Source organism: Pyrococcus kukulkanii (genome assembly GCF_041647995.1).
In the GTDB taxonomy this organism is placed as follows: domain Archaea; phylum Methanobacteriota_B; class Thermococci; order Thermococcales; family Thermococcaceae; genus Pyrococcus.
Genome location: NZ_JARRIB010000002.1, coordinates 334621 through 391804, shown reverse-complemented (window position 1 = coordinate 391804; position 57184 = coordinate 334621). Strand labels below are relative to the sequence as shown.

Below are 57184 nucleotides of genomic sequence, written 5' to 3'. Positions count from 1 at the left end.
GGGGAGGTTAGTCCAGTATCTGACCTCGGCCAAGCTTATCGCAGTTTTGATTCCCCAGTCCCAAAATCTCAACGCTAACCTTTTTCCAACTTCGTCTTTTGCCCTATAATACTCAACGCCACTCCAGCTCGTCCCACCTAAACCACTTATGTCTATTGCATCAATTCCAATCCCCTCAAGCTTGACGGCAACCTCCCTAGAGACCCCAGCTCCCGTTTCCTTAGCTATGATAGGATAATCTATGCTCGACTTTATCTCAGCGAGGGCCTCTAGCACGCCTGCAAAGGTCGTGTCTCCTTCAGGTTGAACGCTCTCCTGAAGGGGATTCATGTGAATTGCTATTGCATCTGCCTCTATCTTTTCTATCGCGTGGAGGACTTCCTTAACTCCATATCTCTTTCTAGCGTTTTTGCCAAATTGTGGTGCCCCCAAGTTGCTTACAAGGAACACATCAGGCGCAACATCCCTAACGTAGTAGCTCTCCCAAGTCTCAGGCTTTTCTATCATCGCTCTCTGGCTTCCAACCCCAAAGGGGATGTTTAGCTCCTGAGCAACCTGAGCTAGAGTCCTGTTTATCTTCCAGGCAATTTCACCTCTTCTCGTCCCCCCAGTCATCCCAGTGATCATTATGGGATAATCGAATTTTCTGCCTAGGAACTTTACTGAGAGATCTATTTCTTCCTTATCGATTTCGGGAAGGCACATGTGAATTAAATGAACGTCCTCAAAGCCATTTGAAACGTGAGCCTGGACATTTCTCTTGAGACAATGTTCTATGTGCTCAAACTTTCTGAGAACAGTCTTCTCTCCGTCCATATAGATCCCCGAATAACGCTCCAGCTGAGGGCTTATAAGGTTATAGATTCTAATTATTACACTTAATAGATAGTGAGTGCTTTTACCATTGATAAGTTCAAAATTTATTAATCAGGCGTTGATATGATTAATTAGAAAACTTAAGATGGTGGACCGGGCGGGATTTGAACCCGCGGCCTCCGCCTTGCGAGGGCGGCGCTCTCCCAGGCTGAGCTACCGGCCCACTCCCGATTACCCATAAACCTTTATGGGCTTTAAAAGCTTTTGGAGGATACATTATATTTTTAAAGAGTAATACCATCACCGAGTGGGGTTTAAGCATGGTGGCTATAAAATCGTTTGGAGAAGCAGTGTCCTTCCTAATCTCTAACCCTAAGGTAGTTATGATCCCGCTGATTTTCCTCTTAATCTTGGCTCCAATAAACGCATACGTTCAGAAGAACAACGCTCTCAGATCTTTAGAAAACCTTGAAAAAGGAGATATAATATTTGAGGAGCATGGGACGTATGAACAGCTATCTCCGGATCAGGTAAGGGCTCTTCTGATAATTGCTCTTCTTTACGCACTCCTCCTCTCGGCCGCTCAGTATTCGGTGACGATATATGCCCATCGCAAACATCTGGGGGAGGCCTTAAGCATTGGAGATGCCTTGATATCTGGATTAGAGAATGTAATTTCGGCGTTCATAGTGACCTTAGTGTCGGCTGTTATCTTAGGTCTCGTTGCCATTATTGTCGCGATACCTTTCACCTTAATAATCGGAGTCGGGATCATTGGAGGGTCAAAGACCGTGACAATCATAGGGATGCTGGCCCTCCTGACGATAGAGATCCTTGCACTTACATTTTTTGGGGGAGCGGTATCAGTAATTTTCCCGGCGTACGTTGTAAATGGCTCCATAAGGAAGGGTGTAGGAGAATTTTTGGTGCCTCTGCGGAAGCCAAAATCTACGTTCGGTTTCGGTCTACTTTTAATGCTAACGGTCCTTACTCTCTACATAGTCGCCAGCATCCTCGTATTCATTCCACTAATGTTCTCTCAATCGTTCCTGGGGCTACTTATTGGGGCATTCCTTCAGGCACCAGTAATGGCCTTGCTCCACGCGTTCACATCGGTGGCGTCACTTTCATTCTACGAGAACCTAGGGGAAGAGCTTTTAAACCAGATCCCAAGCACCATGACAGATGTACGAACTTACTGAAGACCTAAAGCTGAGGAAGATAACGAAGTATGAGCTCGATGGAATAGAGGAGAGGGAGGATCTTTTGGTTATTCCTCCCTCTTCCAAAGCTGGACCCTGTGGGAACGGTTGCATATTCTGCTACCTCCTCCAAAATCCTCCCGATATGATATACAAAGTTCCAAGGCACGACACCTTGAATGATCCGGAACTTGAAAATAGGATAAGGTACGCAAGGGAGCACTACGATCTTTGGATAAGGGTTACGGACACTTCAGGAAATGTAAAGTTCGACAAGGACAGAGTTGAGAGCCTGTACTCGGCAGGCCTTGATGAGATTCAGATCTCAGTTCACACAACGAAGAAGGATGTAAGGGCTAGATTGATGAGGAACAGACATGCGGGGAAGCTAATAGACCTTCTCCCCTTTGTAGCGGAGCACTTCAGGGTGATAGCGGACATAATCCTTACCCCAGGGTACAACGTAGAAGATATAGGGGAGATAATTGAGGATCTTGATTCAATGGGAATTCACGAGGTAAGGCTGTTCCCTGTGGGAGTTACGAGGTACAACAGATTTGGCGTTAGATCCTTAACCAAGGAAGAGCTCACGTTTGTAAAGAGGGTGGCCCTGGAAAAGGATGAAGAGCTCGACATCAGGATAGTTATTCCTCCAATATTCTTAGCATTGCTAGGCGAGTTTACAACGGGACTTAAGCCCTTCGATATAGAGCCGGAGATTCCAACTTACATATTAACGGGGGAGCTCGCTTATTCCGAGATGAAAAGGCTGTTCCCTAGAATTAATGTTGTCATGGTCAAAAATGAATTCTTTGGGGGCAACATAGGAACGGCAGGTCTTCTTACAGGTAGGGACGTTCTCAGGGAAGTTGAGAAACTGCCAGAGGTTGACATAGGGCTAATAATATTACCCGAGCTCATGTTCTACGGTGACATGACCCTAGATGGGTGGAGGAGGCAGGACCTGTTCACCAAGATACTGGTGGAGAAGGGTTATATAGTTGAGACGGCACTTGAACCTCAGGAGATACCGAAGGTCATCGAGAAGGTGGCCCTATGATGAGAGAGCTGTTAAATGATTTAATGATTAGAGGATGGCTGGCTGAGGGGATTTGAATGAGGGAAACCCCATACTACTCCTACGTTGTCGGGGAACTTCCAGAAGGGTGTAAGTACTGCGTTAGGGGGGAAAAACTTGTCCTTTTCGTCACCGGCATCTGTCCCAGAAAATGCTTCTATTGCCCTCTGAGCCCCTGGAGGAGGAGAGATGTAGTTTACGCCAACGAAAGGCCGGTTAAGTCCATAGAAGATATAATAGAGGAGGCAAAGATTCAAGAGGCGAGAGGAGCCGGAGTTACAGGGGGAGATCCCTTAGCGAGGCTTTCGAGGACTGTTGAGTACGTTAGAATCCTGAAGGAGGAGTTCGGGGAAAAGTTCCACATCCACCTCTACACTACAGGAATACTAGCCGATGAAAAAGCCCTACAGAAACTTTACGATGCGGGATTGGATGAGATAAGGTTTCATCCCGACTTATTTGAGCCGAACTCAAAGTTCTTGCAGAGGGAAATCGAGAATATGAAGAAGGCCTTCGATTTCTCATGGGACGTCGGAGGGGAAGTTCCTGCCGTCCCAGAGTTTGGGGACAGGATAAAGTGGTTCGCAAGCCTCTTGGACAACTTGGGAGGAAAGTTCCTAAACATAAACGAGCTCGAGTTCAGTGAGACCAATCTAAGGAACCTGCTCACGAGAGGATACAAGCCAATAAGCGATGAGAGCTCGGCTATAAAAGGCTCCCTTGAATTGGGCCTTGAGATCCTGGAGTGGGGCGAGAAGAACACGTCATTGAACTACCACCTCTGCACTGCAAAGCTGAAAGATGCAGTCCAGCTCAGGAACAGGCTAAGGAGGATGGCCAAAAATGTTGCAAAGCCTTACATGGAGATAACTGAGGATGGAACGCTGAGATTTGGAATAGCGGAGTACGAGGATCTTGGGGAGCTGTACGAATTGCTCGTTGAAGAAGCGGGAGTCCCTGAGGAGTGGCTCTACATCAACTGGGAGAAGAGAAGGATAGAGATGCCCGTTGAAGTTGCGGAGGAGCTCGCGGATGCCATCGAGGGGGATGTAAGGTTCTACATAGTGGAGGAGTATCCAACTTGGGACAGAGTTGAAGTTGAGAGGATTCCCCTCAATTAATTATTTAAATTCTTTAGGTTAGTCTAATTTTGGTGGGTAAAGGTGGTTTCAAAGAGGGAGGAGGAATACTTGGAGGTCATGTACCTTCTTCAGAAGAATAAGGGCGTGATTAGGGTTAAAGACATAGCTAAGGTTTTGCACGTTAAGCCCCCAAGCGTCGTTGATGCCCTGAAGAAGCTTGCCGAGAAAGGCTTGGTTGAGTACGAAAAATATGATAGGATACTCTTAACGGAAGAGGGCAGGAAGATAGCGGAAAGGACTTATTCTAAGCACGTCCTCCTTACAGAGTTCTTTACCAATGTCCTGGGAATTCCCCCTGAGATTGCGGAGGAAGATGCGTGCCAGTTCGAGCACTATGTCCATGACATAACAATCCAGAGGATAAAAGAGTTTATAAGCTATGTCCAGGAGCACTGCCCTTACGTCCTGAAGCAGTTCCTAAAAAAGGTAAGGGAAGAATCAGGCAGTGGCAAGGTAGGCGAAGTAGCCGATGAACACGAGGGTCAAGATGTACATTAGTGGGTGTACCTCCTTCCACCTTCCAGTGAATACCTTGAGTAGGGTGTAGCTTATGAAGCCAACTCCAATTCCATCGGCTATTGAGTAAGTGAAAGGTATCGTTATCAACACTAAGAACGCTGGAATTGCTTCAGTTGGATCGCTGAAGTCAACCTCCTTGAAGGCGCTCATCATGTAGTAACCAACTATCACTAAGGCGGGAGCCGTTGCGAAGGTTGGAATGGCCTTCGCTAGTGGCGCGATGAAGAGGCCTATTGCCAGGAATAGGAGGCCAACTATGACGGCCGTAAATCCCGTTCTGCCACCCTCCTCTATGCCTGCCGCACTCTCGATGTACGTTGTGACGGTCGAGGTACCGAGTATTGCACCGAACGTAGTTCCTATTGCATCCGTGAGGAGAACCTTCTCTGCATCTGGTATCTTACCCTCCTTGGTCAGGAAGCCCGCCTTGGCACTCAAACCGGTGACCGTTCCAAGGGTGTCGAAGAAGTCCACCATGAAGAATGCAAAGACTACTCCAAGGGCTCCAGCATTGAGTAAGCCGTGGAGGTCAAGCTTCAGGAAGGTGTAGCTTATTGTGGGCATCGAGAACAACTTCTCTGGCCAAGGAGCAACTCCTGTTATCCATCCTATGATGCTAGTTGCAAGTATCGATATCAGTAGTGCACCCTTGATCCTTAGACCGATTAGAATTGCCGCAACGAACAGACCGAAGAGGAACAGTAGTGTTTCGGGCTTTGCCAATGCATGGGCATTAAGGCCTGTAAGTTTAAGGATTCCCTCCTCTGTTGTTGCCGCTGTCAGAAGACCAACATCATTAAGCCCTATGAAAGTTAAGAACAGCCCAATACCAGCACCAACAGCGTACTTCTGGCTCAGGGGAATTGCATGGATTATTGCACTTCTGACCTTGGTCACGCTTAGTATTATGAATATTATACCCTCAATGAACACCGCGGCCAGCGCAACTTTCCATCCGTACTTGGGAGCTACCGTAAAGGCAAAGTACGCGTTGAGCCCCATTCCTGGGGCAAGAGCGAATGGTTTCTTGGCATAGATTCCCATTAGTATAGTCGTGAGGCCTGCGGCCAACGCTGTCGCAGTAACGAGTGAATCAAATGCCTCCTTGCCCATCGCTGCACTAAGAATTGAGGGGTTTACGAAGAGGATGTAAGCCATGGTCATGAATGTTGTCAATCCGGCAAGGATCTCAGTTCTAAGATCAGTGTTATACTTTTCAAATTCAAAATACCTCTCAACCCAGCCCATCCGGGCACCTCCGATTGCCTTTGTTTTGTCAAAGAAAAGAATATTTTTAAGATTTATTTTACAAGTTTATGGCAAAATTTCAAAGTTTCAAGAATTGAAAAGATTGGATTCACCCAGTAGCCCCCTTAAGCGCATCTTTACAGGGGCAATTCCTTTCCTTTGGGATAAGGGGAATTGCATGAACTATTAACGAGACTATCTCCCTCGTTTTCTTCTGCATCAACTCAATCACTTCAGAGTGAGTTAGCTTTTGATGGCTTATCCCCGCGGCATAGTTGGTAACTATCGCAACGCTGGCGTAGCACATCTCGAGCTCCCTTGCAAGTATCGCCTCAGGGCACTGAGTCATCCCTACTACGTCGCCACCCAGGATTCTGTAAGCTCTGATTTCGGCAGCAGTCTCAAATCTAGGACCTTCAGTACACACGTAAGTTCCCCGAGGGTGGTAGGGGAGGGCTAGGTTCTTTGCGGCAGTTATTAGTGCCCTCCTTATCTCGGGGCAGTAGGGTTCCGTAAAGTCAACGTGGGCAACGAACTTCCTATCGTGGGGACTTTCTTCTCCATCATAAAATGTCCTGGGCCTCGAAACAGTAAAGTCCATGAGCTGGTCAAGAACTATGAAATCTCCAGGTTTCATATTTGGGTTTAGGGAGCCAACCGCTGAGGTGGCAATAATCCTCTCAACCCCGAGCTCGTAGAGGGCCCAAATGTTGGCCCTATAGTTTATCTTGTGGGGAGGGATTGAGTGTCCTCTTCCATGCCTGGCGAGGAAAACCACTTCCTCTCCACTTATCCTTCCGATGGTTACGGTTACTTCACCGTAGGGAGTCTTCACTACTTCCTCCCTTTTATTCTCTGCAGGGAAGTCGTAGACTCCAGAACCTCCTATGACGGCTATCCTGGGCATGATATCACCAGTAAGAAATTTAAGTTAGGTTCTTTAAAAGGAAGTAGGTGGGCCGGTAGTTTAGCCAGGATAGAACGCCGCCCTCCGGAGGCGGAAGTCCCGGGTTCAAATCCCGGCCGGCCCGCTATTTTCTGATAAACGCATTTCAATCCTTAACTTTCAAAATCCGACCTCCCTTTGGCCCTATAAAAAGAAAGGGAAAATATAAAATTCCCCACCAGTGGAGCGCGATCACTTAAAGACTAAGAGAAGGCAAGTTTTAAGGGATCCCTATCCAATACTATGTACTCGGCCTTAAACCCTGGCTCAAGCTTTCCAATGTCCCTAGCCAGCGACACGCTGGCTGAACCGTAGGTATAGAAGTGCAGGGCTTCATCCATAGATAAGGCTTCACCCTTCGTCAGCTCGTACAGCTTAACCTTGCTTTTACCCCTGTTCACAGCGGCATCTACAGTCAACCATGGATCAGCAGGCTCTATTGGCGCATCCGTACTGAACCCGAGCTCAGCGTACTTGCTTAAGGTTTTGAACCTGTAGACCCACTTAGCCCTCTCCTCTCCAACCCTCTCAACGACCCACCAATCGCTGATTATGAAGTGGGGCTGAACCGAGAGCCTAATACCCAAATCTTTGATCCTCTCAAGCTGATCATCCCTGACTACCGATGCATGCTCTATCCTCCCTGCGAATTCAGTTTCTTCAAACGCATCCAAGGCAACGTCAAGTGCCTTATCACCTATGGCATGGATAGCAACGTCCAAACCCAGGGATTTAGCCCTCTCAATGACGCTCACTAGATAATTCTTATCGGCAACGAGCTGGCCCGAGGTGGAAGGATCATCCGAATACGGCTCACTAAGAAGGGCGGTTCTCGCACCTAAGCTTCCGTCTGTGAACAGCTTAACTCCCGCTATTACCAACCTCCTACCCTCAAATTTTCCCAGGCCAAGGGACTCAAGCTTGTCTAGCAATTCAGGATTTAGGTATGCAAAAACATTGAGTCTAAGTTTTCTCTCCCTCTCAAGTTCGAAGAGGGCTTTGAGGGCTTTCTCGTTGACGCTCATGAAGTCCACGGAGTGAACTCCCAAGTTAAGTAGGTGATCCTGGGCTCTTAAAATGTAGTGGGCATAGTCATCAACAGATAAGACTTTTTCATTTATCACTTTCCTAGCTTCCTCAAGCGCCTTCTCCTTTATCAGTCCCGTAGACTCATCGAAGTCCTCTGAGGGCTTCAGATTCAAGAGTTCAAGCATCTTAGAGTTTGCCACGGCAACATGAAAGCACTTCCTGTATATAAACACGGGCCTATCTATACCATCGAGGTCATCCCTCGTGGGCCACCTGCCGAGCTCGTCTTGATCCCACCCAAAGCCGAAGATTATCTTTGCCTTAGAGGATCTTAGCTTGTTCACGAGCTCCTCTATTGATTTAACCCCCCTTAAATCTACCATTTCAAGGCTCATTCCAAGTTCGTCTAAGTGCAGATGGGAGTCAAAGAACGCTGGCATGACGAACTTACCTTTAAGATCAACCACTTCTCCATCGGCCATCTCAGCTATTTTCCTTGCCACTTCACCCTCTCCGGCAAATACTACCCTATCATTTGCTATCACCAGACCCGAGACCCTCTTAACAGGGTTAAATGAGACATAGATCACACCGTTAACTAGGGCTCTCATACTACCACCAAATATATTACATGATGAAAATTTTTAACTTTCATGAATACAATCAGATGGGTGGCTTAACGTGAAGAAGCTACTCATGGGAAATGAGGCCATAGCTCATGGTGCATTAGAAGCTGGAATCGCGTTCGCCACCGGTTATCCTGGGACGCCATCAACTGAAGTCATTGAAACGATAGCGAGGCTAAAGCCAGAGGTTTTTGCTGAATGGGCACCAAATGAAAAGGTAGCTTTGGAGGAAGCCGCTGGAGTTTCTTATGCCGGGCTCAGGAGCCTAGTAACTATGAAATGTGTTGGCTTAAATGTTGCGGCCGATCCCCTCATGAGCCTCGCATACTCTGGGGTAGAAGGGGGTCTTGTAATTCTTGTGGCAGATGATCCTGGGCCACACACAAGTCAGACTGAGCAGGATGACAGGTACTATGGAAAGATATCCCTCCTACCAGTTCTAGAACCGTGTGATCCTCAGGAGGCCCATGATCTCATAATTTACGCCTACGAGCTGAGCGAGCGTTATAAAGTGCCGGTAATATTCAGAACGACCACAAGGGTCAACCACACTACGGCCGATGTCGAGGTTGGGGAATTTAAGGAGCTGAAGAGGGAACCAAAGTTCAAGAAAGACATCGAGCGTTATGTTAGGGCGAGCATGGAAGGCAACAGGAAGAGGCATCAGTGGTTGAACGAAAACCTAAGAAAGATCGAAGAGGAATTCAACTCAATGCCATTCAACTGGGTTGAAGGGAACGGGAAGGTAGGAATAATCGTCGAAGGTGCTCCATATAACTACGTTAAAGAGGTAGTACAATCCCTCAATGAAAGCTTTAAGATACTAAAGCTCTCAACTCCCCACCCACTGCCAAGGAAACTTGTCATAGAGTTCCTGAAGAGCGTGGAAAAGGTGATAGTAATAGAGGAAGGGGGCCCCTTCTTAGAGGAGGAAGTTAAGGTAGTTGCATATGAAGAAGGCTTGAGGGTTCCAATATACGGGAAGAGGACAGGCCACCTACCCCTAGAGGGAGAGCTGAATCCACGGCTAGTGAAAAATGCCCTGTTGAAGATCCTGGGGAAGGAGCAGGATGAAGTTGAGATACCCCAGGAGGTTAGAGAGGCGGAAGCGTTAGCTCCCAAGAGGCCCCCCGTTATGTGTCCAGGCTGTCCCCACAGGGGTAGCTACAGGGCATTGCTGGATGCTCTAAGAGAGCTTGGCTTCGGAAAGTTCGATGTTCCGGTTCACGGTGACATAGGCTGTTACGCACTCTCACTGCTACCTCCCCTCGAGGCAATATGGACGGAGTTCGTCATGGGTGCTAGTATAAGCCTTGCCAATGGACAAAGCGTGGCAATGGGCAAGAAAATAGTCGCAACGATAGGAGACTCAACTTTCTTCCACAACGGAATTCAACCCCTAATAGATGCAGTCTACAAGAACCTTGACGTTCTAGTGCTAATCCTCGATAATAGAACCACTGCAATGACGGGTCACCAGCCACACCCAGGAACTGGTGGAAGTGAAACCGGAAGGAAGTTCCAGGAGATTGACATCGAGGCCTTGGTTAGGGCCATTGGAGTTAAGTACGTTAAAACGGTTGATCCCTACGACCTTAAAGCGACGAAAGAAGCGATAAAAGAGGCAATGAAGGTTAAGGGACCCGCAGTAATAATAGCAAAGAGGGAGTGCGTAATTCCAGTGATAAGAAGGGGTGAGATAGGGGAGATACCAGTGGTGATAGAGGACAAATGCACGGGCTGTAAAGCGTGCATTCTCCTGACTGGCTGTCCAGCATTAGTTTATGATCTAAGAACGAGAAAGGTAAGGATCGACAATTTAATATGCACGGGTTGCGGAATCTGCAATCAGATCTGTCCATTTGATGCCATAAAGTTCCCAAGTGAGATCGAAAAATCTTAGATCCCTCATTTGTTCTCTTTTTATTACAATTAGCCCCGTATACACTCCTAAAAAAGAAAAATACCTGGCCTGCGCGGGTTGGAAATGTTTAGTAATCTTTCGTTACTAAATGACTATAGGACATATATAACATGTGAAAATGTTACGAAGATTTTTCGATAATATCGGTAATATCTCCAGATGGGGATATAAAGGATATGGGAGGAAGGAAATTGTCAAAATATAGTTTATGGAATAATTTTACCGTCTACAAGCAAAACATCCATCATAGTAGCGTAGCTTGCGGAATTAAGGGAGATGAAAGCAACTCGGAGGGCATTGTATAAACTCGTCTTAGCGTTCTCACAGGTTCTTTAATTTTAGGGGGAGATGGACAAAAAGAAAGGATCCCTTGCCGAAAAGCTTATAATATTGGGGCTTTTCTAGGGGATATTAGAGGAATTGCACTAAAAATCGCGCCTGTTCCAATAAGACTAAAAGAGAATTGAAACCGATGAGCACTTCACTACTGTCAAAATACCCGAGTTCCCTGGTTCCAATAAGACTAAAAGAGAATTGAAACAATGGAACGTTAAAAGGGGATGCGTATTATAACAATAGTTCCAATAAGACTAAAAGAGAATTGAAACATTAGTGAGTTGAAGGCAATTTTGTTGTAATAGGCTGTTCCAATAAGACTAAAAGAGAATTGAAACATATACATACTTACTATACATCAAGGCATACAGAGAGGTTCCAATAAGACTAAAAGAGAATTGAAACATCTAGCTCGTGTGCTATGTACTTTCTTGTCATCTCAAGTTCCAATAAGACTAAAAGTTCCAATAAGACTAAAAGAGAATTGAAACCCGACAACATCGTCCTCCTCGGTATCGTCGTCGAGCCCGTTCCAATAAGACTAAAAGAGAATTGAAACTCCCCCAACACCTTTACCAGCTCGCTTGGTTTTAGCTCGTTCCAATAAGACTAAAAGAGAATTGAAACCAAGATAGACGCGATCAACATCTTCATCTTCAACTACGTTCCAATAAGACTAAAAGAGAATTGAAACATTGCACAGTCAGTTGCAGTAATAGTTTTGTCAGTGTGTTCCAATAAGACTAAAAGAGAATTGAAACCTTGAAATACCAGTGGATTTAGAGCTTCCAGATGGTCAAAGGTTCCAATAAGACTAAAAGAGAATTGAAACTGGGTGTTTTTGGCAGAACTCGGGGCTCCAAAAGAGGTTCCAATAAGACTAAAAGAGAATTGAAACGATCCTGGACAGTAAAGTATAGGATATCTCTCGTGATGCTTGTTCCAATAAGACTAAAAGAGAATTGAAACTTAACCTTAATGTAACCCCCAACCACCGCAACACTCGGTTCCAATAAGACTAAAAGAGAATTGAAACGAAGCAATAGAGAAATATAATTTAGATGCCGAGTGTTCCAATAAGACTAAAAGAGAATTGAAACAAATGCCTCCAACTCCCAAACCCGTAACATATGACAAGTTCCAATAAGACTAAAAGAGAATTGAAACGGAAGTAGAAAATGCAAAGGAGATAGGCAATGAGAGCGTTCCAATAAGACTAAAAGAGAATTGAAACCAAATTTTCGAGGACTATGACGTTTTCACGGGGACTAGTTCCAATAAGACTAAAAGAGAATTGAAACTCAAGCAAATAGCACAAATTTACAGGGGAGCAGTGGAGTTCCAATAAGACTAAAAGAGAATTGAAACAAGAAGTCTGGCTCCAAAATCACGGAAGGATACAAGGTTCCAATAAGACTAAAAGAGAATTGAAACGAAGGGAGAATCAAACTCCTCCTGGCCAGATGGATAGGTTCCAATAAGACTAAAAGAGAATTGAAACTAGACGCCTGTCCTCGGGCTTCATCTCCAGCAAGTCCTCGTTCCAATAAGACTAAAAGAGAATTGAAACTGAATATTGCTATGTTCTTCGAGTGGAAGATTGGCTGTTCCAATAAGACTAAAAGAGAATTGAAACACTATACCACTCAACCACACCATTCTCTACCCTGAGCGTTCCAATAAGACTAAAAGAGAATTGAAACCTATTGTGACGGGAGGAGCACACTTTACTATATTACCCCGTTCCAATAAGACTAAAAGAGAATTGAAACTAGGTAGGTAAATCCAGAATGCCCTCTTGTGCCCTTGTTCCAATAAGACTAAAAGAGAATTGAAACTTAGGAGCTGCTGGATCTTCTCGATATAAATGGCCTTTCCAAGTTCCAATAAGACTAAAAGAGAATTGAAACTTACAACAACACCTCCAAGAGCTTCTTGACGGAGGGGAGTTCCAATAAGACTAAAAGAGAATTGAAACACAGTCTCATGCCTGTGGTTTTCCTCCTCATAGTATGGTTCCAATAAGACTAAAAGAGAATTGAAACAGTACGGCAAAATCTGATCTGCTGAGGTTCACTGCAGTTCCAATAAGACTAAAAGAGAATTGAAACTGAACAAATCCCACATGTCAGAGCTCTTTATGATAATGTTCCAATAAGACTAAAAGAGAATTGAAACCTGATTATCATACAAGTATGCCTAGCCTCAATAATGAGTTCCAATAAGACTAAAAGAGAATTGAAACTCTAAAATTGAATTAACAATAATCTCATTTATCTTTTGTTCCAATAAGACTAAAAGAGAATTGAAACGAGGTTTTATACACCAAGTTGGCAGACGGGAAGTATTAGTTCCAATAAGACTAAAAGAGAATTGAAACCGCACACGCTAGCACCCTCTTGAACATGTAGTAGTCGGTTCCAATAAGACTAAAAGAGAATTGAAACGGCGGTGGTGGGAACCGGCCGGCCGGGTGCGTGTGGGTTCCAATAAGACTAAAAGAGAATTGAAACAGATAAAAGTGCTCTACAATAAGGAAACAAGCTGGTGGTTCCAATAAGACTAAAAGAGAATTGAAACTTTGGAGTTTAGGCATTGCTGCTATTTCAGGTCTGGCGTTCCAATAAGACTAAAAGAGAATTGAAACGTTCGAGACAGTAAGAGAATCAGGTGGTTTCTCAAAGGTTCCAATAAGACTAAAAGAGAATTGAAACAACAGGTAAGTGGTTCTCTTGATGACCCTCACATCCAGTTCCAATAAGACTAAAAGAGAATTGAAACCGTTTCAGCCCAACTACTGCCCTCTTGTTAAATAGCCTATCCGTTCCAATAAGACTAAAAGAGAATTGAAAGCTCGATACTTGCATTCAAGCTCAAAATCCTCGACCCCAGGTTCCAATAAGACTAAAAGAGAATTGAAAGATTATGTAGTTGCCTGTGATTGACGAACCGTAATCGCGTTCCAATAAGACTAAAAGAGAATTGAAAGGAAGGTAGTGGAGGAGATCGCCAACTTCATAGCGGCATTGTTCCAATAAGACTAAAAGAGAATTGAAAGCTCGAAGAGGCACAATACCGCTTGGAGAGGCTCAAGATCAGGTTCCAATAAGACTAAAAGAGAATTGAAAGGATGATAACGAGGATAAAATCAGTGAAGAAAGTGCGTTCCAATAAGACTAAAAGAGAATTGAAAGTAGATCTTCTTTAGAAATTCTGCAAGCTCCTTGACCGTTCCAATAAGACTAAAAGAGAATTGAAAGCTTAAAAACAAAAACTAGAATATTGCCCCCAGTAAGAGCTAAAATAAAAATCCAAAAAAGAACAGACAGGAGATCACATGAACTCCTCAAGCCCAAGCTCCTTAAGCTTCTCCTCTGGAATTCTTCCGTCTTCTGTCCATCCTCTGAACTTGTAGTACCTTGGTAGCATCTCCTTGAGCCTAACCACGTGTCCCTTATGTGGACCCTCTGGCATTGGCTCTTCAAGGAGCCTCTTAGGTAATGTGTCCTCCTTGAGTGGATCAAGACCAGCTTTAAGGTTAAACAATCTCTCGGCGTTCCATATTCTCTCTCCTATCTTGAGGTAGTCTTCGGTTGAGAAGTCCCAGCCTAGCGCTGCATTTAGGAGATCCCTGTAGTCATCAGCCCCAAGTCCAAACGTTGTGAAGACACAGAGGCCAGCAGCATCAATTAACGCCGTAAGATCCTGGAACAGGATGACCATCTTAACCTTCTCGTCGCTTATGTCGTGCGGATCCATCTTGTATGGGTAACCCAGGATCTCAGGGCTTATCATGTACTGCTTGATGTGACAGCCTCCCCTGTTGTTGGTCGCGTAACCAAGTCCGTGACCCTCGGCACCTCTCGGGTCATAGGCTGGAAGTTCCTGCTTTTTAACGCCCATGAAGTACTCGAGGCCATTGAACTTTTCAGCCAACCTGTAGCCTCCCTCTGCAAGGACATCGCCAAAGCCCTCCCTAGTTGCTATCTTGTGGATCCAGTAGTGTAGCACTTCAGTGTTGCCGAACCTGAAGGGCGGAACGTTGTCTCCTCCGATGTCTTCTTGCTTGAGCAGGCCCCTCTCGTAGAGCTCCATCGCTGTTGCTAAAGTTCCACCGAGGCTTATCGTGTCCATTCCGTACTCATCGGCGAAGTGATTAGCTTCGATTATCGCAGCTAAATCATTAATCCCAAGGTTGGCACCTAAGGCCCAAGTGCTCTCGTACTCCGGTCCCTCGGTAACTCCTAGGGTTGGCAACTTGTTGACCCTTCCACAGCCTATTGGACAGGCAAAGCACGGCTTATTCTTGATTAGATATTTAGCGGCCATTGCCTCACCGCTCTGCTCGTAGGCATATTTGAACACTCCAGTCTGGAAGTTTCTCGTTGGGTAGAGTCCGTTCTCGTTAATTATGTTCACGAGAACGGCGGTTCCATACTTCGGCAACCCTCCACCGGCAACTGGATCCTTCTTGAGCTTTTCAATCTTCTCCCTGACTACCTCCATGAACTTCCCTTTGTCAGCGACCTCCACCCTCTTGTGTCCCCTAACTACTATTGCCTTGAGATTCTTGCTTCCCATAACCGCTCCAACTCCACCTCTTCCCGCGGCCCTGTGTCCATTGTTCATCACTGCTGCAAACCTAACTTTGTTTTCTCCGGCCGGTCCAATGGAGGCTATCTGAACGTTCTTGTCCCCAACTTCTTCCTTTAACTTTTCCTCGGTCTCGCTTACGAGCTTGCCCCAGAGGTGGGAGGCGTCTCTAATTTCAACGCTCTCTTCGTTAATGTAAATATACACGGGGTGGTCTGCTTTCCCCTCAACAATTATGGCATCCCACCCTGCGAACTTAAGCTCAGCACCAAAATAGCCGCCCGAGTTTGCCATCGCTATATATCCCGTCAGGGGGCTCTTGGTTATCACCATGTACCTTCCGCCCGTTGGAGCAGAAGTTCCCGTTAGCGGGCCCGTTGCAAATATAAGCTTGTTCTCTGGACTGAAGGGGTCAACCTTTGGATCCATCTCCTTGAGAAGGTAGTAGATCCCAAAGCCCCTTGTACCAAGCCATTTCTTAGCAAAGTTCTCGTCGAACTTCTCTTCCTTAATCGTCCCATCAGAAAGGTTTACTCTTAGAATCTTGCCCCAATACCCATACATAGAGAGCACCGAGAACTATCTTTACATTTATCCATATAAAATTTTGCGAAAACAAAATAAGTCCCGGAAAATTGTCATGTTAAACAGTTTTGCTAACCCCAAGCCACTTATCCAAGGTCTGGGGATTCCTCCTCCGCTCCCTAAGCGTTAGTACGTAGAGTCTTCTCCCATTCTTTGCCCTTCTTATCGTAAGTTCTCCAATGCTTTCTAAGAACAAGAGAACCTCCTTAGCTTCCCTCTCCTTTAATCCAAGGGCTTCTTCAACAACTCTCCAGTACGGCTCAGAATCGGCAATCTCAATGAGCTTTTTGAGTATCTTCTTTGCAACTTTAACTTTCTCATCCCCCAATGAGACTTTGAATTTCTTGTACTCAAGCATAATACAATAATTAAAATACAACCTTAATTACTTTTCTAATTCCTGGGATTTCTGCTGATAAGCATATAAAATAATAACGTTTAACATTTTGGAAATTCTTCAAAGTGTTGACACTAAACTTCCCCCTGATTAACTATAAATGACGAGTTTTTGAGAAAAATCTTGACCTTTATGAAGTGAAAATTTTATAAAAGTGAAATCTGAGATCTTGACGGTGATAACATGAAAGCTGTAATTCTTGCGGGAGGTTTTGGAACTAGATTGAGGCCTATTTCATCAACAAGACCAAAGCCAATGGTTCCCGTCCTCGGGAAGCCTAACCTTCAGTACATTCTTGAGGCCCTGGAGAAGGTTAGCGAGATTGACGAGGTTATACTTTCAGTACACTATATGAGGGGCGAGATTAGGGAGTTCATTCAGGAAAAGATGCAAGACTATCCTAAGGACATTAAGTTCGTTAATGACCCAATGCCTCTAGAAACCGGTGGAGCCTTGAAGAACGTTGAGGATTACGTGAGCGATGACTTCTTGGTTATCTATGGTGACGTGTTCACGAACTTCAACTACTCCGAACTCATAGAGGCCCACAAGAAGAACGATGGGCTGATAACAGTTGCACTAACCAAAGTGTATGATCCAGAGAGGTTCGGTGTTGTTATCACGGATGAAGAGGGCAAAATTATAGAGTTCGAGGAGAAGCCCAGGAAACCAAAGACGAACCTAGTTGATGCAGGAATTTACGTGGTCAACAAGGATGTTCTGAAGGAGATACCAAAGAATAAAGAGATCTACTTTGAGAGGGAGATTTTGCCAAAGTTCGTAAGCCAAGGCTTAGTTTATGGATACAAGATGCCAAAGGAATATTATTGGGTTGACCTTGGAACTCCGGACGATCTGTTCTATGCTCATCAGATAGCCCTTGACGAGCTTGCCAAGGAGAATGGCTACCTCATCTTGGGGGAGAACGTGGAGATTCCTGAGGATGTTGAGGTTCAAGGTCCAGTGTACATCGATAACAACGCAAAGATAGGACATGGGGTCAAGATAAAAGCCTACACGTACATAGGCCCGAACACGATAGTTGAGGAGAAGGCCTACATTAAGAGGTCAATACTACTTGGCAACGACATAGTGAAAGAGAGGGCCGAGCTAAAAGATGCAATCCTGGGAGAGGGAGTCGTCGTTGGGAAGAACGTCATAGTCAAGGAAAACGCAGTTGTGGGAGACTACGCAAAGATCTATGACAACCTTGTGATCTATGGAGCAAAAATACTCCCATGGAAGAAAGTTGAAGAGTACGAGGCGTACATAAGGATCAAGCTTGATCCGACAAAAGTGAGACCCGAACTAACCCCAGACAGGTGTCCTCTCGGCTTGCCAGAGTGTATCTACAAGAAGTTCAAGGCAATCGCCGGAGAGAAGCCTCCGTGTGATGAGTGTATAGAGAACCAGTGGCTCTTCTGATTTCCCTCTTTTCTAAAAATTTAAAAGCCCTTAATTTTTCTTCACTCGGGGGTTGAAATGTTAAGGACGCACTATTCTAGCGAGATAACCAAGGAGCTCAACGGGAAGAGGGTTAAAGTTGCCGGCTGGGTTCAGGAGGTTAAGGATCTGGGAGGGATAAAGTTCGTCTGGATAAGGGACAGGGAAGGGATAGTGCAGGTAACGGCTCCAAAGAAGAAGGTTCCCCAGGAGATATTCAAGCTCATTCCCAAGCTCAACAGTGAAGATGTAGTGGTCGTTGAGGGCATAGTTAACTTCACTCCCAAAGCAAAGCTTGGCTTTGAGGTAATCCCAGAGAAGTTCGAGGTGATAAGCAGAGCCCAGACCCCACTCCCCCTCGATCCCACGGGAAAGGTCAAGGCTGAGCTTGACACTAGACTAGACAACAGGTTCATGGACGTGAGAAATCCGAAAGTTATGGCGATATTCAAGATAAGATCGAACGTGTTTAGGGCCGTGAGGGAGTTCTTCTACAACGAGGGCTTCATAGAGATCCACACGCCAAAGATAATTGCCACGGCAACCGAGGGAGGAACTGAGCTGTTCCCAATGAGGTACTTCGAGAACGATGCATTCCTCGCTCAATCACCGCAACTTTACAAGCAGATGATGATGGCAACCGGGCTTGATAAGGTCTTTGAGATAGCCCCAATCTTTAGGGCTGAAGAGCACAACACTACGAGGCATTTAAATGAGGCCTGGAGCATAGATGCAGAGATGGCTTTCATAGAGAACGAGGAAGAAGTTATGGATCTCCTCGAGAGGTTAGTCGTTTACACGATCAAGTACGTGAGAGAGAACAACGGGAAGGAGCTTAAAATTTTAGAGTTCGAGCTTGAGGAGCCAAGGCAACCCTTCCCCAGGATAACGTACGATAAGGCCCTCGAGATTTTGGCTGATTTGGGCAAGGAGATCCCTTGGGGTGAGGATATAGATACCGAGGGGGAGAAGTTGTTAGGCAAGTACATGAAGGAGAACGAGGGAGTAGAGTTGTACTTCATCTACAGGTACCCAAGCGAGGCCAAGCCTTTCTACATAATGAAGTACGATGATAAGCCAGAGATCTGTAGGGCCTTCGATCTAGAGTACAGGGGCATTGAGATAAGTTCCGGAGGGCAGAGGGAGCACAGGCACGACATATTGGTGGAGCAAATAAAGGAGAAAGGATTAAACCCAGAGAGCTTCGAGTTCTACCTAAAAGCTTTCAGGTACGGAATGCCACCCCATGGAGGTTTTGGACTTGGAGCCGAGAGGCTGATAATGAGGATGCTTGACATTGGAAATATTAGGGAGGTCATACTGTTCCCCAGGGACAGGAGGAGGCTAGTCCCCTGAACTTCAAAATTTTTTGTAGAGGGAATGGGAGCTATCTAATTTCTTGTAGCCTCCGTAGGCATACATAGGCCCTTGCTGGGGTTGATGGATGCGTCGAGAATACAGTTTTTAGTACATCCAAGACATTTATATTTAACATATATCCGTCGGCGAACCCAGGCACAATGTAAAGCATCGCTCTTAAGCTTGGTCTCCCAAATCCAAGAACGGATTTCTTTCTTGCCATGTTTTCATAATATTGCTCTATTTTAAGTAACACGCTTGTGATGTAGTTATCTTTTAGGGAATCGATAGCAACGAGATCCGCAAGGTGCTCTCTGACTCTTCCAAATGCCAAGACTGGTATCATTACAAGAGATCCAAGAACTAGTAGGAATAGTGCGGCTAAGAACATCCATACTACTCCTACTACTTTTGCAAGAGCACCCTTTTCATCGCGGGAAGGTGTTGGGGATTGTGCGTAAAGAATGGCTCCAATTAGTAAGCTATATCCAAGTACTTGGAGGAGATATGGGAGCAAACTTAATCCCATTGTAAATCCATTATCAAAATGCACTATATGTCCCACTTCATGGGCAATAACAGCTCTTAACTCGTTTTCATCGAGTATACTCAATAACCTTTTGTCAATTACTACCACGTTCTTTAGTATATTTGAGACGGCAAACGCATTTGGGGCACCAATGTCAGCAACGTAAACATCTATCCTCCTGTTAAACCTCCGAGACCTAGCAAGATCGTTTGCAAATTTAGCTAGGTCTTCCCTCCCTATACTTTCTACGGAAACTTTCTCCAATCCGAAGACAAAAATAATTGGATATATTAAGTACTGGATTGCAAAGATTACCAAGAGTATCAACAGTAACCAAAGGCTAGCTCCCGAGAATATTGCTATGACAAGAATTGCAGCAAGAGATAGTGCTGCTAAGACAAACGTTAAGCCTCTTGTCGCTTTCAAGACATTATCCGTTCTTGGGAGGATAGTTTTATAGTAGACTATCCATGAGATAATGGCCATTATTGCAATTACTATTACCGGTATCAGAACATTATATCCTCTCTCATATATACCACCAGAAGGATAACAATAAAAACAAGATAAAAATTACTGTTGGCAATTTTAACAATATTGTTTAAATAAAGTTAATCTTTCCCCCTGTGCTCGCACCACTCCCTGTTCTCCCACTTTCCATGCATCTCCCCTGGGATGTGGCCGGTGTCTGGAACTGCCTCCTCTAAGTCATATAGGGTGTCTATGACGCTCCTCATGTCTTGGGGAAGATCTCTTTTCCCAACGTACAGGGCGGCCCTCGTGACAACATTGTACTTACTATTTGGCACTTCGCTCTTCAACGACTCGAACCATGCTTTCTCAGTAGTCTCCCAGCCCTCTAACCCTTTCATCCTGAAGAGGTCATAGTCATAGTACAGCTGGGGAAATGCCAATAGTTTCATGTACTCCAGGAATATGTAATTGGCCCTGTCCTCATTCTCTTCGAGGTAAAGCTCCATTAGCTCGATGAGAGCTTTACTTATCACAGCAACGTTTTCAAAGGTAACCCTAGTATCTATATTCTCCCAGAACCTTGGGCAGGAGTGGTTCGCTAAGAGCATCAAGTAGTAGATTCTCCCAAGCTTCAAAGCCAGGGAGGGATCAACATCCTTTATTGGCTCCATAACGTAGTCAACGCTCGTATCGAGCTCAAAGTACTCGTAGTGCTCCCTGAAGAAGATCCTTGCATACCTAACCAGGAACTCCTTTATCGCCTCCATATCCCCAACTCCGCGAGCCCTCAGCATGTCAATTACCCCAAACCTTATGGCTCTGTTTAATTCTCTAAAGAGCTTCATGAAAGCATACTTCCAGAGTTGGGAAACTTTTCTATCTCTATACAATCTGTTGATTACAACGTTGTCTTCTCTCCTTACACCGGTCCATCTCATGTCACTCGTTCTTCCGTCCACGCTTAGGTCAAAATAGTCACTCCAGCTTGAGTAGTCCTTAACGTTTATCCTGAAGCTCTCACTACACTCTCCTGGAAGGGATTTGTACTCTCCAGATGTTTTCCTCCTTATGAATTCAGCAACGTTGACTATTTCAATTCCCCTCTTCTTGAGCCCGTCTATCCAGCCCAGGAACTTGTCTAATTGTTCTGGATTAGCAACTAAACTCTCAAGGTCACTTGACAGGAAGACTAGGTACTCTATCCCCTCCTTCTCCTTGAATACATCAACGCAACCTTCGGCTACTGCCCGTATTAAGCCCTCAATATCGAGGGTGTTGAACGCAAAGGCATCACTTATGTAATGTACCCTGCCAAAGACGAACGCGCTCTTTCCATTGCACAGGTATTTGTTACAGGAAAATCTTGCCTGCGGGATATTTATCCCTATGAATTGTCTCTCGTCTAGGAGGAATACCACGTCTTTATCGGTCGCCTCGGTAACGATCTTAGCAGTCTCCTTAGTTATTACATTTTCTGGAAGCCAGAAAGCTACTACTTGCTTTCTAGCTATGAAGGGCTTGTAGAAGTCAAATGAAACTCTTGCGAGGATCTCCTGCTCAAAATGGCCTAAGTGAGGCATTATTGGATGAAAGGGTACTGTTACAACAGGTTCAACCTGAGTTTCCAGTGTTTCCGTTATCTCTCCGTATATCTTTGGTTTATACTTGAGAACCATGTAAAGTGTGAAGGGTTCGAAGTCAACACTTACCGATCCTTCATCCAGCATTCTAAGTGTATCATCAACGTACTCATATGCCTTAATCATTGCCCTAGTCCAGTTTCTCCCCTTGACTTCCTCGTCCCTTATCTCTAACGCTACTGGACTAAGCCTTTCCGAGTACTTTATCGGATCCCAGCCAGAACCGTCGTGAACGTATATTATATCGCTAGGTTGATAAGCATGGAAATGGTACGTGAACTTCATGAACATCACTTAACCCTCCTAGTCAATATTCGGGGCAAGCTCAGCCCTTTAAATCCCCTTAATATCTTAGGCATTTCTTCCTTTTTTGGAAACCCGTGAACTTCATCTGTAGTTTTTGGTAATATTTTAACTTTCCTGGGCTTAACTTTCATCTTTTCGCTATCTTCCTTCATTAATCCCGAGTGTATCCTTCTGGCTCTCTCTTTTTTGCCTGCTTCCTTGCCTTCCTTATAAGCGTATTTGACCTCCTCGTATACTCCAAGTTTCCTTGCCTCAGCGTATAGTTCTCGGCGTATCTCGGCTACCCATCCTGCCCAGTCGACGTGGCCATAAAGCCCTACATAAAAACCAAATAAATAGGCCCTTTTGATGATATTCTTTTCACTTAATATCTCCTCAATCTCGTCTTTCATTACTCCTCGACCTCGAAGGGAGATTTATTATAAACTACAAGTCCCCTATCGGTGAATTTAAGGAGCTTCAAGTTGGGATCGTGTTTTATGCCCCTCATCTTAAATATCTGGATAGCTCGGATCATCCTCCCCTCATGCATGAAATAGTGGAGCATTATTATTCCACTAACGAGATAGTGTTCTTCAGAGTACTTATCTAAATCTATCATTTCCGCTATTAGGTAAGCGGTAACACCAAGATCCTCAAGTCCTCTAATGAACTTTGCCAGCTCGACCCTCTTTTCCACGGGATCCTGTTGTGGAAAATCTATTGCCGTTAGTGGGTCTATTACCAAGCGGGTTACTTTTTCGTCTTCAACAATTTCCTTTATCCTTGAAAGCACACTCCTCCAAGTTGGAACCCTTGTAGACTCCCTCCAAAGTATAGGGCCTAAATCGAATAGCATGAGCTTCCAGGTATTCACATAAGCGTATATTGAAGGGTCAAACCTAACCATGTCCTTAACTACCTCTTCTGGCTTATGAATTAAGGATATATATGCCGTTTTCTCCCCTCTTTTTGCCCCTTCAAGAAGAAATTGCATCCCGAAGGTAGTTTTCCCACTTCCCGGGGGTCCAATTACAAGATAAACTCTCCCTGGGATTAAGCCACCTTCTATTAGTTCATCTAACCCCTTAACACCAGTTGATACTCTCTCAGAGTATAACTGCATAATCATCACCATCCTAAGATAAGTAGCGTCACTGAATACTTATTCTTTTCCGTTCGAAAGAGAATTAAACTTTGAAACATATATCTCAAGGAGGTGGTCAGATGATATTCGACGCACACTCAGACTTGCCTACCTACGTCTACGAAGAGAGAGAAAAGGGAAAGACAAGGGTACTCGAGGAAAAATTCGACGAATTTTTTAATGGAATATCCGCAAGGGTTATGAGCGTATGGAGCAGGCCGGAAAAGAGGCCAATAATCCTTCGATACACCCTTGAAGCCATAAACAGGCTTTCTAAAGATGTTGAAGAAAGCAGTAAATTTGAGATAGTTGGGAACGTAAAGGAGATGGAAGAGGCCATTAAGGCAGGGAAAGTAGCATTTTGGCTCGGAATCGAGGGAGGAGAACCCGTGGAGAGCTTAGATGTTCTTGAAATACTTTATTTCCTGGGACTGAGGGTTCTCACTCTAACGTGGAGCCTGAGGAACCAGATTGGGGATGGTGTTTTCGAGAGAACCAACGGGGGACTCACAAATTTCGGTGTTGAAGTAGTTGGTAAGGCTGAAGAATTGGGGATAATTCTTGATCTAAGCCATATAAATGAAGCAGGGTTCTGGGACACCTTAGATGTAACTGGCTTTCCCGTAATAGCATCCCACTCAAACGCAAAAACACTGTGCGACAACCCAAGAAACTTGACGGATGAACAGATAAAGGCGATAGCTGAAAGAGATGGAGTTATCGGGGCAGTTGCAATTCCCGCCTTTGTTGATAAGGAAAAGCCAACGATAGAGAAGTACGTCGAGCATATTGAGTACATGGTGAACCTTGTGGGATACAAGCACGTGGGGCTTGGATTTGACTTTGTCTATTATCTCCCAGGATGGAGTGGAAAGAGCATTGAAGGTTTTGAAAACGAGTCAAAGATTCCAAAGTTAGTAGAATTGCTAAATGAGAGGTTCAGCAAAAAGGAGGTTGAGGGAATAACATTCGAAAACTTCAAGAGGGTGTTTGAAAGGGTAATTGGCTGAGGGTCATGATGATTTACCTCACCTTTAGGGAGGCAAGAGGTTTACTCAGGGGTATAGAGCTGATAAACGTCGACCTTGGCAAGACTAAGAACATGGTTAGAGTTATTAGGGTGAACAATTATTATTTATTTCCCGATGGGAGTAAGGTGGAGAGGAGAATAATAGAGAAGATAGCTGAAGATGAGGGAACAGTTTATTTCATAAGGGATGGAGAAGTTTTCAAGGCAGCAATAGCTGGAGAGCACTTCTACAAGCTTGTTCCAACTATTCCTCCTACCATAGAGATAAACGGGATAAGAATGCATAGAACTAAGGACACAGACCCCATGAAAGATACCGTAGCCAAGGTAAATACCGTTAATCCCAGGGAGGGGGAGAGGATACTTGATACGTGCATGGGTCTTGGCTATACTGCAATCGAATCAGCTAAGAGGGGAGCCACCGTGGTAACAATCGAGAAGGATCCAAACGTTATTGAGCTGGCAAAGATAAACCCTTGGAGTGCTGAACTATTCTCGAATCCAAGGATAAAAGTAATTCATGGAGATTCATACGAAGTAATAAAGGAATTCAATGACGAAGAATTTGACGTTATAATTCACGACCCTCCCAGGTTTTCCCTAGCGGGAGAGCTGTATAGCGAAGAGTTTTATAGGGAAATGTACAGGGTTCTTAAGCCTGGGGGAAGGATTTTCCATTACGTGGGAAACCCAGGAAAGAGGTACAGACGAAAAGACATTCAAAGAGGTGTTATGGAAAGGTTAAGGCGTGTAGGCTTTGTTGGAGTTAAGAAGAGTGAAGAAGCCCTTGGAATTGTAGCCTCTAAGCCAGGACGGTGAAGATATGAGCCTAGAATCAATTTCGAGAGTCATAATATCCCTGATAAGCATGCTAACAGCGGTCTACTTCTTCAGGATATCATACAAAGAAAGGAGAAAAGATGCCTTTTATGGAGGATTTGGCTGGATAGCCTTATCTCTCCACTATTTCCTCCGATATGTCAACATTTCAACACAAATAGCCGAGATATTCCTTTACTTTTATGCCCTAGGAATATCCCTTTACACCGTTCTTTTATTGGAAGATCTATCCCCTACAGCACTTAGACACGTTAGATGGTATCTCCTTGTTCCACTCAGTCATGTATTATATAGGCTAATAACGGTAACATTCGGCTTTAAAAAAGCCTTCGTTGGAGGGATAGCTGGAGACGCAGGTTTTATGCTTCTGATTTCTGCATATATACTTTGGAAAGGATTGGAAAAGGAAGGACTTATAACGAGCATCGGAATGATAGTTCTAGGAATTGACTTAACTTTGTACAAATTCATCGGAGACACTATTATTGACGTACTCTTCATATTGGCCGGAGCTATCTTATTATCATTCACCAGCGTTCATAAATATTCAAGACTCGTGAAAGACATCAGTAAGGGAAAAATTCCCGAAATAAAACCAGGAATGAAGATCGTTCCCGATGCTTATTTTGAAGTCCTCCTAGAAACACTTGAAGACAAGCCGGTCTTATTGTTCACAAGAGACATGACAAAGAAATCCAAGAGCTGGATCGTATTCTACGTCACAAACTCTCAAGTAGAAAACGGGATCAGGCCAACTGAGCTAGAGAAGATGACCCACCTAGCAGTAAGGTTCATGAGGGAAGTTAAGGAGGCTGGAGGAAGGGGAGTTGTTGCTATTGACTGCTTAGAGTACTTAAGGCTTTATAATGACCTAAAATCGTTGCTAAAATTCCTCCACACATTAAGGGACTATGCCCTGAAAGAAAAAGGAACTGTGATAGTTGCATATACGCCAGAAGCATGGGAAGAAAATGAGAGGGCAATGCTATTCAGAGTCCAATAATCACTTGCCCTTACCTTCGTTCGCCCTAATGCTTGGTCTAACTTTCTCTGCACCCTTACCCTTGTTCCTGAGGCCTCTTCCCTTCTTACCAGCCGAAGTGAGGCCTCTGAACACCCTGCCCTTGTGGTGCTTGAGTGCTATCCAAGCTATCTTAGGATCCGACTTAATGACTGGGTGGTGGGGATCAACTAGGATTACCTCGAACCACTTGTACATACCATCCTCGCCGACCCAGTAGCTGTTGAGAACTTCAAGGTTCGGGAACTTCCTTGCAGCCTTCTCCTCTGCGATCCACTGGAGGCTCTTCTTAGGTGAGTACTTAAGCTGACCCATCTTGCTTGGCTTCCTTCCGCCCTTCCACCTGGGCCTCTTCCTTCCTCCTCTTCTGACCCTAACGCGAACGATAACGTAGCCCTGCTTCGCCTGGTAACCTAAAGCCCTAGCCCTGTCAAGCCTCGTGGGCCTCTCGATTCTAACGACTACAGGCTCTCTCCTCCACTTTATCATCCTTTGCTTGAGTAGTTGACCTACATAGCTCTTCTTCGGGTTCTTCCATGCTTCCCTAATGTACTTGTACATTCCCATCTTTCTCCCTCCATCTCCGGTTCTCCCCTTCCGGGAACATCCCGGCCGTTCGGGTTTGGCTTTGAGAACTGTCTTTTAAAGTTTATCATCCAATTTTTAAGTTACCCCCCTTTATGTACAGCTTATAAACTCCCGGCTCAAAGTCCGGTAAGGGAGATTTTCTAACGAACATCACCTCGTAACCAGGTGTCTCCTCCGACGACCTGACTTCAATTATGTACTGGCTGTATAAAGCCAGCCAAGAGATGTACTCCTTAGAAACTCTATCCTTGTTTAGGAGCCAAATATTTATTGGTCTCTTTCTTTTTTCCGTGATTCTAGCGGTCTCTTTAATTGCAACAGATTTTTGAACTAGCTTTATTGAATGATTCTCTCCCATGAGCAACTTATACCCATCCATGGTTATAACTATCCCTATGGGTCTCTTCTCCTTTATTTTTTCCTCAAGGATTTTCCTGTAGACTGAAAGGAACTTTGGTAGATAAGTTGATGGATCTAAGCTACCAATTGTGTAAACGTAGTCGTGTGGATAGTTTATCCCATTTGCAGTTGCAAATAGATCTATAACGACTAAATTCCCTTTTTCACCCTCTTCTCTAATTTTTAGTCCAAATAGTTCAGTTTCTAAGTCTAACGACGATATTGGAAGCACAGTGTTTAATATTACCCCAAAGTCTCCTTCCCTTATTCTGTTTAGGAGGATCTTAATGCCAAGAGCCCAGCCGTAAGAGTAGGTATCATAGATTATTGTAAATACTGTGTCCTCAACGATTCCTCCGCCAACAATATTGTCCAACTTTTTGATTCCAGTACTCAGCACTTTCATTCTTCCCGCCTCTCGGTATTCTATTCCTTTTAAGATTATTAAGATAACGCTGGATTATTTCAAAAGCTCCATAAATTCCTCAGGGATATATACTTTATCATACCACTCGAAGTGCTTTTTGTTATATGTTATCAAGGGAGCATTCAGCTTTACTGCTAGCGCTCCTATCATATAATCCCTCGCATTTTTTCTAAAGTCCCATCTCCCCCAGACGGCTTTCACAGTTTCTACGGCACATTCTTTGTCAAATTTCATAACTTCAATGCGAATACTCTGAAACAGTGTATCAACAGCACTCTTTCCTTCTTCAATGCTACCTAGTTTCTTAGACTGATGGTAGAGGTACTCGGCATATGCTATTGAACTTGTGACAGGAGAATACGGAGAATCTTTCAGCCAAAGTAAGAACTTCCAATTGTGAAAAACATTTGTATCGAGAACAACTTTCATTCATGAGCCTCCCCGAATATTTTACTGAGACCTTTTCTAGTTTCTTCTATAGTTTCATCGATGTCTTTTGCAAGATCTGCCATCTCTTTAACGAAGTCTTCGAGACGTTTAATTACATACCCCTCCTTTGTTTTCACGAATACAACTTCGTCTCCAGCCCTTATTCCAAGGGCCTCTCTCACTTCCTTGGGTATAGTGACTTGGTATTTCTTTGTTACGGTTACCATTACATATCACCAATGTAGTATTACGGCTAGTGCACTATAAATACCTAATGCTCCCAATTGACAAGCTTGACGGATTTCAGCTTTTCCATTGTCACAACTTCCAATGAAGTCTCCATACTGCCCAGAAATAAAAATTGAGGTTAGAAAGGCTTCTCAAGCATGTAAGAGGCCTGCATGTTCTTATGAACGTATCCCCGGAAGATAGCTGTGAGGATTAGTGGTATTGCAAAGGATAAGGCATCAATGGCTCCCACATCAACGGCCGCTCCCAGGATGTTAAGGAGGGAAGTTTACTGGATTCAAAAGGAACACTGGCGGGTCGGACTTGTAGTACGTTGGGGAAAGAACTACTAAAACCCAAGACTGTATTGACGCAATTGCTTAGATCTTGTAAGGATTCCTGACTATAAGTTTGAGGAAAATTCCGAAACCTCCAACTCCATTCTCCCCCGGTTTGTCAACATGCATAATTTTTGCATATAGTTGCAACAGCTTGATCAAGTTCCATAAAAAAATATCTGAGATCATATAATACACCTAGACTTGTTATTATGTTCCTCATAGCGTATTAACTCAAAGGTTCCAATTTATGCATCACTCTTCGATATCCACCTTTGGCCTGAAAAGCATCTCAACTTTCTCCTGCACGTCATCCACATCCCCCTCAAGCACGAGCTTTCCATCTGCGATAACGAGAACCTTGTCAGCAAGTGGGAGTAGAGGTTCCCAAATATGGCTGATAACAACAAAGCTTGCTTCTTCACTTGTTTTTAACTTCTTCATAAGCCGAACAAACTTAGCAATACTCTTGAAGTCAAGGTTGGCTAGAGGTTCATCTAAGAATATGAGCTTTGGTTCTCCTATAAAAGCCTGAGCCACACTTAGCTTCTTTAACATTCCGGAGGAATATCCTCCTATTCTCTTGTCGAGAAAGTCGATATTGAACAGCTTGGCAACTCTTTCTACTTCCTCTTCTCCATGTCCCTTAGCCGATGCAAAGAGCATCAGCCATTCTCTACCTGTGATGAATTTGGGGAAAGAAGGTGGATCATAGGAAACACCGATCATCTCCTTTATCTTCTCGCTTTTCCAAGGATCTTCTCCGAAAACATATATCTTTCCGCTAGTTGGTCGGTAGATTCCTGTAGCGAGCTTCAGGAAAGTTGATTTTCCTCCGCCGTTGGGACCAAGAATTAACGTCATTCCCTCCGGAATCTCTGTGGTTATCCCCCTCAGCGCATATATACTCCCAAAACGCTTTATTAGGTTTTCAGCGACTATCACCTTCTCCACCTCCTCCAGAGAAGGATCGCAAGAACGAGTGCGGATACTGTCCCAGTAGTGTAGATTGCATTCTGGACGCTCTCCGTTGGATAGTTCTCCTTGAACCTTATAACACAGGAAAGAGAGCCGTTACCAAAATAAGCTACGTAGTATGATCCTTCATGGGGAATAACAAGTTCTTCTGAGATCTGCCCATGGATGAGAGCTGAGAAAACTATCTCGCCACTGAAAATATCAACGATTTCAAGAGATCCAGAACCCCCAGTGCATTCTATTTCAGCTAAGGACTGAGTCGGCGTCGAGAATGTTATTGAGTGTCCTCCTTCCTTCCCTGATGGAAGTAAAGGATAGGGGCCTACAGACTTTATCTCCCTAGAATACTCATAATACTGAATTACCATGGCTGCCGGGAGTAGGAGAAAGAAAGTAATAATGGCCGTAAGGAGTCTCATTTGATATCCCTCCTGTTCATTAAAAGTGCTGAGGAGAGGAGTAGGATAGCGGGGATCAAGATTCCAGAAATTAGAAATTTTTGTCCAATCGGTGAAAGACCACCCTCATAGCTTGCAAAAATGAAGAGAGCTGGAGGGATAACACCAAGGTGCAGAAAAATCGGTGCAAAAAGGAGTAAGAAGCTTGTTATAAATGCTATAAAGACATTAGGAGAGAGGAGAGACATCAAAAGAATGAGAGCGAGCGAATAAAGAATCGCGTAAAGAACCATGATTAAGCGAAATGTCACGGGATTTGAAGATAGAATTGCTGGTATATATCGAATTATTGTAAAGTTTGCCAGGATCGTGACAGAAAAGAATGGCAGAAGAATCAAAAGAAGGGAAAACATTAACACCGCCAGTAGCTTGGCTATAAGTATCTTTGTTTTTGAGTAGGGAAGGGAGTATAGGGAGTTTGCATATCCAAAATCTCTATCAAGCCTGAAAGTAATTACACCAAAGAAGTACCAGAAATGAGAGAGAGTTCATCCAGAAGCTAAGATTCTGGAGGAGAGACTCGATTATCATGGCTGTGTGAGTACTTTCGGGGTTAATCCTCAACGTCGAAATCCCAACAAAGTGAGTTAGTGAAGAGGAAACGTTCAAATATGACCTGTGAATTATCAAGGCATTTAGTAACATGCCAGTAATCAAAATAATAACCTTAAGCGGGTCATTTAGTTCCCAGTTAAGCAGAACCCTTAACTTACTCATGATATCCCCTCCTTACGAAGAACCTAAGTGCAAGTAAGACTACAGCTATAATGCCTACGAGGTAGGCATAAGCAAGGGGAGAAGTCGACGGGGAGTAAGTATTCTTCTTAGGCTGAATGAAGTTGGCATTCGTGTCGTAGAGGACGAGACCACCAGATACCATAGTTCCTTCTTTTTTAGATTCCCAACTGAGCTTATGCATATACTCGTCAAACCCAAATAACATTGGAAATCCTGCAGCTTTGGCGTCTGGGATGTGAAATGCCAACATGCTCAACAAAATTCCCGAAGAGCCGTCGTAAATCATTAAGTTTCTTCCAACGGCTTCTAAATCTGGAGGAACTTTTTCTACACCAAACGTTGTCTTGACGAGTACGGCTGGAGGCATGAAAGTTTTGTAGTATGTTAGAATTGAGGTGTTAGAAGTCATGACATCTGCAATCCTTACAGGCCTTCCCTTGGAGTCAAAGCAGAGTGTTTCATTTTTCTCCAAAGGATTAGTTGGATCATTCCATAGAATTGTTTTACCATAGTAATTCCCCTTTAAATCATAAACATCTCCCGTGTTAAGCTCTATCAGATACTCCCCCTCAAGTATTATGCTCTTAAGCACTATTTCAGTCATGTAGTAATTTGAACTTAATAGAGCTGGTCCCTCTCTCACATCTATAACTGCGTCCTCATCCCAAAAAGGATCAAAACCTGGTTTCTGATTTTTAAGGTAGTAGTATCTGACAATTGCGTAGTTACCCGATATCGTTAGGCGAACCCTTGCAAATCCCCTGTCGATTGAAACAATTGTGAAATTAACACTTCCATTCCCATAAATATTTATCACAAAGGGGATATTCGAGTAATTGTAGACTATTGATAATACACCATTCTTTGAAGTTTTTGATGCATTTAGGAGATCTTCGGGAGTTATAGGCTCACTAGCTCGAGCTATATAAGTCATGTAAACCCCTTCCTTAAGCCAATAGGGAGACGCTAATACTGTCTTTGCTGAAAACAAAATTAGAAGGAAGAGAAAGACACCAAATATATGCTTAGAAGCCATTATTGCTCACCCTTAAACTTTGACTTCTGCATGGGCATGCCAGAATTTACCAAATCCCGATCCGTAAGAGTCAGTCCATGCGGCATCGATGCTTTGACCGGGTATATATCCAAAGAACACTGAAGCGATAGCTCCTGGAATATCTCCTCCATCGTGAATACTATGCATCAGAATTGGCATGTGTGAACAGGGAGGCATCTTAAAGCGCGCGTTGACATATGCATATAGGGTTACAATGCAATATGGGGGTACTTGGGTTGATTCGGAATTCTCCGAATTTTTATCAGGCATGATTTCTTTGGCTATAGTTTCATCAGCTGCCACGGAAACTGTCGCTAGTGTTAGTAGACTTATAATAAGGGCCAAGATGGCCTTCCTACTCATTTTGCCCCCCCATTCAGCATTCAAGTGCAATTTATTATAAAATTTGAAATCTTATAAATTTTTCGAACAATAGTAGCAATTAGCAGTTCCATTAAATATTATTTAAAGTGCTTCATTCTGAATTCTTAAGAGCTCATTAGTTTTATATTAAAAGTCTGACGTTATCCTCAATGAATAATAATGAATAATGAAGCAAACTAAAAACAATACTAAAAAATAATGATAAACTTTCAGCAATATCTCCTAATAATTTCCCTAACTATAGGATCCTGGATTCTATACTTCCTTATCTTGTCCAAATACCCGTACTTTACCAAGTTCCTCAGAAGAATAGAAAACTTCGCATCATTAATTCTTCCAGTTTTTGACTCAACGAATTCCTTTATCTCGCTCCACCTTTCATTCCCTAATGAAACAGCTTTCAATATTATTCCATATCTTTTGCTTCTAACTAGAGACCTCACCATATTCAAAAGCTCCGAAAGTGCTTCCTCATGAGAGAGCTTTCTGACTCCCCTCAGGTAGCCGTACATCGTTAGCCAGCCAACGATTCCGTCGAGCTTCTCTACAGCGTCTTCAATTTCATCCTGGGACACGTCAATTGAAAGCTCACTAAAGCCCTTAATAAGAAAATCTATGCTTTTATCTCTACTGAACCTTTCCAGCACTATTTCCCTAGCATATCTGCCGAAGAGGGGCTTTTTTGGATTATCAAGGCCAAGGAAATCGTGTAGCATTCCTACCTCGGAGCCCGTAAGCACGAAGGTCACGTTTGGAAGGTTGTCTATAGCGTATGCAATCAGCCCATCGTACTGAAGGCCAGAAAACCTCAAACATTGGGCTTCATCAAACGCTATTGTCACCCTCTCTCCCCAGGAATCTATTTTTCCAGGATATCAATTAAGTGGACCTTCCTCCCTATCCTAACCTTTAAGCCCGAAATTTTGACACCTTTAATAGAGGCCACAAGCCTCTTTAGGCTAACTCTAAACTTCTTAAATCCACGCGTAGATCTTAGGAAAGATTCAAGGGTCTCCCTTATCAAGGCATCCTGGGGAATGGTTCCGAATGTGAAATACAGGGAGCGAACATCGATCTTTGCATAAGGAAGTTTTGACTCATTCAAGGCCACATTTAAAAGGGAGCTTTTGCCGACCCTCCTTATTCCCAAGATTAAGATGAGGTTCTCCCCTAACTTTAAGGCATCCTTAAACTCCTTGAGCTCCCTCTCCCTATCGTACAGATCCTCCTTCCTGCTCTTGGTTTGATGTCAAATAGCAACTTACCCCACCATAAGTTACTTACCCCAGGGTAAGTTATAAGGCTGGTGGAACAATTGAATAGCACCCAAAAACCTTAAATACTACTCAACTAAACCAAACCCGATGCTAATGAGGAGGGATCGAGTTCTCCTCCGCTGAAAGCATCAAATCCAAAAATAACCCGGCTATTCTTGAGTGTAGCTCTTCTAAGGGGGTGTTAAAATGCCAGAGCTAGATTTTAAGGCTATTGAGGAGAAGTGGCAGAAGCGCTGGTTGGAAGAGAAAGTCTTCGAGCCGAACATAAGGGACAAGCCTAAGGAAAAGAAGTTCTTTATAACCGTCGCATTCCCTTACCTGTCGGGCCACTTGCACGTTGGGCACGCACGAACTTACACGATTCCAGATGTAATTGCAAGGTTCAAGAGGATGCAGGGCTACAACGTCCTGTTCCCTATGGGATGGCACATTACTGGCTCTCCAATAGTCGGAATAGCCGAGAGGATTAAGAACCGCGACCCGCACACCATCTGGATATACAGGGACGTTTACAAGGTTCCCGAAGATGTACTGTGGACGTTCGAGGATCCAATTAACATAGTCAAGTACTTCATGAAGGCCGCAAAGGAGACGTTCATAAGAGCAGGCTTTTCAGTCGACTGGAGCAGAGAGTTCTACACCACCTCGCTCTTCCCGCCGTTCAGCAAGTTCATAGAGTGGCAGTTCTACAAGCTGAAAGAGAAGGGGTATATAGTTAAGGGCTCCCACAGGGTCAGGTGGGATCCTGTAGTGGGAACTCCCCTAGGAGATCACGACCTTGTTGATGGTGAAGATGTCCCAATTCTCGACTACGTGATAATCAAGTTCGAGCTAAGGGAGAATGGAGAAACGATATATCTACCGGCAGCAACCCTCAGGCCCGAAACCGTTTACGGAGTAACGAACATGTGGATAAACCCAGAGGCAACGTACGTTAAAGCGAAGGTCAAGCGCGGTGGTAGAGTTGAGACGTGGATAGTCAGCAGGGAGGCAGCGTACAAGCTCTCGTTCCAGGATAGAGAGATAGAAGTTATAGAGGAGTTTAAAGGTGAAAAGCTAGTTGGAAAGTACGTTAAGAACCCTGTAACCGGTGATGAGGTTATTATCCTCCCCGCGGAGTTCGTCGATCCTGATAACGCTACCGGAGTCGTCATGAGCGTTCCTGCTCATGCTCCCTTCGACCACGTAGCTTTGGAGGATCTAAAGAAGGAAAGCGAGATACTTCTCAAGTACGACATAGACCCCCGGGTGGTTGAGGAAATAAGCTACATCTCACTGATAAAGCTTGAAGGCTACGGTGAGTTCCCTGCAGTTGAAGAGGTTCAAAAGCTGGGAATAAAGAGCCAGAAGGACAAAGAAAAGCTCGAACAGGCAACAAAAACAATCTACAAGGTAGAGTATCATAAGGGGATCTTTAAGGTTCCACCATACGAAGGCAAGCCCGTCCAAGAAGTAAAGGAGCTTGTAGCGAAGGACATGATGGAAAAGGGAATAGCAGAGATAATGTACGAGTTTGCCGACAAGAACGTGATTTCAAGGTTCGGAAACAGGGCCGTAATAAAGATAATCCATGACCAGTGGTTTATAGACTACGGAAACCCTGAGTGGAAAGAGAAGGCTAGGGAAGCACTGAAGAGGATGAAGATATACCCTGAAACGAGAAGGGCTCAGTTCGAGGCAGTAATTGACTGGTTGGACAAGAAGGCCTGCGCGAGGAAAGTTGGACTAGGAACTCCATTACCATGGGATCCGGATTGGGTAATAGAGAGCCTGAGCGACTCAACGATTTATATGGCCTACTACACGATAAGCAGGCACATAAACAAGCTAAGAGAGGAGGGCAAGCTCGATCCCGAGAAGCTCACGAGAGAGTTCTTCGACTACATATTCCTGGAGGAGTTCAACGAGGAGAAAGAGAAGGAGCTAGAAAAGAAGACCGGAGTTCCTGCAGAGGTAATCCACGAGATGAAGGAGGAGTTTGAGTACTGGTATCCACTCGACTGGAGATGCTCGGGTAAAGACCTCATACCAAATCACCTGACGTTCTTCATATTCAACCACGTGGCAATATTCCCGGAGAAACACTGGCCGAAGGGAATCGCGGTTAACGGCTTTGGAACTTTAGAAGGACAAAAGATGAGCAAGAGCAAGGGGAACGTGCTGAACTTCATAGATGCGATAGAGGAGAACGGGGCCGATGTGGTTAGGCTCTACATAATGAGTCTGGCGGAGCACGACAGCGACTTCGACTGGAGGAGAAAAGAGGTAGGGAAGCTAAGGAGGCAGGTTGAGAGGTTCTACGAGCTGATAAGTCAGTTCGCTGAGTATGAAGCAAAGCCGACCGAGCTGAAGGCAATTGACAAGTGGCTACTTCACAGGCTGAACAAGGCCATAGTTGAGACAACAAGGGCTTTAGAAGAGTTTAGAACGAGAACGGCAGTACAGTGGGCGTTCTACAGCATAATGAATGACCTAAGATGGTACATGAGGAGGACTGAAGGTAGAGACGATGATGCAAAGAGGTTCGTCCTAAGGACTCTAGCAGACGTCTGGGTCAGGTTAATGGCACCCTTCACACCGCACATCTGCGAAGAGCTCTGGGAGAAGCTTGGTGGGGAGGGCTTCGTAAGCTTGGCTAAGTGGCCAGAGCCAGTAGAAGAGTGGTGGAACGAGGAAGTTGAGGCAGAAGAGGAGTTCATCAAATCGTTGATAGAAGACATCAAGGAGATAATCGAGGTTGCAAAGATAGAGAACCCAAGGAGAGCGTACATCTACACGGCCCCAGAGTGGAAGTGGCGTGTTGTCGAAGTTGTCGCTGAGAAGAAGGACTTTAAGGCTGCAATGGCAGAGCTAATGAAGGATGAAGAGATAAGGAAGCACGGTAAAGAAGTTGCAAAAATTGTTCAGAGGTTAATCAAGGATAGGGTCTTTGAAGTCAAGAAGATAAATGAGGAGAAGGCCCTAAGAGAAGCTAAGGACTTCATTGAGAGGGAGCTGGGCATCGAAGTCATTATAAACCCTGAGGAAGACAAGGGAGGGAAGAGGAAGCAAGCTATGCCTCTGAAACCTGCTGTTTTTGTGGAGTAACTTTCTTCCCTTCTCTCACCTTAAATTGTTATTGACATAATTTTGTCAAACAATTCTTAAATATATTCAATTCTTTAACATATATACGTCAATGGAGGTGGTTCTATGATCAAGCTTAGAGACGAGCTTGGAACTGCAACTACTGATTCAGCTCAAAAAATACTCTTATTAGGAAGTGGTGAACTTGGCAAGGAGATAGCCATTGAGGCACAGCGTTTAGGTGTTGAAGTTGTTGCGGTCGATAGGTACGCTAACGCTCCAGCCATGCAAGTGGCCCATAGGAGTTACGTTGGCAACATGAAGGATAAGGACTTCCTTTGGAGCGTCGTTGAGAGGGAGAAGCCAGATGCAATAATCCCGGAGATTGAAGCGATAAACCTCGACGCTCTATTTGAATTTGAAAAGGAAGGCTACTTCGTAGTTCCCAACGCAAAGGCAACCTGGATCGCAATGCACAGGGAGAGACTTAGAGAAACACTAGTCAAGGAGGCAAAGGTTCCAACTTCGAGGTACATGTACGCTACAACCTTAGACGAGCTTTATGAGGCCTGTGAGAAGATAGGTTATCCCTGCCACACCAAGGCAATAATGAGCTCCTCCGGCAAGGGTTCGTACTTCGTTAAGGGTCCCGAGGATATACCAAAGGCATGGGAAGAAGCTAAAACGAAAGCTAGAGGAAGTGCCGAGAAAATAATCGTGGAAGAGCATATAGATTTCGACGTAGAGATTACGGAACTAGCCGTGAGACACTTCGATGAGAACGGCGAGATAGTTACAACCCTTCCAAGACCAGTGGGTCACTACCAGATTGATGGTGATTACCACGCAAGCTGGCAGCCAGCCGAGATTAGCGAGAAGGCCGAGAGGGAAGTGTACAGAATTGCAAAGAGAATAACAGATGTTCTCGGCGGTTTAGGTCTCTTCGGTGTAGAGATGTTCGTTAAAGGGGATAAGGTTTGGGCCAATGAAGTCTCTCCTAGACCTCATGACACCGGCATGGTTACCCTAGCTTCCCATCCCCCAGGGTTCTCGGAGTTCGCCCTTCACTTAAGGGCTGTCCTTGGCCTTCCAATTCCTGGGGAATGGGTTGACGGGTATAGGCTATTCCCACTCCTAACTCCGGCCGCAACTCACGTGATAAAGGCAAAGGTTAGCGGTTATTCCCCGAGGTTCAGGGGATTGGCTAGGGCATTAAGCGTTCCCAACACGACAGTAAGATTCTTCGGTAAGCCCGAAGCGTATCCTGGGAGGAGGCTTGGAGTAGTTCTTGCTTGGGACAAAGATGTTCAGGAGGCCAAGAAGAAGGCGGAGATGGTTGCCCACATGATTGAACTAAGGACTAGATCTTCTGAGTGGCATTCACAGAATTATGAAAAGAGAAAGCACCTTCTTTAATCTATATTTTTAGTTTTATATTGTTTTCTTTTTGTTATAGAAATCAAAAAGATTAATAAAACAATAAATTTATTTCTGCCAAAGTATAGTGGAGGGTCAAGAATGAAGCCATATTGGGCTAGGCTATTCTACTACTATCCCAGTAAGAAAAAGCGGAAGGATGAGAAAGAGAAAGATAGAAAGGCTAATCATCCTCTCCAAGGTACTTCATCCATCCGACTTCCTCAAGCTTCCTAGCTTTTTCCTCAACAATTCTCCTCATGTCTTCCCTGTACTTCTCAAGTTTCTCTGCAATTTCTGGGTATTTTATCGAGAGTATTCTCAGAGCAAGGAGAGCTGCATTCTTTGCATTGTTTATTGCTACTGTAGCCACTGGAACTCCGGTAGGCATTTGAACCATCGACAAGAGGGAGTCGAGACCATTCAAAGCCCCACTCTTCACCGGAACTCCTATCACGGGAAGGATAGTCATTGAGGCTGCTATCCCAGGAAGGTGGGCTGCCCCGCCGGCGCCTGCAATTATAACCTCAATTCCCCTTTCTCTTGCCTTCTTTGCATATTCATACATCCTCTCGGGAGTTCTATGGGCTGAAACTATCGTCATCTCATACTCAACACCGAACTCCTCGAGAACCTTGGCCGCTTCCTTCATTACGGGAAGGTCGGAATCGCTACCCATAATAATTCCAACTTTAGGAGCCATCTTCAACCACCCCCTGTGAGTTATCTCCAAGGCTCTGTTTAAACTCCTTAACAGTAACATGCCCCATCTTCCTTAGCGGCCCAACGAACGGTTTATCGTAGATGTGAATGTAAACCCCAAGATATCTAACCCATCCAAAGCTTCGATGACCTTTATTGCTATTTCCTGGGCTTTTCTTGCTTTATCCTCTAGAATGTTTCCACGCTGATCTCTATTTCCTTGAGGATCAAGGGTTATCATTTTCGCTAGTTGCTCACCGCTGATTATTCTAACTCTCATCAATCAACATAAAAATGTAAAATATTAAAAACTTATTGGCAATGATTTACAAGAATTAGTAAATTTTTGAAAGCTTTATCCCGTCCCTCTTGAACTCATACTCAAACTTTATAACTTCCTTTTCAAGCTCCGGAGTCTTTAGCACCGTTAACTCCCTCTTAATACCATCCTCCGTTAGGTATCCCCTTGTCCTGAGAACATAATCTGCCCTCCTATATACTGAAGCAAATACATCGGGATGATCTTTCCCCATCCACAACCAAAAGTTCGTCCCCCTAGGGTATTTTTTATATGCAGGATGAACTGCCCTAACTTCAGATGACAGCTCAAGATAACGTAGGGTCTCTTCAAGACTCCCGAATAGCTCCAGGTAGGAAGAAATCGCTACTGCAAACCCATAAATATCTCTTCCCTCAAACATGTTATTCTCGGCCCACACGGATTTGTGAGCCTCTATAACTTGAGCATACTTGATTGGTAGCGTTTCTGAGGACAGCATTCCTTCTAGAGTCCATACGCCTTTAATCGTTGATCTTATACCATGAAAGCTACCAAAAGTGTCTATTATTGCCAACCTAAGCTCTTCAAGCTCCTTAGTGGGATCAATGCCAAATCTCCTCAGAGCCCTAAACACAAGTGGGAGCGGATAAGAGATGTTGAAGTATCCTATCAGATTGTCCTTCTTAAGTTTTGCCGTGAGTATATGGTAGAGGATATCTATTCCCCTTGAAAGGGGATCCTCCTGGTGGATTAGGACAAGGGAGTACTTCTTAATCTCACCAATCTCCCTGTCCAAGGCTTTAATTTCCCAAGATACCATAATCTCTCACCTCTCCTCAAACAGTTCAAACATCACGTTCTCTTCAGGTCCCTTTGATATTATACCAACCCTCTTTCCCTTTATGACCTTAGTCTCTATTACAACGTCTGAGACAAAATATACTATATCCTCCAAGATTGGGCACTCAACAGGAGAGTACGTTATGATGGTTCTTGGTGACTTCTCTTTCAGAATGTCTTCCTTTGTAAGTAATATCATCTTGTAGGTGTAGAGAGGGTTATGGAAAAGCTTGCAGACACCCGAGCTTAGGTAAGTGACTATCCACAACCTATTCCCCTTCACCTCCCGCTTCTTTAACACTCCCTCGGCCCATTCTTTAACCTTACTTATGAATATAACATCATCCATGTAACCTGAAAGCGTGTAAACTCCCTTAACATCCTTTTCGATTTTATTTATGCTTCCGAATACGTCAAATATTATGAGATTCCTGTCAAGGTACTCCTCAACGTTAAGTCCAATATTCCTGAGATTCCTTGTTAGGAAGGTATAAGGCTCGTAAAGGAAAAGGAAAACATGCTCACCCTTTTTAAGGAGGTACTTAAGAATCAGGAGAACATATCTATCCCCATTGGCTTCCAAATCTCTCTGAACTACTGTCATTACCCCATTTTCTGGAATTAAGTCGAGGATATCTCCTATTGTAAGCATGACCATCACCCTAATTAATTTTACAAATGGGAAATATAAATAAATTTTGTGTAGGCAACTACTTACTCATCAAGTGATTTATATGCACGTTCATTAGTCATTTCATTAACATAATTAAGTCAACGAAAACCATTAATAGGCAAATATTTTGACGTAAAAATGGTGAAATTAATGAGGATTTTATTAGTTGGTGGCGGGGGAAGAGAGCATGCAATAGGTGAAGCCCTCGTTAAAGGAGGAGCAGAGCTGTACGTTGTATCAAAGCACAAGAATCCTGGGCTCGCTAGGATAGCCAAAGATTATGGGCTCGCCAAAGAAACAGATGTAAATAAGGTTGTAGGGTTTGCAAAGAGGTGGGGGATTGAGCTGGCATTCATAGGGCCCGAAGCCCCCCTCGAGGCCGGAGTAGTCAATGCCCTTGAAAAAGAAGGGATCCCCACTGTAGGGCCAACAAAGGAAGCTGCAAGGCTTGAAACCAACAAGGCATGGGCAAGAGAGTTCATGGAAAAAAACAAGATTCCAGGGAGGAAGCTGTTCAGGGTATTCGATGACGTCAATGAAATGAGGGCATGGATAGATGAGTACGGGAGGCCGGTGGTAGTTAAGCCTCTCGGCCTGACAGGTGGAAAGGGCGTCAAGGTAGTTGGATACCAACTTAAAGATAATGAAGAAGCAAAGGCTTACGCTGAGCAGCTGATAAAGAAAGACGGAAAAGTTCTCATAGAGGAAAGAACCGACGGAGTTGAGTTCACCTTTCAAGTATTCAGCGATGGAAAGAGAGTTTATCCAATGCCCTTAGCCCAGGACTATCCCCACGCTTACGAGAATGATGAAGGACCAATAACTGGGGGCATGGGCTCATACTCATGCCCTAACCATCTGCTTCCGTTCGTTACAAAGGAGGACTGGGAGAAGGCCCTAGAAATCCTCCAAAAGACTGTAGATGCCATGAGAAAGGAGGGTTATCCGTACAAGGGAATCCTCTACGGCCAGTTCATGCTCTCAAAAGAAGGGCCGGTAATAATAGAGTACAACGTGAGGTTTGGAGATCCCGAAGCAATAAACGTTCTCACAATCCTAGAAGATAACTTAGTTGAGATAGCCCAAGGAATAGTTGATGGTAACTTAAGGAGCGTAAAGTTCGCCAACAAGGCCACGGTCGTTAAGTACTTAGCACCCCAGGGTTACCCCGTAAATCCGGTTAAGGGGGTAAAAATTGATGTCAACGAAGAGACCATAGAAAAGGAAGGGGCAAAGCTGATATTTGCCTCGATCGATGAGAGCTACACCCTTCTGGGCTCAAGAGCATTGGCGGTTGTCGGTATCGCGGATAGCGTAGAAGAAGCAGAGAAAATTGCCGAGAATGCGGTAAAGCATGTAAAAGGGCCCATATTTTATAGGAGAGATGTTGGGACGAAGGAGAGCATAGAGAAGAGGATTAGAATTATGAAGGAATTGGGAAAAGAGTTCGAGCCAAATTCCTGTTGAGGTGGTACTATGATAAGCAGGGAGCAGATTCTCGAAGTTTTGGAGAAGTATGATAAGGATAAGATAACCGTTGGGGTTATCGGAAGTCACTCGGCCTTGGATATAGCGGATGGAGCAAAGGAGGAGGGTCTCCCTACTTTAGTTGTTGCCCAGAAAGGTAGGCACCTCACGTACGCGAAGTACTTCAAGCTGAGGAAGAGCAGGGATGGCTTAATTAAGGGGTTCATTGACGAAGTGATAGTTCTAGACAAGTTCGCCCAGATAATCGACATTCAGGAAGAGCTAAGGAAGAGGAACGTCATATTCGTCCCAAACCGTTCCTTCGTGGTCTATACTGGAATAGACAAAGTGGAGAACGAATTCTTAGTGCCAATGTTCGGGACGAGGTCACTCCTCAGGACGGAGGAAAGGAGTGAGGAGAAAAGCTACTACTGGTTGCTTGAAAAGGCCGGGCTTCCCTACCCCGAGGAAGTAAAGCCAGAGGAAATAGATGAGGTTGGCCTTGTTATAGTCAAGCTGCCCCACGCAAAAAAGAGGCTTGAGAGGGGATTCTTCACGGCCGCAAGCTACAAAGAGTTCAAGGAGAAGAGCGAGAAGTTGATAAGGCTTGGAATTATAACAAAGGAAGACCTAGAGAAGGCGAGGATAGAGAGGTACATAATTGGGCCGGTCTTCAATTTCGACTTCTTCTACTCACCCATAGATGAGGAGATAGAGTTACTAGGAATAGACTGGAGGTTCGAAACGAGCTTGGACGGCCACGTAAGGTTGCCCGCAGCCCAGCAGCTAACTTTACCTGAATGGCAGTTCGAACCGGAATACACCGTTTGCGGCCACGCATCCTCGACCTTAAGGGAGAGTCTGCTGGAGAAAGTGTTCAAGATGGCAGAGAAGTACGTTGAAGCAACGAAGAAGTATTATCCCCCAGGGATAATTGGTCCATTTACACTGCAAACTGCAGTTGACAAAGACTTAAACTTCTACATCTACGATGTTGCACCAAGAACCGGAGGAGGAACGAACATCCACATGGCCATGGGGCATCCTTATGGGAATTCGCTATGGAGGAAGCCTATGAGCACGGGGAGGAGGATTGCATTGGAGATAAAGAGAGCTATTGCACTTGATGAGCTTGAAAAGGTTGTGACATAACAGTTTATAAATGCCCTTTATTTTATTTTGGGGATTCGAATGTCAGATGTTTTAAGTCTTGTCATCAAATTCTACAACGATGAATACTCCGATTCTCTTCTCTATGCAGAACTTGCTAAAGTTGAAAAAGATGAAAAGATTAAAGAGGAATTCCTGAGATTAGCAAGAATAGAGGCCAAGCACGCAAAGTTTTGGCTCTCCTTTTTAGAGAGGAGAGGGATAACCCCCAACAAGCCCAAGGTCAAAAGATGGACAATTCACATCCTAAAACTAATGAGGAAAATTCTAGGCCCAGGGGTCGTTGCTTCCCTTTTGGAGATGGGCGAAAATAGCGCGATCCAAAAGTACTTCAAGTTCCTTACTGAACACTCTCAAGAATTCTCTCCCGATGAAATGGAGAAACTAAAGGAGATAATCCTGGAAGAGCTAGAGCATGAGAAGTTCTTCTATGAGAGCAAGAGAAGGTTTCACGTAGAGAACGTGAGGGACTTCGTCTTAGGAATGAACGATGGTCTCGTCGAAATACTAGGAGCTGTTACCGGTCTTTCTGCCGTCTATCCGTACTCGCCAAGGCTAGTCGGGATCAGTGGTCTTATCGTGGGAGTTGCCGGTGCACTATCAATGGCCATTGGAGCCTTAATCTCGGTTAGATCTCAAAGGCAGGTAAGCGAGGCAATAAGGGAGAGGACTAAAGTCCTGTTCAAGGTCTCACCAGAAAGAGCCGTTAAAGAGGTATATGAAAAACTTATCGAGGGAGGCCTCCCAGAAGAGATAGCCCAAGAAGTGTCCGTAAAGCTAAAGGGAAAAGAGGAAGCTTTAATAAAGCTCCTTGTCCATGAAGAAGAACAGAACGAGTTAAGGGCCGCCCTATATACCGGCCTCGCTTACCTTGTCGGCGTTGCATTCCCAGTGACCCCCTACTTCTTCGCGCGCTCATCACTAACGGCCCTCCCCATCTCGGTAATGCTTGCTGGCTTGGCGTTAAGTGTTGTAGCAACTTCAGTTGCCTTGATCTCAGGGATCTCAATTAAGAAGAAGGTTGCAGAGATGGTAGTCACCGGCCTGGGAGCAGCGTTTTTAAGTTACCTATTTGGACATTTAATGGAATCAGTATTTAACGTCTCGGGGCTATGATGATGAGGGAGATATTTTCAGCGGTAATAATTGGAGTACTGGGGTTGCTTCTCCTCTCTTCCTCTTCTCCGATAACGTTAGTCCCAACTATATCTAATGAGCTCCCAAAAAAAGAATCCCATTCCATAGATCTCAGGGAAAACCTCTACAGGTTATCGATATTCAACGATGCAACCGTCATGGTTGTGTTCGAGGATAAGGGGAGGGTCGCGTACCTAAGGCAAAACGTCTACTATACCTATAAGAACGGCAAGTGGATTGGGGAGAAATTCAATGGAATAAAGGTTTTTGGAAAGATACCAATTTTTGAACCTAAGGTACCGCACGAAACAATTATCGATAGGGTAAGGGTTGAATTAAAATCTCCCCTCCTTTCGGGAAACCTCTATACAACCCTTTATACCTCCTGGATCTCGATTCCCGCCCTGTATTCGGGGGATCTTGAGTTGCTTAGACCAAAGAGGTACCCCGTGGAATCCTACGATTTTGAAGCAACGCTTTATGAGTTCCCGGATGATGTTCTAAGAAGAGCTAAAGTTCCCGAAGTAAGTTTAGAAGTTCCAGAGGTAAGCGAAAAGGTACTTAAGTTGGCAAAGAACATAACTAAGGGAATAGAGAGCCCTTACGAGAAGGCCCTGGCCATAGAGAGGTACCTCGAAGAGAACTACTTCTATGATGAAAAAGCTCCCCCAGCGCCCCCAGGAATAGATCCCATTGAGTGGTTCCTCTTCTATTCAAAGCGAGGAGTCTGTCTCGATTTTAATACGGCCTTTGTTATCTTGGCAAGACTTAACGGCCTTCCGGCAAGGCTAGTAACGGGGTTCAAGATCAAGGCCGAGCCTGGAATGCAGGAAGTTAAGTTAAGGCAGGCACACGCCTGGGCTGAGGTTTACTTTGAAGGTGTGGGCTGGATAACTTTTGACGCCACTGGATCCCGTAGGCCTGAGGAGAAGAAAGAGGAGGTGCAACAAAAGCCCGGAGTTAGAGAGGTTAAAGTATCCCTTGGAAATAGTACGGTTATAGAGCTCCCATTCAAGGTTAACCTGACAACTAACCCCGAAATTCCCATCAATATTACGGTTAAAGATGGGAAGACGATAGTGAACATAACCGGAGAGAAAGTTGGGTGGTTTAACGTTACCTTAGGAAAATTGAACCTTTCCATCTTAGTTGGCTACAACACTACAACTAAGATAATTAAGTGGCCAATGGAGATCACGGCCGGTTCTAACTTCACCGTGGAAGGCATCGTCATTACAACAGAGGGCACCCTCGTTCCCGCAGGTCCCGTGAGGATAGAGCTTAGAAAGGAGAAGGAATCGCCAGGAAAAATTGTAGGAAGAGGAGAAGTTAGAAATGGCAGATTTGTAGTTAAATGCTCAGCTACGGGAGTTGCAGGAAAGTATCATATAGTAGCCGTATACGAGGGGTGGGGACCATATTTTGAATCAACTAGTGATCCCACCATAGTAATTCGGGATAAAGCTAAGATCTACGTGAAGGAATTCAACTACACAAGGGTTGGTTCGGTAAAGATACAGGGGTTCCTGGGAACGGAAGGAGGAGCCTCTCTTGGTGGGGAGTACCTTGACGTATTCTTGGATGGAAAACTTGTAGGTGTCGCGAAAACCGACAGTTCAGGTAGATTTTCATTCTTCGTAGGGGTTGGAAATCCTGGTATTCATAAAGTTACCCTTGTCTATGAGGGTAGTAAGGGAATTGAAGGAGATAAGAAAACCATTGTGTTTAGGGCGATCTCCGCATCAGTTACCATCCCCTCTTTCGTTTATGCGGGGGATGAACTTGAGATAAGGGGGAAGATAGTGGGGGCCAGCGATGGAACAGTAAGTATTAGCGGAGATTTTGGAGATTACTACTCTAAGCTTAGTGAGAATGGATCCTTCAAGCTAAGGATTCCCGTTCCCCAGGACGCCAAAGGATATAGGAAGGTAATAATCTACTATGGAGACCTTAAATTAATCGAGAGAGAGGTTTACGTTAAGCAGAAATTGCTTGTAGATGTTTCCAACGCATTAATGGTTGTCAACAGATCCAATGAGCTCACCGTGAGAATCACCTTCATCAACGGGAGCCCCCTTATTGGTTCAAAGGTCATGTTAGTAGCTTTTAACGAGACATTAAGTAATATAACCAACAAGAAGGGAATAGCAACCTTTAGGATAACTCCAGAGTTCACTGGTAAGTACACCGCCAAGTTAATAGTAATAACGAACGATGGATTTGAGATCATCCCAGTAATCCTTAGGGTGTACAGGTATCCGCTTTACGTTTACGTAGGCCTGTTCCTCTTATTACTTTCACTCCTTGCCCTCTCTGCTAAGACAGTAAGGGTAAAACTAAGCTTCAATAGGGAGCCACCCGTGTACATGACCAATGAAACCGTTGAGATAAAAACGAACTTGCCAGTATCCCTCTACGTAAACGGTAGACTTCATGGTAGGGGAAAAGAGTTTAAGCTGAGGCTTAATCCTGGGAATCATAAAATATGTGCAAGATTTTTCTTTTTCTCCAATGAGCGCGAAGTTAAGGTTCTGGGCAACTACAATGATGTGATAGTGTGCATTTTTGAGGAGTGCCTTAATGGAGAACCGAGCAAGACCGCCAGGGAGATCTTAGGGCTAAATGACTTATCCCTGATATTCGAAAAGGCAAGGTATAGCCTTAGGAAGATCTCACTAGGGGAAGTTTTAAGGTTCTTTAGGGGAATTAGGGGGAGGTGTTTAAATGAGGGAGCGAGTGAAAAATAGCCTGCCTTACATAGTTCTATATTCATTTGCCATCCTACTCGTCAGCTTGCTCCGTTTACCTCAAATTTACTCAGATGTACTGATGGGCTTTCTCCTTTTCATGCTCGTTGGTGAAATTATAGTAATCATTACCGGCCTCCCAGGGATTCGTGTTCTCTTTGGGGGGCTGGGACTTGGAATATCTCTCTACTATTCGCCGATAAAGTACAATGACATCCTATCGCCAATAATCTTAGGATTTTCCATGTTCTACGTAGCTCCCAGGTTTCCTCAGGGTTTCGCATTTCTCCTCCAGGGAATAGGGCTTAGTGTTTTGCTTTACTCGTTTTCAAAAGTCTTTGAGCCATTAGAGAGTATGTTTCACTTGGCTTTCCTCTTAACGCTCTTAGGCTACACCTTGGCATCCCTTGAAGGTTTTGGAATTCTTAAAGGGGAAGTAATCAGGGAGAACGTAAAGGCCTTTCCAATTGCAGGATTACTCTTAGGAACGTACTCAATCAATTTATCATATCTCGGATTCATCGGATTTCTATTGAAATTATTTTCTATGATAACTGGCCTTTATCTCCTTTCTTACATCACTATCGCGGGAATATCTAAGAAAAGTGAGGAGGAGGCAATAGTTGGGGAGCTCGATATCAAGATCGAAGAGGACTTTAGGAAGGATCCAATGTTAAAGGAGGCCGAAGATGCCGTTAAAGAATTTGTAGTTAAAGGAGACAAGTTACCTCTCCTGACTTACATCGCATTCTATGGAGTCCGGGCAGGACTTCCAAAGGACAAGCTTATGAGCCTTCTTGAACCTCTAGCCAACTACGAAAAGAAAAAATACTCAAATCTAGCACCTAAATGGTGGATCAGGTTAATGGAGAAGAGAGAAGCGAAGAGGAGGGAAGATATAGTAAAAGAAATTAGCAGGAGGATCAGAAATGAGTGAGATAAAGGAAATATTTGAGGAGATAGGAAAAGCCTTTATAGGGCACGAAGATGTCGTTAGGAAAGTTCTTGCGTCAGCCCTGGTAAACGGAAACGTGTTATTTGAAGACAATCCTGGGCTAGGTAAAACGTTACTTGCAAAGGCCTTCGCCAAGGTTCTAGGGCTAAACTACAGGAGAGTTCAGTTTACTCCCGATTTATTGCCTTCAGATATAGTGGGAACAAAAGTCTGGAGACCCGAAAAAGGGACCTTCGAAGTAATGAAGGGCCCCATATTCACTAATGTTCTTCTTGCGGATGAGATAAACAGGGCTCCACCAAAAACACAGTCAGCCCTTCTTGAAGCAATGGAAGAGAGGCAGGTAACAATAGAGGGGGAAACCTTCAAGCTTGATGAACCTTTCTTTGTTATAGCAACCCAAAATCCGCTTGAGTTCGAAGGAACGTACCCCCTACCCGAGGCCCAATTAGACAGGTTCCTTCTTAAGTTAAGTATAGGCTATCCCAAGAGTGAAGATGAAGAAGTCGAGATTTTAAGGGCAAGGCTTAGGTGGCAGAAGGATGACCCAACGGTAGATCTCTCTCCAGTCGTAGGAAGGGAAAAATTCCTAAGAATGCAAAGAAAGGTAGAGTCTGAAATTAGGATCCATGATGATATCCTCCGGTACATAGCAAGGATAGTCCGAACAATAAGAGAGGATGAGAGAGTTGAAGCTGGGCCAAGTCCAAGGGGAGGACTGGCGTTGATGAAGCTTGCAAAGGCAAATGCGTTCATAGAGGGTAGAGACTACGTTATTCCCGATGACGTTAAGATGTTCGCAATAGAAGCGTTGAGCCACAGAATAATTTTGAGGCCTGAATATTCCCTAGAGAGGGGTGTTGAAGTTGAGATAGTTAAGGAGGCCCTCGAAGCGGTGCCCGTGCCAAAGGGGTTGAGGTACTGATGAAGGGGGCAAGCTTCCTAGTATCACTATTCCTATGGTTCATCCTCATGTCAATAGTGTTTGACGTTCCAAGGATAGGAATCTTTCCCCTAATCCTACTCATCTTCGCCGTTTTAATACCTTCCCCAAGGGAGATAGAAGTTCAAAGGACTTTGGACAAAAAGAATGTTAGGATTGGTGAAGTCATAACCGTGAACCTGGAAGTTCATGTGAAGAAGGGGATAGGTCTAGTTTTTATTAGGGATACCATTCCCCCGATGTTCGAAGTCATTGGAAGGCCTTATGCATCATTTTTCGTGCTACCTTGGAGGAGGAAATTTAAGTTTGGCTATTCCTTAATTGCCCGAAAAAGGGGAAAATACGAATTGCCAAAGACGGAGGTATACTCATTCCATGTTTTAAGGGTTCATCCAACAAGGTGGATGTTAAAAGGTGAAAGTGTGGAAATAGTCGTCACTTCTCATGGTTACTTGAAGGTGTCACCCCATAGAATTCTAAGGGCAAGCATGGCTCAGGCTATAATGTACTCAAGATTCGGCCCTACAACAACCGATTTCAAGGAGATAAGGGAATACAGGCCAGGAGATCCATTTAAAGCGATAAATTGGAAAGCTACCGCAAGAGTTGGGAAGCTTTTGGTAAATGAGTTTGAACGAGAGGGAAGGAAAACCGTAATGATAATCCTAGATGCAAGGATGGAGAAGCTTGGTTCGTACTTTGAAAATCCCCTTGAGTATGGAATTAAACTTTCGATGGTTCTAGCAGACTTTTACCTATCCCTGGGAAATAACGTTGGCTTGTACATATTAGGGCAGGGAAAGCTTGTAACTCCTGCTTCCTCTATGAGTCAACGTGAAACCATAGTCAAAGCCCTGCTCTCCGCTGGATTAGACAAGGAGGAAACCCTCGAAAATGCCTTTAAAAACTTAGAAATAATCCTGAGAAGATTCTCTCCCATGGTGATTCTCATAACGAATTTAACAGATGATGTAACATCGGAAGTCACTTCATTAAGGAGAGACCTTGTGATAATTGATGTCTCAATGTACGGAGAGATCAGTGAGGAAGGCTCACTTGTTGAGCTGAAAAAGCAGGCTCTTAGAAGGGCCGCTCAAAAGAGGGTTATCAAGTGGGATGTGGGTAAGGAAAGCCCCCATACGGTGCTGTTAAAGCTCTTAGGGGTGGTCAAATGAAAGCCCTGAAGACCCTCGTTCTTATGCCCTCCCTTTATTACATATATCATCTCCTCTCAAATGTCACCCCATTAATGGAGACCCTGTCATTAGGCCTTTCAATCTTAGGGATTCCGCTTAATGCCATGACATTCTTAGGATTGATACTTGGCATGATAGGCATAGCAGCAATCCTATCACCAAAACCCTCCTACTCCATAGCATCGATAGCGTTCATGTTGTATTTCTTGACATGGATAGGGCAAAATTCTCCAGTACTCTCATCCATATCCCCCGCCTTCACGAACATATTCCAGGCATTCTTCCCAGATGTTTCAGCTAAGAATATTGCAATTGTCTCCCTCATCTTGGTCATCTCGTACTTCTTCGACCTATATGGGAAATACGAAGAAATAAAAACGCCAATTCGTGAGAGACTTATTGGCATTGTCACATTTACTGTGATTACCCTTGTCGCCTTCTTGATCTCTTCGCTCATTAAGCCCCCAAGGTTACCGTCCATTAATCCAATAATTCTCCTCCCACTCTTCGGTCTCGGCTTTTATCTTTTATCTCAAGAAAGAGAGAAGCACGTGATCACGGTAGTGAGAATAAGAACAAACGCTATCTTAGAGGCTAAAGTTGAAGATAAAAAGTTAATAATAATTCCAAAGAGGGGACCGATCGGAACTAAGGTAATAGAGTTCGAAGGACAGTTTGATAAGGTAGTGATGTTAGAAGAGGGCAGGGAAGTACAACTCAAGAAGATCTTAGAATCCGTTGATGATAATGGTGTGAGGTTAATCCTGTACTCCAATGAAGAAACAAAACCAATATAGGGGGGATCGTGATGAAGAGAGTCGCAGTCTTGATATTCCTGTCCTTGTTTCTTCCGTCAGTGGTTGGATGGAATGGGCAGTTATGTTCTAACGTTAAGTATCAAAAGAGTATAGAGGCCGTTGCACTGGATAATTCAACGATATATGCCTCGTGTTCATACAGGGCAATAGCTAATTCCTCAGGCCTTATAGGGATTTACTACCTTGGAACCACTGGTGCATACTCCATAAACGGTACGAAGTTGTGGGAAGTTGATTCTGGCTTTGTAGTCAAGTTGATCCCCATTGAAGATGGTGTACTTGTCGGGAGCCTTGGAAGTCTACTAAGGCTAAACAAGACTGGCAACTACACCGGAAGGTTCATAACCAAGTATAAGCTCTACGACTTCATATTAAATGGAAGTTACATCTACATTGCCAGTGGAGACATGTTTACCAAAAATATGAGCAAGGGGGTTCTATATAAATTATATCTTAACAATTTAACCCAAATATGGTCACTTAATTTTACTGATCTCCTAGGTAGAGTAAGAGTGGGAAAAGTCATTTATGTCGGAAGTGGCTACCCTTCGGGTTTTGCAGGCAAGCTTAAATTTGGAAGGCTTTATGGAGTTAGTCCAGAGGGGAAGATCTTATGGCAAGTTGAACTTGGAGAATGGGTGAGAGACCTAGAGGTCTGGAGGGGGGATGCGGTAGTTGGAACGGGTTATAATGGAACTGGACATGTTCTCCTGGTAGACTATAACGGGAACATATTATGGAATGAAACCCTGTTCTACGTCGAAGACATCCTAGTCAATGGTGATACTGCCTACGTTGGAGGATATAAAGGCGTTGCCGCCATTGATTTAAGGAAGCGTAAGGTACGATGGGAATTAGAATTACCGTATAGGGTAAAGGCTTTAGCCCTTTATAAGGGGAAGTTGCTCGCTGGAAGTGGGGAGTTTAAAACAAAGGATGGAACTGTCTACAGCGTTGGGACACTGTACGTTATTGACCCAAAGGATGGAAAGATACTGAAGGAGATACCAACAGGGTACGTGAGAAGCATCTCATCGAGAGATAAATTTGTGGTAGTTGGAACCGGAAGTAACATATTTATGGTCTTTAAGGAAGACGAAATAATACCAAAGTCTATCTGCGGACCAGGACTATTACTTCTCCTTTTCCTCCTTGGAAAGAAACTTAAGAAGGGTTAAGAATTTCCTAACTTTTTCTCCAACTTCTCCTTTAATCTCATTCGGTTTTACTGGGATAACGTTCCCTTGGGTAACTAGAGCAACCTGATTGTCGATTATTTTTAAGATACCAACTTTCCCATTAACCTCTACTACGGTCCCTTCTATAAGTGGAGAGAAAATTAAACGGAGCAATTTGTATATACCCCTTTTATCATAAATTAGGGGATTTCTACCAACTGAAACTATAACTTCCTGCCCCCAAGATAACGTTAATTTGATTCCTCTCCTCGGTGGCTTAAAAAGTGTCAGCACTACTCCGCAGACGTCCTCGATGTCGTCCAAGTTGAACGCCAGTTCTCCCATAGGTCTTAGATTAAATATCAGCTTCTTCCCGTCTAACCTAAAAGTGGCTCTCCTAAATTTTGGAAACTTTGGAGGCGACGTAGAGGGATAAGTCAGTACATCGACCCACACGCTTATTAATTTATTTACTGCATTATATTTTTAACGGAGGTTGTAGAGGGTATTTTGATGTTTGGAAAAATCAAACTGGCTCAAGGGAGTATTTCAATAGGGGATCAGATAATAAATATAAAGAAAACCGGGGAGTGGTTTGAGTATCTCAGGGGAAACGTGAGAAAGAAAATAATCGGGGATATCCTTCAAATATTACCAGCACCGGCTAAGGGGTATGGAGTGAAGCTTATGATGGTTAGGCTGGAGGAGGAAATAGTCATAGCCCCAGGAAGTAGAGTTGAGGGATTTCTCACAGTTCCCGTTGAAGTTTCGGTAAGAGCAGGGGAAGTCGAAGTTGATAGATTTTCGCTAGGTAGGGAAAAGTATGCCCTTTATGGAACCCTCGAGAGAGGAGTTATCGTGAGGTATTCAAGAGGAAGCCTCCAAGAGAAGCCAAATGGAATTGGAGTTCTTAAAGTTAGGATAATCAATAAGGGAACGTCTTGGGGAAAAGTTGACAGAATAGTGTTTCCCCTGTTAGATGTTATGTACTATACCAAGGACAGGGCCTTCTATCCCCTGGTGGAGGTAATAGTTGATAGGGGCATTGAAGCCATAAACACTGGGGAACCCCCAATGGATGGACTCTCCGTGGTCGGCGAGCTAAAGAAGTTATCATTTAAGATGAGATGGTGATAACGATGATCAAAAATGCGACACTTGAACTTATTAAAGGTGTCTCACTTACCACGGATTCTCTCTTTAGCGCGATGGCAAGTATCGTTATAGGTCTGATCTTAGCTGAGGTACTTTACAGATGGATATTAAACCTCTCAAAAAGCACGAAATATGTTTGGATATTAAACGAAGACACGGCGAAACTCTTGAGGAACTTCATTATAATTGGCTCCCTGCTCTCGGCTTTTGACACATTGGGACTGTTCGATATAATGGTCTTTGGAAGCAAGTTAAGTAGAGTAATCGCGGGTTTCCTCCTATTCTACATTTCCTATCTGATAGGGAAGAAAGTTCAAGACTACTGGCTTATAAAGGAAGGTGCGGAAGCCCAGATAAAGGCAAAGGTATTCTACTACGCTCTAGTCACAGTAGGATTTTTCTTGGCATTAAACATTGCGGGCTTCAGCGGTAAGCTAACAACGATAATTGCCGCCGCTGGAATTACGGGTATAGTTCTCGGTTTTTCGGCTCAGACGGTAATTGCCAACTTTATCTCGGGGATATTTATGTACTTTGACAAGCCCCTAAAGATAGGAGATCCAGTTGAAGTTGGAGGGTACTCTGGAATAGTCCACGATATAAGGATCCTTTCAACAAGAATTAGGACATGGGACGGTCTACTCGTTAGGATTCCAAATGAGAAGCTCTTTAATAGCGAGATAAAGAACCTTGCAAAGTATCCTGCCAGAAGAGTTGACGTTATAGTGGGTATAGCATATAAAGAGGACGTCGAGAGGGCAATAAAAGTGATAAGGGAAACTCTCGAGGAAATCCCCTACGTGCTCGCTGAACCAGAACCTTCAATCTTCATTAATGAACTTGGAGACAGTAGCGTTAATATAGCAGTGAGGGCCTGGGCCCCAAGTGAAAAATGGTTTGACGTGAGAACACAGATCCTGCAAAGGATAAAAGAAGCATTGGATAGAGAGGGTATCGAGATCCCATTCCCACAGAGGGTCAATTGGTTCGCGGAGGAGTTAAGGATAAAGCTTGAGCATTAGTCACCTCTCTGTATTTTTGCATGACCCCCTACTAAGCTCTTTCTTAGTTCTAAGTTCCTTATCTCGCATTTTTCATCTATTATTGAACGCCATATCGTTGAGTTTCTTATTACAGTTTTCTTGAAGATTATTGAATCACTCACATCAGAATTTTCTATTACACATTCCTCGTCGATATAAGCATAGGGCCCTATAATTGACCTTCCAAGTATCTTAGCTCCCTTCTTAATTATAACGGGAGGAATTATCTTGGCGTAGGGACTTATTTGTATTTCCTCTATTTCACTTTCCTTCAAGAACATCTTTAGGGCCTCTAGGTAGCTATCGGCGGATCCTATATCGTACCAATACTCACTGAACTTGTATGCGTACACCTCAATGCCTTTCTCAAGGAGCCACTGAATGAAGTAGCCTGGAGCATCTTTATTCCCATTCTTTAGGTACTCAGAAACAAGCTTTATGATGTCCTTTGGTAGGGCATATATCCCCGTGCTAATCAAACTAGTCTTTGCTTCGGGGGGTTTCTCCTCAAAGTAAACTACCCTATCACCCTCAAGTATCACAACCCCGTACCTCTTCGCTAGCTCAAGATCTCCAACATCATATACAGCTATTAACGTTTTTTTAATATCGTTAAATCTCTTAACGAAATCCACTAATGAGAGCGAGAAGACGTTATCCCCGGCTATTATGAGATAATCATCCTCCCCAAGGATATCTATTGCATTTTTTATTGCCCCAATAGTCCCAAGTTTTTCCTCTTCACTGTATGTATCCTCCACTATCAACTCTACCTCATATTTCTCTGCGAGTTTCTTGAAGTGCTTCTCAAAAAATTTATTTGTTGATATGTATGTGGGGATTCCGAGGTCACTAACTTTTTCAAGAATGTGTTCAATTATCGTTTTGTTACCAATCGGAAGGAGGGGCTTTGGTCTGTTCTTTGTTATTGGCCACAACCTTGTGGCGTATCCCCCTGCCATTATTAAGGCTTTCAACGTTACCACCTCAATTCTGTCGAAAATCCTTCTTTAAAACTTTGTCGATGTTATCATACCTTTTGATTTTTGATGGTAACTTTTATATTTAACATGAACTAAAAATAAAGGACAAAAGTTAAAGGTGGTGAAGATGAGGAAACTAGCATTATTGATATTACTAACAATTGCAGTAGCAGCAGTGACCCTAGGAAAAGCCATGGGAGAATTTAGGGATGTTTCTAGGTCTGAAGGGAACATAGTTTCAACGGGGGAATTTGACATAAGAATAAGTAAAGACAACTCAAGGTTTTATGATGAGCTACGAGTATTCAAAATAGAAGACCTAAAACCCGGCGACACTAGGAATATATCGTTTTTCATCAAGAATTATGGAGACGTACCAATCGGAAATGTATCTCTTCTTATCTTCGTTAGAGACATCGAAGATGAAGTATCTCCAGCTGAAAAGCCCTATGACCTGACACCTGAAAAGGGGGAACTAAGCTCGTGCATAATTGTAGAAAAAATAACTGTAAACTCAAAAAATGTCCTTAATTCTCCAACAAAACTTTCAGACCTCGTGGGCAAGGAAATAAAGCTGTTCACTGGAAACCTAGAAAGCGAAGAGACTCTTGAAGTAAAAATAACAATGAAACTTGCCGAAGATGCAGGCAATGAATGCATGACGGACAGTACCGAGGTTATGATGAAGATAATTGCTACCCAATGATTTTTAACTTCCTTCCCTTTTCTTATCCTGATGTTCTATGTAGAAATCCTGGGAATGATTCCAGAAATGGCAAAAGCTGAGGTTCAGGCTCTAGCTGAACTTGGGTATGGAAAGATTTTGGGGTCAGATTACCTATTAGTATATGGTAAAGTCGAGGATATTAACGTTCTAAATAGGCTCGGCCTAGCTCACGAGTATGGAGTTCTGATAGGATCTTTCGAGTCAATAGATGATCTCATAGAGTACTCGAAAGGTATAGAGTGGAAAAAATTAATCTCAGGAACCTTTGCAGTAAGAAAGGAGAGAATGCTAAATTGTTCATATGAGGTAGAAAATATAGACAAAAGAATTGGGGCAATAATACACTCTCAGGGATTTAAAGTTAATTTATCTAAGCCAGATACCCTAGTAAGGATATACTGTGGAGAGAAACTCTGGCTTGGAGTGAGAGTTAGGGAGTTCAAGGGAAAGGAATTCGAGGGAAGGAAAGCCGACAAGAGGCCATTCTCGAGGCCAATAGCTCTACCTCCCAGGATAGCTAGGGCGATGGTAAACTTGACAAGGGCCACAAGAGAGGTACTTGATCCTTTCATGGGAACAGGAGGAATGTTGATAGAGGCCGGCTTAATGGGTCTTAAGGTGTATGGAATAGACATAAGGGAGGACATGGTTGAAGGAGCAAAGATAAACCTTGAGTACTATGGAGTCAAAGACTACGTGGTCAAAGTTGGAGATGCAACAAGAATAAGGGAAGCATTCCCAGGGAAGACCTTCGAGGCCATAGCCACAGATCCTCCTTATGGAACATCAACTACACTGCCAATGGACAGAGACGAGCTATACAAAAGGGCTTTGGAAAGCATGTATGAAGTCCTTGAGGGCTACTTAAGCATAGCATTTCCTGCTGATTTCAATGCCGTTGAAGTTGCAGAGTCAATAGGATTTAAAGTCCTCGAACGATTCTATCAGAGGGTTCACTCTTCCCTCTCAAGGTACTTCTACGTGATGAAGGTATAAGAAAACTTAAAATAAGAACTTGGCCCCATGAGGAGTAGCGGGAGAGTTCTAAGGAGGTGATGCTCATGGCTGTCAGGGATTGTCCCGAGTGTCACGGCACGGGTAAAGTAAAAGTTGGTGAGAAGGAATGTCCCGTCTGTGGTGGGTGGGGGTACGTTCCTGCTGATTTCAACTTAAGCGAG

General features: G+C 44.1%; 55 protein-coding genes, 2 tRNA genes and 1 CRISPR repeat array (2 of these 58 running past the window's edge). Of the genes, 28 read left to right on the top strand and 29 right to left on the bottom strand.

What is annotated here, in order from left to right; genetic code table 11:
• On the bottom strand, positions 1 to 816 hold the 5' portion of the coding sequence (gene fni, locus P8X24_RS06190) for a type 2 isopentenyl-diphosphate Delta-isomerase (protein WP_372914557.1). It extends 294 nt beyond the left edge of the window; only the first 816 of its 1110 coding nucleotides appear in the window; its start codon is at positions 814 to 816; the stop codon falls past the left edge of the window.
• A gap of 146 nt (positions 817 to 962) precedes the next feature.
• Positions 963 to 1039: transfer RNA gene (locus P8X24_RS06185), tRNA-Ala, on the bottom strand.
• A 97-nt stretch (positions 1040 to 1136) separates the two neighbouring features.
• Between P8X24_RS06185 and P8X24_RS06180 the strand changes: the two genes are divergently transcribed.
• Genes P8X24_RS06180 through P8X24_RS06165 form a run of 4 tightly spaced genes read left to right on the top strand, consistent with a single transcriptional unit; the run spans position 1137 to position 4736 of the window.
• Complete coding sequence (locus P8X24_RS06180; protein ID WP_372914556.1) at positions 1137 to 2018, top strand: hypothetical protein; 882 nt, start codon at positions 1137 to 1139, stop codon at positions 2016 to 2018.
• Positions 2002 to 3078, top strand: coding sequence for a DUF512 domain-containing protein (locus P8X24_RS06175; RefSeq protein ID WP_372914555.1), 1077 nt, complete (start codon positions 2002 to 2004; stop codon positions 3076 to 3078). Before P8X24_RS06180 ends, P8X24_RS06175 begins: the two co-directional genes overlap by 17 nt.
• Positions 3079 to 3134: 56 nt before the next feature.
• Entirely contained in the window at positions 3135 to 4217 is a 1083-nt protein-coding gene (locus tag P8X24_RS06170) for a radical SAM protein (protein WP_372914554.1), read from the top strand.
• 42 nt (positions 4218 to 4259) lie between these two features.
• Positions 4260 to 4736, top strand: a complete 477-nt coding sequence (locus P8X24_RS06165; protein WP_372914553.1) for a metal-dependent transcriptional regulator — start codon at positions 4260 to 4262, stop codon at positions 4734 to 4736.
• On the opposite strand, the gene P8X24_RS06160 is transcribed toward P8X24_RS06165, so the two are convergent.
• Positions 4677 to 6005 (bottom strand): NCS2 family permease, encoded by a 1329-nt coding sequence (locus P8X24_RS06160; RefSeq protein WP_372914552.1) that lies wholly within the window; start codon positions 6003 to 6005, stop codon positions 4677 to 4679. The genes P8X24_RS06165 and P8X24_RS06160 overlap by 60 nt on opposite strands.
• A 109-nt stretch (positions 6006 to 6114) precedes the next feature.
• A complete protein-coding gene (gene mtnP / locus P8X24_RS06155; protein WP_372914551.1) occupies positions 6115 to 6912 on the bottom strand; it encodes an S-methyl-5'-thioadenosine phosphorylase in 798 nt (265 codons plus the stop codon).
• A 49-nt stretch (positions 6913 to 6961) separates the two neighbouring features.
• On the opposite strand from mtnP, the gene P8X24_RS06150 reads away from it, so the two are divergent.
• Positions 6962 to 7036 (top strand) — tRNA-Arg (locus P8X24_RS06150).
• Between the two features lie 118 nt (positions 7037 to 7154).
• Here P8X24_RS06150 and P8X24_RS06145 read toward each other — a convergent pair.
• Positions 7155 to 8591 carry an amidohydrolase gene (locus P8X24_RS06145; RefSeq protein ID WP_372914550.1) on the bottom strand — a complete coding sequence of 479 codons (1437 nt, stop codon included), beginning with the start codon at positions 8589 to 8591 and terminating at the stop codon, positions 7155 to 7157.
• A gap of 85 nt (positions 8592 to 8676) precedes the next feature.
• On the opposite strand from P8X24_RS06145, the gene iorA reads away from it, so the two are divergent.
• Positions 8677 to 10509, top strand: a complete 1833-nt coding sequence (gene iorA / locus P8X24_RS06140) for an indolepyruvate ferredoxin oxidoreductase subunit alpha (RefSeq protein WP_372914617.1) — start codon at positions 8677 to 8679, stop codon at positions 10507 to 10509.
• 461 nt (positions 10510 to 10970) lie between these two features.
• A CRISPR array of direct repeats spans positions 10971 to 14126; the repeat unit is 30 nt; unit sequence GTTCCAATAAGACTAAAAGAGAATTGAAAG.
• Between the two features lie 73 nt (positions 14127 to 14199).
• Here the strand turns inward: iorA and aor are convergent.
• On the bottom strand, positions 14200 to 16023 hold the full coding sequence (gene aor / locus P8X24_RS06135) for an aldehyde ferredoxin oxidoreductase (RefSeq protein WP_372914615.1): 1824 nt from the start codon (positions 16021 to 16023) through the stop codon (positions 14200 to 14202).
• A gap of 79 nt (positions 16024 to 16102) precedes the next feature.
• The gene (locus P8X24_RS06130) at positions 16103 to 16402 is read right to left on the bottom strand and encodes a hypothetical protein (protein ID WP_372914549.1); all 300 of its coding nucleotides are present in this window, start codon (positions 16400 to 16402) and stop codon (positions 16103 to 16105) included.
• Positions 16403 to 16624: 222 nt separating this feature from the next.
• Here P8X24_RS06130 and P8X24_RS06125 point away from each other — a divergent pair, with 222 nt between their 5' ends.
• Entirely contained in the window at positions 16625 to 17866 is a 1242-nt protein-coding gene (locus P8X24_RS06125) for a sugar phosphate nucleotidyltransferase (protein WP_372914548.1), read from the top strand.
• Between the two features lie 57 nt (positions 17867 to 17923).
• On the top strand, positions 17924 to 19240 hold the full coding sequence (gene aspS, locus P8X24_RS06120; protein WP_372914547.1) for an aspartate--tRNA(Asn) ligase: 1317 nt from the start codon (positions 17924 to 17926) through the stop codon (positions 19238 to 19240).
• Between the two features lie 31 nt (positions 19241 to 19271).
• Here the strand turns inward: aspS and P8X24_RS06115 are convergent, their stop codons facing one another.
• The 4 genes from P8X24_RS06115 to P8X24_RS06100 all read right to left on the bottom strand — a co-directional run bounded on the left by P8X24_RS06115 (position 19272) and on the right by P8X24_RS06100 (position 23297).
• Positions 19272 to 20258 carry a M48 family metalloprotease gene (locus P8X24_RS06115; protein ID WP_372914546.1) on the bottom strand — a complete coding sequence of 329 codons (987 nt, stop codon included), beginning with the start codon at positions 20256 to 20258 and terminating at the stop codon, positions 19272 to 19274.
• Positions 20259 to 20383: 125 nt separating this feature from the next.
• On the bottom strand, positions 20384 to 22177 hold the full coding sequence (locus tag P8X24_RS06110) for a glycoside hydrolase (protein ID WP_372914613.1): 1794 nt from the start codon (positions 22175 to 22177) through the stop codon (positions 20384 to 20386).
• Positions 22177 to 22584: a hypothetical protein gene (locus tag P8X24_RS06105; protein WP_372914545.1), complete on the bottom strand. Its 408-nt coding sequence runs from the start codon at positions 22582 to 22584 to the stop codon at positions 22177 to 22179. The genes P8X24_RS06110 and P8X24_RS06105 overlap by 1 nt, the downstream gene beginning before the upstream one ends.
• The gene (locus tag P8X24_RS06100) at positions 22584 to 23297 is read right to left on the bottom strand and encodes an RAD55 family ATPase (protein WP_372914544.1); all 714 of its coding nucleotides are present in this window, start codon (positions 23295 to 23297) and stop codon (positions 22584 to 22586) included. Before P8X24_RS06100 ends, P8X24_RS06105 begins: the two co-directional genes overlap by 1 nt.
• A gap of 101 nt (positions 23298 to 23398) precedes the next feature.
• On the opposite strand from P8X24_RS06100, the gene P8X24_RS06095 reads away from it, so the two are divergent.
• Genes P8X24_RS06095 through P8X24_RS06085 form a run of 3 tightly spaced genes read left to right on the top strand, consistent with a single transcriptional unit; the run spans position 23399 to position 26191 of the window.
• Positions 23399 to 24328 carry a dipeptidase gene (locus P8X24_RS06095; protein WP_372914543.1) on the top strand — a complete coding sequence of 310 codons (930 nt, stop codon included), beginning with the start codon at positions 23399 to 23401 and terminating at the stop codon, positions 24326 to 24328.
• A 5-nt stretch (positions 24329 to 24333) separates the two neighbouring features.
• Positions 24334 to 25167, top strand: coding sequence for a class I SAM-dependent methyltransferase (locus tag P8X24_RS06090; protein ID WP_372914542.1), 834 nt, complete (start codon positions 24334 to 24336; stop codon positions 25165 to 25167).
• Positions 25168 to 25171: 4 nt separating this feature from the next.
• Positions 25172 to 26191, top strand: coding sequence for a DUF835 domain-containing protein (locus P8X24_RS06085; RefSeq protein ID WP_372914541.1), 1020 nt, complete (start codon positions 25172 to 25174; stop codon positions 26189 to 26191).
• Here the strand turns inward: P8X24_RS06085 and P8X24_RS06080 are convergent, their stop codons facing one another.
• From P8X24_RS06080 to P8X24_RS06055, 6 genes are all read right to left on the bottom strand, one after another.
• On the bottom strand, positions 26192 to 26776 hold the full coding sequence (locus tag P8X24_RS06080) for a 50S ribosomal protein L15e (RefSeq protein WP_068321172.1): 585 nt from the start codon (positions 26774 to 26776) through the stop codon (positions 26192 to 26194).
• Positions 26777 to 26861: 85 nt separating this feature from the next.
• A complete protein-coding gene (locus P8X24_RS06075) occupies positions 26862 to 27602 on the bottom strand; it encodes a hypothetical protein (RefSeq protein ID WP_372914540.1) in 741 nt (246 codons plus the stop codon).
• Between the two features lie 54 nt (positions 27603 to 27656).
• On the bottom strand, positions 27657 to 28052 hold the full coding sequence (locus tag P8X24_RS06070; RefSeq protein WP_372914539.1) for a type II toxin-antitoxin system VapC family toxin: 396 nt from the start codon (positions 28050 to 28052) through the stop codon (positions 27657 to 27659).
• Positions 28049 to 28279, bottom strand: a complete 231-nt coding sequence (locus tag P8X24_RS06065) for an AbrB/MazE/SpoVT family DNA-binding domain-containing protein (RefSeq protein WP_372914538.1) — start codon at positions 28277 to 28279, stop codon at positions 28049 to 28051. Before P8X24_RS06065 ends, P8X24_RS06070 begins: the two co-directional genes overlap by 4 nt.
• A 594-nt stretch (positions 28280 to 28873) precedes the next feature.
• Complete coding sequence (locus P8X24_RS06060; protein ID WP_372914537.1) at positions 28874 to 29563, bottom strand: ABC transporter ATP-binding protein; 690 nt, start codon at positions 29561 to 29563, stop codon at positions 28874 to 28876.
• Entirely contained in the window at positions 29560 to 30015 is a 456-nt protein-coding gene (locus P8X24_RS06055) for a hypothetical protein (protein WP_372914536.1), read from the bottom strand. Before P8X24_RS06055 ends, P8X24_RS06060 begins: the two co-directional genes overlap by 4 nt.
• 120 nt (positions 30016 to 30135) lie before the next feature.
• Between P8X24_RS06055 and P8X24_RS06050 the strand changes: the two genes are divergently transcribed.
• Positions 30136 to 30267, top strand: a complete 132-nt coding sequence (locus P8X24_RS06050; RefSeq protein WP_372914535.1) for a hypothetical protein — start codon at positions 30136 to 30138, stop codon at positions 30265 to 30267.
• Between the two features lie 225 nt (positions 30268 to 30492).
• Here P8X24_RS06050 and P8X24_RS06045 read toward each other — a convergent pair whose 3' ends face one another.
• The 5 genes from P8X24_RS06045 to P8X24_RS06025 form a co-directional block, all read right to left on the bottom strand.
• Positions 30493 to 30771, bottom strand: a complete 279-nt coding sequence (locus P8X24_RS06045) for a hypothetical protein (RefSeq protein WP_372914534.1) — start codon at positions 30769 to 30771, stop codon at positions 30493 to 30495.
• Entirely contained in the window at positions 30764 to 31828 is a 1065-nt protein-coding gene (locus P8X24_RS06040) for a hypothetical protein (protein WP_372914533.1), read from the bottom strand. Before P8X24_RS06040 ends, P8X24_RS06045 begins: the two co-directional genes overlap by 8 nt.
• Before the next feature lie 12 nt (positions 31829 to 31840).
• Positions 31841 to 32212, bottom strand: coding sequence for a hypothetical protein (locus P8X24_RS06035; protein WP_372914532.1), 372 nt, complete (start codon positions 32210 to 32212; stop codon positions 31841 to 31843).
• A 230-nt stretch (positions 32213 to 32442) separates the two neighbouring features.
• The gene (locus P8X24_RS06030) at positions 32443 to 33075 is read right to left on the bottom strand and encodes an AAA family ATPase (RefSeq protein ID WP_372914531.1); all 633 of its coding nucleotides are present in this window, start codon (positions 33073 to 33075) and stop codon (positions 32443 to 32445) included.
• Between the two features lie 17 nt (positions 33076 to 33092).
• The gene (locus P8X24_RS06025) at positions 33093 to 33383 is read right to left on the bottom strand and encodes a hypothetical protein (protein WP_372914530.1); all 291 of its coding nucleotides are present in this window, start codon (positions 33381 to 33383) and stop codon (positions 33093 to 33095) included.
• Between the two features lie 313 nt (positions 33384 to 33696).
• Between P8X24_RS06025 and leuS the strand changes: the two genes are divergently transcribed.
• Complete coding sequence (gene leuS, locus P8X24_RS06020) at positions 33697 to 36597, top strand: leucine--tRNA ligase (protein WP_372914529.1); 2901 nt, start codon at positions 33697 to 33699, stop codon at positions 36595 to 36597.
• A 105-nt stretch (positions 36598 to 36702) separates the two neighbouring features.
• A complete protein-coding gene (gene purT / locus P8X24_RS06015; RefSeq protein WP_372914528.1) occupies positions 36703 to 37992 on the top strand; it encodes a phosphoribosylglycinamide formyltransferase 2 in 1290 nt (429 codons plus the stop codon).
• A gap of 184 nt (positions 37993 to 38176) precedes the next feature.
• On the opposite strand, the gene purE is transcribed toward purT, so the two are convergent.
• The 5 genes from purE to P8X24_RS05990 are packed head-to-tail and all read right to left on the bottom strand — an operon-like array spanning position 38177 to position 40466.
• Positions 38177 to 38695 (bottom strand): 5-(carboxyamino)imidazole ribonucleotide mutase, encoded by a 519-nt coding sequence (purE, locus tag P8X24_RS06010; protein WP_372914527.1) that lies wholly within the window; start codon positions 38693 to 38695, stop codon positions 38177 to 38179.
• Positions 38685 to 38798, bottom strand: coding sequence for a hypothetical protein (locus P8X24_RS06005; RefSeq protein ID WP_372914611.1), 114 nt, complete (start codon positions 38796 to 38798; stop codon positions 38685 to 38687). The genes purE and P8X24_RS06005 overlap by 11 nt, the downstream gene beginning before the upstream one ends.
• Positions 38768 to 38974 (bottom strand): hypothetical protein, encoded by a 207-nt coding sequence (locus P8X24_RS06000; protein ID WP_372914526.1) that lies wholly within the window; start codon positions 38972 to 38974, stop codon positions 38768 to 38770. Before P8X24_RS06000 ends, P8X24_RS06005 begins: the two co-directional genes overlap by 31 nt.
• Before the next feature lie 55 nt (positions 38975 to 39029).
• On the bottom strand, positions 39030 to 39794 hold the full coding sequence (locus P8X24_RS05995; RefSeq protein ID WP_372914525.1) for a hypothetical protein: 765 nt from the start codon (positions 39792 to 39794) through the stop codon (positions 39030 to 39032).
• A gap of 6 nt (positions 39795 to 39800) precedes the next feature.
• Complete coding sequence (locus tag P8X24_RS05990) at positions 39801 to 40466, bottom strand: hypothetical protein (protein WP_372914524.1); 666 nt, start codon at positions 40464 to 40466, stop codon at positions 39801 to 39803.
• Between the two features lie 171 nt (positions 40467 to 40637).
• Between P8X24_RS05990 and purD the strand changes: the two genes are divergently transcribed.
• Genes purD through P8X24_RS05945 form a run of 9 tightly spaced genes read left to right on the top strand, consistent with a single transcriptional unit; the run spans position 40638 to position 52098 of the window.
• The gene (gene purD / locus P8X24_RS05985; protein WP_372914523.1) at positions 40638 to 41954 is read left to right on the top strand and encodes a phosphoribosylamine--glycine ligase; all 1317 of its coding nucleotides are present in this window, start codon (positions 40638 to 40640) and stop codon (positions 41952 to 41954) included.
• A gap of 9 nt (positions 41955 to 41963) precedes the next feature.
• Positions 41964 to 43106 (top strand): formate--phosphoribosylaminoimidazolecarboxamide ligase family protein, encoded by a 1143-nt coding sequence (locus P8X24_RS05980; protein ID WP_372914522.1) that lies wholly within the window; start codon positions 41964 to 41966, stop codon positions 43104 to 43106.
• 39 nt (positions 43107 to 43145) lie between these two features.
• Positions 43146 to 44240 carry a VIT1/CCC1 transporter family protein gene (locus P8X24_RS05975; protein ID WP_372914521.1) on the top strand — a complete coding sequence of 365 codons (1095 nt, stop codon included), beginning with the start codon at positions 43146 to 43148 and terminating at the stop codon, positions 44238 to 44240.
• Positions 44240 to 47008, top strand: coding sequence for a transglutaminase domain-containing protein (locus P8X24_RS05970; protein WP_372914520.1), 2769 nt, complete (start codon positions 44240 to 44242; stop codon positions 47006 to 47008). The genes P8X24_RS05975 and P8X24_RS05970 overlap by 1 nt, the downstream gene beginning before the upstream one ends.
• Positions 46986 to 47945, top strand: coding sequence for a hypothetical protein (locus P8X24_RS05965; protein WP_372914519.1), 960 nt, complete (start codon positions 46986 to 46988; stop codon positions 47943 to 47945). Before P8X24_RS05970 ends, P8X24_RS05965 begins: the two co-directional genes overlap by 23 nt.
• The gene (locus P8X24_RS05960; RefSeq protein WP_372914518.1) at positions 47938 to 48888 is read left to right on the top strand and encodes an AAA family ATPase; all 951 of its coding nucleotides are present in this window, start codon (positions 47938 to 47940) and stop codon (positions 48886 to 48888) included. Before P8X24_RS05965 ends, P8X24_RS05960 begins: the two co-directional genes overlap by 8 nt.
• A complete protein-coding gene (locus P8X24_RS05955) occupies positions 48888 to 50081 on the top strand; it encodes a DUF58 domain-containing protein (RefSeq protein ID WP_372914517.1) in 1194 nt (397 codons plus the stop codon). The genes P8X24_RS05960 and P8X24_RS05955 overlap by 1 nt, the downstream gene beginning before the upstream one ends.
• A complete protein-coding gene (locus P8X24_RS05950; RefSeq protein WP_372914516.1) occupies positions 50078 to 50899 on the top strand; it encodes a hypothetical protein in 822 nt (273 codons plus the stop codon). The genes P8X24_RS05955 and P8X24_RS05950 overlap by 4 nt, the downstream gene beginning before the upstream one ends.
• A gap of 11 nt (positions 50900 to 50910) precedes the next feature.
• A complete protein-coding gene (locus tag P8X24_RS05945; RefSeq protein ID WP_372914515.1) occupies positions 50911 to 52098 on the top strand; it encodes an outer membrane protein assembly factor BamB family protein in 1188 nt (395 codons plus the stop codon).
• Here P8X24_RS05945 and P8X24_RS05940 read toward each other — a convergent pair.
• Positions 52054 to 52554, bottom strand: a complete 501-nt coding sequence (locus P8X24_RS05940) for a hypothetical protein (protein WP_372914514.1) — start codon at positions 52552 to 52554, stop codon at positions 52054 to 52056. The genes P8X24_RS05945 and P8X24_RS05940 overlap by 45 nt on opposite strands.
• A 57-nt stretch (positions 52555 to 52611) precedes the next feature.
• On the opposite strand from P8X24_RS05940, the gene P8X24_RS05935 reads away from it, so the two are divergent.
• Positions 52612 to 53232, top strand: a complete 621-nt coding sequence (locus P8X24_RS05935) for a DUF432 domain-containing protein (protein WP_372914513.1) — start codon at positions 52612 to 52614, stop codon at positions 53230 to 53232.
• A gap of 74 nt (positions 53233 to 53306) precedes the next feature.
• Complete coding sequence (locus P8X24_RS05930) at positions 53307 to 54275, top strand: mechanosensitive ion channel family protein (RefSeq protein WP_372914609.1); 969 nt, start codon at positions 53307 to 53309, stop codon at positions 54273 to 54275.
• Here the strand turns inward: P8X24_RS05930 and P8X24_RS05925 are convergent.
• A complete protein-coding gene (locus tag P8X24_RS05925) occupies positions 54272 to 55273 on the bottom strand; it encodes a sugar phosphate nucleotidyltransferase (RefSeq protein ID WP_372914607.1) in 1002 nt (333 codons plus the stop codon). The genes P8X24_RS05930 and P8X24_RS05925 overlap by 4 nt on opposite strands.
• 133 nt (positions 55274 to 55406) lie before the next feature.
• Between P8X24_RS05925 and P8X24_RS05920 the strand changes: the two genes are divergently transcribed.
• From P8X24_RS05920 to P8X24_RS05910, 3 genes are all read left to right on the top strand, one after another.
• A complete protein-coding gene (locus tag P8X24_RS05920) occupies positions 55407 to 55985 on the top strand; it encodes a methyltransferase (RefSeq protein WP_372914512.1) in 579 nt (192 codons plus the stop codon).
• 30 nt (positions 55986 to 56015) lie between these two features.
• Positions 56016 to 57002 carry a TIGR01177 family methyltransferase gene (locus tag P8X24_RS05915; RefSeq protein WP_372914511.1) on the top strand — a complete coding sequence of 329 codons (987 nt, stop codon included), beginning with the start codon at positions 56016 to 56018 and terminating at the stop codon, positions 57000 to 57002.
• A gap of 65 nt (positions 57003 to 57067) precedes the next feature.
• Positions 57068 to 57184, top strand: the 5' end (the start) of a protein-coding gene (locus tag P8X24_RS05910; protein WP_372914510.1) for an OB-fold nucleic acid binding domain-containing protein. It continues 2106 nt past the right edge of the window; 117 of the gene's 2223 nt are visible here — the first part of the coding sequence; it begins with the start codon at positions 57068 to 57070; the stop codon falls past the right edge of the window.

Excerpts from the sequence above, each read along its gene's own strand:
- P8X24_RS06180 (WP_372914556.1), top strand. The coding sequence starts at position 1,137 with ATGGTGGCTATAAAATCGTTTGGAGAAGCAGTGTCCTTCCTAATCTCT.
- P8X24_RS06175 (WP_372914555.1), top strand. The coding sequence starts at position 2,002 with ATGTACGAACTTACTGAAGACCTAAAGCTGAGGAAGATAACGAAGTAT.
- P8X24_RS06170 (WP_372914554.1), top strand. The coding sequence starts at position 3,135 with ATGAGGGAAACCCCATACTACTCCTACGTTGTCGGGGAACTTCCAGAA.
- P8X24_RS06160 (WP_372914552.1), bottom strand. The coding sequence starts at position 6,005 with ATGGGCTGGGTTGAGAGGTATTTTGAATTTGAAAAGTATAACACTGAT.
- mtnP (WP_372914551.1), bottom strand. The coding sequence starts at position 6,912 with ATGCCCAGGATAGCCGTCATAGGAGGTTCTGGAGTCTACGACTTCCCT.
- P8X24_RS06145 (WP_372914550.1), bottom strand. The coding sequence starts at position 8,591 with ATGAGAGCCCTAGTTAACGGTGTGATCTATGTCTCATTTAACCCTGTT.
- iorA (WP_372914617.1), top strand. The coding sequence starts at position 8,677 with ATGGGAAATGAGGCCATAGCTCATGGTGCATTAGAAGCTGGAATCGCG.
- aor (WP_372914615.1), bottom strand. The coding sequence starts at position 16,023 with ATGTATGGGTATTGGGGCAAGATTCTAAGAGTAAACCTTTCTGATGGG.
- P8X24_RS06130 (WP_372914549.1), bottom strand. The coding sequence starts at position 16,402 with ATGCTTGAGTACAAGAAATTCAAAGTCTCATTGGGGGATGAGAAAGTT.
- P8X24_RS06125 (WP_372914548.1), top strand. The coding sequence starts at position 16,625 with ATGAAAGCTGTAATTCTTGCGGGAGGTTTTGGAACTAGATTGAGGCCT.
- aspS (WP_372914547.1), top strand. The coding sequence starts at position 17,924 with ATGTTAAGGACGCACTATTCTAGCGAGATAACCAAGGAGCTCAACGGG.
- P8X24_RS06115 (WP_372914546.1), bottom strand. The coding sequence starts at position 20,258 with ATGGCCATTATCTCATGGATAGTCTACTATAAAACTATCCTCCCAAGA.
- P8X24_RS06110 (WP_372914613.1), bottom strand. The coding sequence starts at position 22,177 with ATGTTCATGAAGTTCACGTACCATTTCCATGCTTATCAACCTAGCGAT.
- P8X24_RS06105 (WP_372914545.1), bottom strand. The coding sequence starts at position 22,584 with ATGAAAGACGAGATTGAGGAGATATTAAGTGAAAAGAATATCATCAAA.
- P8X24_RS06100 (WP_372914544.1), bottom strand. The coding sequence starts at position 23,297 with ATGCAGTTATACTCTGAGAGAGTATCAACTGGTGTTAAGGGGTTAGAT.
- P8X24_RS06095 (WP_372914543.1), top strand. The coding sequence starts at position 23,399 with ATGATATTCGACGCACACTCAGACTTGCCTACCTACGTCTACGAAGAG.
- P8X24_RS06090 (WP_372914542.1), top strand. The coding sequence starts at position 24,334 with ATGATGATTTACCTCACCTTTAGGGAGGCAAGAGGTTTACTCAGGGGT.
- P8X24_RS06085 (WP_372914541.1), top strand. The coding sequence starts at position 25,172 with ATGAGCCTAGAATCAATTTCGAGAGTCATAATATCCCTGATAAGCATG.
- P8X24_RS06080 (WP_068321172.1), bottom strand. The coding sequence starts at position 26,776 with ATGGGAATGTACAAGTACATTAGGGAAGCATGGAAGAACCCGAAGAAG.
- P8X24_RS06075 (WP_372914540.1), bottom strand. The coding sequence starts at position 27,602 with ATGAAAGTGCTGAGTACTGGAATCAAAAAGTTGGACAATATTGTTGGC.
- P8X24_RS06070 (WP_372914539.1), bottom strand. The coding sequence starts at position 28,052 with ATGAAAGTTGTTCTCGATACAAATGTTTTTCACAATTGGAAGTTCTTA.
- P8X24_RS06065 (WP_372914538.1), bottom strand. The coding sequence starts at position 28,279 with ATGGTAACCGTAACAAAGAAATACCAAGTCACTATACCCAAGGAAGTG.
- P8X24_RS06055 (WP_372914536.1), bottom strand. The coding sequence starts at position 30,015 with ATGAGACTCCTTACGGCCATTATTACTTTCTTTCTCCTACTCCCGGCA.
- P8X24_RS06050 (WP_372914535.1), top strand. The coding sequence starts at position 30,136 with ATGAAGAGAGCTGGAGGGATAACACCAAGGTGCAGAAAAATCGGTGCA.
- P8X24_RS06045 (WP_372914534.1), bottom strand. The coding sequence starts at position 30,771 with ATGAGTAAGTTAAGGGTTCTGCTTAACTGGGAACTAAATGACCCGCTT.
- P8X24_RS06040 (WP_372914533.1), bottom strand. The coding sequence starts at position 31,828 with ATGGCTTCTAAGCATATATTTGGTGTCTTTCTCTTCCTTCTAATTTTG.
- P8X24_RS06035 (WP_372914532.1), bottom strand. The coding sequence starts at position 32,212 with ATGAGTAGGAAGGCCATCTTGGCCCTTATTATAAGTCTACTAACACTA.
- leuS (WP_372914529.1), top strand. The coding sequence starts at position 33,697 with ATGCCAGAGCTAGATTTTAAGGCTATTGAGGAGAAGTGGCAGAAGCGC.
- purT (WP_372914528.1), top strand. The coding sequence starts at position 36,703 with ATGATCAAGCTTAGAGACGAGCTTGGAACTGCAACTACTGATTCAGCT.
- purE (WP_372914527.1), bottom strand. The coding sequence starts at position 38,695 with ATGGCTCCTAAAGTTGGAATTATTATGGGTAGCGATTCCGACCTTCCC.
- P8X24_RS06000 (WP_372914526.1), bottom strand. The coding sequence starts at position 38,974 with ATGAGAGTTAGAATAATCAGCGGTGAGCAACTAGCGAAAATGATAACC.
- P8X24_RS05995 (WP_372914525.1), bottom strand. The coding sequence starts at position 39,794 with ATGGTATCTTGGGAAATTAAAGCCTTGGACAGGGAGATTGGTGAGATT.
- P8X24_RS05990 (WP_372914524.1), bottom strand. The coding sequence starts at position 40,466 with ATGCTTACAATAGGAGATATCCTCGACTTAATTCCAGAAAATGGGGTA.
- purD (WP_372914523.1), top strand. The coding sequence starts at position 40,638 with ATGAGGATTTTATTAGTTGGTGGCGGGGGAAGAGAGCATGCAATAGGT.
- P8X24_RS05980 (WP_372914522.1), top strand. The coding sequence starts at position 41,964 with ATGATAAGCAGGGAGCAGATTCTCGAAGTTTTGGAGAAGTATGATAAG.
- P8X24_RS05975 (WP_372914521.1), top strand. The coding sequence starts at position 43,146 with ATGTCAGATGTTTTAAGTCTTGTCATCAAATTCTACAACGATGAATAC.
- P8X24_RS05970 (WP_372914520.1), top strand. The coding sequence starts at position 44,240 with ATGATGAGGGAGATATTTTCAGCGGTAATAATTGGAGTACTGGGGTTG.
- P8X24_RS05965 (WP_372914519.1), top strand. The coding sequence starts at position 46,986 with ATGAGGGAGCGAGTGAAAAATAGCCTGCCTTACATAGTTCTATATTCA.
- P8X24_RS05960 (WP_372914518.1), top strand. The coding sequence starts at position 47,938 with ATGAGTGAGATAAAGGAAATATTTGAGGAGATAGGAAAAGCCTTTATA.
- P8X24_RS05955 (WP_372914517.1), top strand. The coding sequence starts at position 48,888 with ATGAAGGGGGCAAGCTTCCTAGTATCACTATTCCTATGGTTCATCCTC.
- P8X24_RS05950 (WP_372914516.1), top strand. The coding sequence starts at position 50,078 with ATGAAAGCCCTGAAGACCCTCGTTCTTATGCCCTCCCTTTATTACATA.
- P8X24_RS05945 (WP_372914515.1), top strand. The coding sequence starts at position 50,911 with ATGAAGAGAGTCGCAGTCTTGATATTCCTGTCCTTGTTTCTTCCGTCA.
- P8X24_RS05935 (WP_372914513.1), top strand. The coding sequence starts at position 52,612 with ATGTTTGGAAAAATCAAACTGGCTCAAGGGAGTATTTCAATAGGGGAT.
- P8X24_RS05930 (WP_372914609.1), top strand. The coding sequence starts at position 53,307 with ATGGCAAGTATCGTTATAGGTCTGATCTTAGCTGAGGTACTTTACAGA.
- P8X24_RS05920 (WP_372914512.1), top strand. The coding sequence starts at position 55,407 with ATGAGGAAACTAGCATTATTGATATTACTAACAATTGCAGTAGCAGCA.
- P8X24_RS05915 (WP_372914511.1), top strand. The coding sequence starts at position 56,016 with ATGTTCTATGTAGAAATCCTGGGAATGATTCCAGAAATGGCAAAAGCT.